Consider the following 56,353-nt stretch of genomic DNA (forward strand, 5'->3'; position numbering starts at 1 on the left):
GTTCCAGCACCATTCGGTGCGGCGCCGGAAGGAACGGGCCGTGCCAAACGAGGTCGCGGCTGACTGGTTCGACGTGCCCAGCAGCCAGCCAAGGAACGCGTCCAATTCAGCTCTCCGGCTCACATCGGGACGTTCACCCGAGCGGCTCGCCCCGCACTTCAAACACCGGTACCGCTGCTTACCGGCAGCTGTTTTCCCGTTCCGAACCAGCCCGCGGCCACAAATCAAACACTCCAGAGATATGCAAGCACCCCAGCCACCCTAAGCTTCAAAAGCTTAGCTACCCCGGATTTCCCGCGCGATCACTGGGAAGCAAGCCCCTCCCATACACACGTTTTGTCCTATAACCCTGGTCTTTGCTGAAAAATGGCACAAAAAAAGCAGCTCCGGGGAGCTGCTTTTTTATTCTGGAGCGGACGACGAGATTCGAACTCGCGACATCCACCTTGGCAAGGTGGTGCTCTACCAGCTGAGCTACGTCCGCACATGTTGTCTGCCTGGCTGGTGCCTGGCCTTCAACAACAAACAAGTTGCCTTGTTTTGGTGGGCGATACTGGGATCGAACCAGTGACCTCTTCCGTGTCAGGGAAGCGCGCTACCGCTGCGCCAATCGCCCGTTTCCGGGTCCTTCTAAAAGGAGAGCGGACGACGAGATTCGAACTCGCGACATCCACCTTGGCAAGGTGGTGCTCTACCAGCTGAGCTACGTCCGCACATGTTGTCTGCCTGGTTGGTGCCTGGCCTTCAACAACAAACAAGTTGCCTTGTTCTGGTGGGCGATACTGGGATCGAACCAGTGACCTCTTCCGTGTCAGGGAAGCGCGCTACCGCTGCGCCAATCGCCCATGCATCCAGCCAGAAGCTGGAAGACATGGTTTTCACCGAGGTGGGTACGGGATTCGAACCCGTGTATACGGCTTTGCAGGCCGCTGCCTCGCCTCTCGGCCAACCCACCGTGTAAGCAGGATTCCGGGGAATTCTTGCCTTGACAGTGCCTTGCGAGCGGACGACGAGATTCGAACTCGCGACATCCACCTTGGCAAGGTGGTGCTCTACCAGCTGAGCTACGTCCGCAGTGTCGTTTTGACGGCCAGCCTTGCAGGCTTTCCGTCGCTTTCCGACGAGTAAAAACTCTATAGGAGGTTGTTGCAAACTCCAAATCGGGCGCTGATTTTTGCTTTCGGAGACGGCTGGATCCTTGTCTTTCCGCGGCTTGCGGAGAGTTTCACCGGTGTAATTCCGCCCGTGTAGTTCGCTGCCGGCGCGAAGGAGCTGATCGGTTTTGTATTCAGGCCGTGGTCGGTTAGTGTTTTCTATGCACCCGGGCGATTGGCGCAGTGGTAGCGCGCTTCGTTCACACCGAAGAGGTCACTGGTTCGAACCCAGTATCGCCCACCAAACAAAAACCCCCCGGTTCTCCGGGGGGTTTTTGGTTTCCGGGGATGTCAGCGTCGTCCTCAAAGTCTGAGCAGAAGCTTTCAGCAGTGCGGCAGGATGGTCGTGACGTTCGGCCCGGTGTAGACGTAGCGGTCAGAAACGTACTGGGCACCCAACGAGCCGGGGTAGAGCTTGAGCCAGATGTTGTCACCGTCTACCCATGTGCCGGTGGTCCAGCAATCGAATTCCTGGACCAGGCCACTGCTGAGCATGCGGCCCGTGAGCGCGTATCCGGTGCCGGGTCCTCTTCGGACGTTGAGGTTGTAGTTGGTGTAGACCTGAGCGCACTTAGCGCGGTAGTCGCTGAAAGAGACAGCGCCACCGTAGCCATTATGTGGGAACTGAGTGCAGTACTTGATGGTGCTTGACAGCTTTGCAACAGCCGCATTTGCCGGGGGAGCGACCATGGTCAACGAGAGTGTGATGCCAATGGCCGCTGCTGTGCCAAATTTCTTGAGTGTGGGTTTCAACTGTCCACTTCTCCTTCTCATCTTTGTTGCCTGAGGAGGCCATGGTCTCAACTGAGATCAGGCCTGACGGTGCCACGGTGAACTACCGCTGCCTATATGTGATGTGGGTTACGGAATCGTGACGACAAGTGATGAAATGGGAGTTGTCCCTGCGCGTCGAACGGCCTTGCGTTGTTGGCCTGGAGAAATATTTGCTGGGTCAGGAAACCTGCGCATCACCGAAGACGAGATAGCCCTGCTCGGAATATTCGCACTCGCCGGTGCCTGTTGAAGCACGGAAAGTCAGCGTTTGTCCCCCCGTCAGAACAACCTGCAGTGGCGCCCCTCCGTCGTCGTCTATTTGCAGACGGGTGATGAGCGCATCATCGAGATACACATCAACAATTGCTTTGATTCCAGCGGGGGTACCGGCGCGAAGACCCACTTGGGCCTTGAAAATCGTGAATGCGCCATCCAATTGATAGCTTGTCTGGTCGGTCGTTCCGTCGCAGCCCATGAACTGGGATGTTGATTTCGTGTACACGGTGCCCGATGCATCGCCTTCAAGTACGGCGCTGGTTTCGCCCACCGGCCTGGTGGATTCGTTTTTGAGCGCGTACAGCCACTGGCCGCCCGCCTGCAGGGAACCCGCTGCCGCCAGCTTCCCGGGTGCGGTGGTGGTCGGCGTCGGTGCCGGCGTGGATGTCCCGGCCGGGCTGTGACGCTCAGAAGCCGTAGGCCCGGAAAAGGGCGCCGAGTCCGTCGTAGAAGTGGAGGGGTCGGGTTTTGGGCCTTCCGGGCTGCCACCGGTACCGCAGGCTGACAGACCTAAGGTCATGGACATTGCCAGGGCAAAAATGGCGGAACGTTGGATCCTCTTCAAGACTGTTTCTCCTACTTTATAGCTGCGGAATTTCAGAAAATGAGGTGCCCGGACTAAGAGGGACAAGCTGCCTGGAAACACTGACTCGATGCCGAAGCCTGCTTCAGTCTCCAGTCCGAGGTGTCGGTGGCTAGTGGGGGGTTACGCTGTTCCCAATGCCGGTAACCGAACTCGCGGGGGCATCCCCGGCATAGCGTGCCGAGTTCGAGTTGCCGCTGACAGTGGCCATCTTCAGCGTGCCGGTTTTGACCGAATTGCCTTGTCCTTCCATGGTCAGTACACCGGTGGTGCGATTGTGCAGGGAATTGGGCCCCGAGACGATGGTGACGTTTTCAAAGGTGTCACCTGTGAGGAAATTCCCAACACCGTCAATCTGAATGGTTGTGGCATTGGCGGCCTGTACCGTATTCGAAGTTCCCATGACGCTGATTGAGTTGCAGGCACCGGAAATTCTCACCGTGTTCCCTGTTCCATCGATGACAACGTCACCACCCGAACAGTTCAGTTCGGCGGTAACAATGTCGCCTGTGACAGTGTGGGTGGTTCCGCTGGAAATCTGGAGCGCAGTTGGGGCGGTGGTGGGGATAATGACCTCTGGTCCGGAACTGGAGTTGGCTGCGGCAGGAGAATTTGATGTGGGGCCTGCAGATACCGGCGAACCAAGTTGCGGTGACGGGCTGGCCGCAGTGGAGACGGCACTGCTGACGGGCGCATCCGTTACGACTGCTCCTGCAGGAGCGCCGCCGGCACCGCATGCAGAAAGAGCAAAGGCTGCTCCTGCATTGGCCAAGACCAACGGCAATACCAGCAAGATCCTCCGGTGTTCGAATCGTTCCATGATTGCTTGTCCTTGATCTATAGCGTTGGTCCGCACTTTTCGTGCTGTGACGTAACCATCGCAGTTTCAACCAGTGCTGTCACGCCGGGAAAAATGCTGTCAGCAGAACTGCCGACAGCATGCCGGTGGCGGCGATGGGTAGCATTGCGTTCCATGGACAGAACCGGGGAAGAGACCCTTGCGACGGTGAGGGATGCGTTGATGCACAACCGGACATTCCTGGTGCGGGGCATTGCCCTTCTTCGGCTGGCCCAGCTGCTGCTGTGGCCGGCAGGCATTGTGTTCGGCCTGACTGCGGGCATTGAGAACCCGGCCCTGGCGACCGTCACCATTGTCCTGCAAACCCTTTGGTCCTTGATTTGGGTGACCATCGTGCTCAGCCGAAACGACATCCCTGTATGGTCGCTGTGGGCAGATGTCTCCATCAATGCCAGTGCTGCCGGCACGGCAGGTCTGGCGTGCTATCCCTGGGACGCATTGAGTTGGTCAAATTCCGCGGTTCCGTTGGCCATGGGAAGCATGTTTTCCCTCGCACTACTTTTTCCGGCACGGCGCGTTGTCCTGGCTTGGCTTATGCTGTCAACCGGTATTGGTGCCGGCGCCTCTGTCGCCATGTTCGGCCAGCATGCGATGGTGACTGAGTATCTTTCCACCTTGGTTATGCTCCTCGTCGTGGCTGCCTTGGCCTCACTGGTGGGGCACCGGCTGCGCGCGCTGGCGGAAAATGCCGGCCGCGCCGCGGAGGCATTGGAGAACTCCCTGCAGTGGCGCCGAGCCGCGGAAATTCAAGGCAGCGAACGGACAAGGCAATACCGCACGCTGCATGACACAGTACTCTCTACCCTCAGTGCGCTGGCCCGTGGAAGTTTGGATGCCTCAGACCCGCTCGTCCAACGCCGCTGCGCAGCTGATGCGGAATACCTGCGCTCGATTATCTCCTCGGCGGACCGGTCAGCGGCAAACAGGCTTCAGGGCGAGCTTGCAGCTCTAGGCCGGGAACAGGCGGTATTGGGCTTGAGGGTGCACCACCAGGTTGCCGACATGCCCGCAACCGTTCCCGAGGAGGTCGTCATGACGATTCGGGACGCCAGCAGGGAGGCTCTGAACAACGTCTTGAAGCATTCGGGGCAGAGCCAGGCATGGGTGACGGGGCGCGGCGACCCCTCCGGGAACGGCGGAGTCACGGTCACGGTAACAGACCGCGGGCGGGGATTCGACACGGGCGGAAACTATCCGGGCCTCGGACTGAGCGGTTCGATCATTGCCAGAATGGCTGAAATTGGGGGCAGTGCAGTGGTTGAGAGTCAGACCGGGCAAGGGACCAGCGTGGAATTGCGGTGGCCCGCATGAGCAGTCCTGTGCGGATTGGCGCGATTGACGATGACAGGATGCTCCTGCAAGGCCTTGCTGCGTGGCTGGAACCCTTGGAGGATGTGCTGCTGGTCAGGATGGCGTCCACGGTGGCCGAATACCTGCAGGATCAGGCGGACGTCGATGTAATCCTGCTGGATTTGAATCTCAGGGACGGCAGCAATCCCGGCCGCAATGTCCAGGAGCTCCTCGAAACAGGTGCAGCTATTCTGGTGGTTTCAACCATTCCAGATCAAGAACATGTGTTGGCAACTATTGAAGCGGGCGCTTCGGGCTACATCACCAAGGACAATGATCTGCCCAACCTCGTCGACTTTATCCGGTCCGCAGCTAAGGGCGAGCTGGCGGTCAGCCCGGAGTTGGCGTTTTTGCTAAGCACTGACGCGCGGCCGCAGCGACCCCGGCTTTCAGCCCAGGAATCCACGGTTCTGCGTATCTACGCCTCGGGGGCCACGCTGGCCGCAACGGCCCGCCAGGCAGGCGTCGCTTATGGAACGGCCAGAGAGTACCTTGAGCGTGTCAAACGCAAGTACACTGACGCCGGATGGCCAACCAGGACCAAACTTGAACTTCGCGAACGGCTTTGGGAAGAGGACCTCTGAAGCTCGGCTCCCGGCGTGGGAGCGGTGGCGGTGACAGACCGGAGACCCTGCCTACGGAAGTTTCACGAAACTTCCCAGGCTCTCCCACTCATGGGTTTCGTTATTCAGCAAAGTGGTTTCGGCGCCGGTGCCCTTTACCTCCCGGAGACCGTACTGGTAACCCTGCACTGAATACTCTGACAATCGGCCGTCCTGGCCTGACCGCGGCGTGAGTAAGGCGACATACTCTTTGCCGGCCTCGAGGTCGACGTCGTTTGTGATCTTTGCCTTGATGTACTTTGCGTCGGCCGGCTTTGCCCCGCCGTTGAGCCTCAGGATCTTCTCCTGCTGGGCGTTGTTGAGGCTGTTCCAATATTCGTCGAAAGTTACGGTTCCACCAACCCGCGAATAGTTCACCCCGGCGCCAGCGGCAATGTCGCCCTTGTAGACCTCGCGTACAGTCATCTTTCCCACGGTTTGGGGAAACACATGCTGGTTGTCGATGGGGCTGAATGTGCGCCCAGCGCCGATTGACTCAATATGGACCCGCGCGACGATTGGGTACTTATTGAACCCATAAAAGGGATCTTTCGGTTCCCACATGAAGTCGACATCGGTCCCGGCCGTTTGGATTTCATTGGCCGGGATGTTGGCGTAGGCGTCATTGGTGCTGTGAGGATCAGATGGCTTGCTGGTCCGGCCGGACCCCGGGCCCGCGGAATCTGCGCACGCCGACAAGCTGCCCAACAGCAGCACTGCCGCGATCATGATTGGTGCTGTCAGTCTATTCATGATGTGGGCACTCCTTCTTTGGAGCGATGGGCCGGTCCCCACCTCTCCTTTACGGCTTGACGCACGGTGTCGGACGCACTGCGCCCGAGGCCGGTTCGTGGGGACTCAGTTGCAGTGCAAGTTCACGCAGCTGGCGGGGCCGGAAAGGCTTGATGAGGTATGCCGTGGCCCCGGAGGCGATGGCGTGCAGTTCGTCATCCAGTTCTGCAAAGGCCGTGATCATCAGAATGGGGGCGGGTGAAACGGCGGCAAGCAGGCGTGCAGCCTCGCGGCCATCCATATCAGGCAGGCCCACATCAAGAGTGATGAGGTCAGGGTTGAGTCGTTCGGCTGCAACCACGCCGTCATGTCCTGTTTCGCAGGCGTGAACTTCGAAGCCGGCGTCTGTAAGGATCAACGCTATGAGGTCGCGGATATCAGTATCGTCCTCAATGACAACGCAGGTTCTTGGTGAATTCACGTGGCCCCCTTCGGGACAAGCTTACGTGCGGGACCGCCCGACGCCGTAGAGGCCCGCCGGTTCTGGTCCCGACGGACCTTCACCATTAGGCGCAACGCCCCGCCCGGCACCCTGCTGACGGGGGCGTGTGACGAGGACGGCAAGGGCTGCCGTTGCACAGAGTCCGAGTGTCCACCAAGGAAAGCCGGGGTCCAGCGTCTGGCCGGCAAAGGCTTGTGCTTGGTCCTCGCTTGGAGCATCAACGCGCTTCCCGCGTACCAGGAGTCGGTGGCTGTTGACGCCCTTTGGGGTGCAGGTAACGAGGGTGACCAGGTCTTGCCCTGCGATTTTGCGGAGGGCTTCGGTGTCTTCGGGCTTCACGGTCAGGATTTGGTCGACTTCATAGTAAATCGCCTTGCCCAGGACGGTGATGGAGAAGACGTCCCCCGTTTTGACCTTGTCCAGGTTGTCGAAGAGCCTCGAATTGACGAAGCCCGAGTGGCCCGTCAACACGCTGTGGGTGTCCGTTCCACCAACCGGCAGCCCAGAGCCGAAAAGGTGCCCGATGCCTTTGGACAGGGTTTCCTCGTCCGTGCCATGAAAGACGGGGAGGTCGCTGTGGATTGAAGGGATGCTGATGCGTCCCATCATGCCGTTGGGGCCGACGTCGAGGATGTTTTTGTACGTTTCCGAGCCGGCCCCCACAACGATCTGGCCGCCGTCGTCATTCAAAGAGTACGGATCCCTCAAAGGACCGCTGGGCAGGGCTGCATTGAATGCCCGGGCCTTCTCCAGCAACGAGTCCTGCGCTGAGGGTGCAAGGTTCTCCACCGTGTCGGCGTAGCCGCTGATTTCCGTGGCATGCACACGGTCCGAGAACCAGGCGGCCGCAGTTGGGTACAGCAGGATGCCTACGCCTATGACGGCGGCAAAAATGATGAAGAGCCGCTGCCCTGTCCAGGCGCGGCGACGTGTGCTCCGGGGGCGCAGCCGGTTTGTTTGCTTCGGTTTCATGTCGGTCCTGGGAAGGGTGGTGAAGTGAGTCGTTGGAACGGATGGAACCACCGTGGGGAAGAGCGCACATGATTGGCGTTCTTCCCCACGGTGCGGTCAAACTGTCAGGCCCTGATCTTCCGGGATTCAGCCTTTGTCGGCGCTGCGGCGTGAACGGATCAGCAGCAGTACTGCACCAACCACCAGGAGTCCGCCGGCTGCGTACAACAGGTTCGTTCCAACGCCACCGGTCAGGGGGAGTTCAAAACCGCTGTTGGAAGGGACGTTTTTGACTTGGAGGTCAATCCCGACTGCCGTGGAACCGGCGTTGATGACGAAGGACACCGGCGCGGCCAGCAGTTCGTATCCGGCTGGGGCGGTTGTTTCAACCAGGTAGTAGGTGCGGTAGTTGGCATCCCCGGGTGCCACAGCAGCGCCGTTCGCCCAGTCCGAGTAGCGCAAACCGGACAGAGTCAGCGTGCCATCGGCAGCTACGGTGAATACGGTCTGGCCGCTGATGGCGATCGGGTTGGTGCCGGCTTTGGCGTCTGCCTCGGAAGCGTAAACGGAGAAGGATGCGCCAGAAAGGGCTGTGCCGTTCGGATCGGTCTTCTGAAGGGTCATTTCGCCCCACTTGGTGACAACCGGCGGCGTAACGATCGGTCCACCCGGCTGACCCGGGGTGCCGGTGAAGCTTCCGGCGTTCGGGTAAACGGCAGCAACGTTCTCGATTTCTCCGACTGCGTTGGCGGTGGTGTTGACAACGAGCTGAACGCGGGTGGTGTTGTGCGCGGCAAGCACGGCCCGGCCGGCTGCGGTGAACTCAACCGAAACAGTGTTGCTGGCTGCATCGAAGGTCACCACGTAGTGGGTTCCTTCGGTGAGGACGGTGCCATCGAGCAGCGTTGCCGTTGCATCGACGTAGCTCAGCTTGGGATCGAGGACATCAACAATCTTGTAACCATCAATGATGGCTTCGTTCGGGATGTCACCGGTGATGGTGAAGTCGACCGCGTCACCGAGTTTCACAGCCGGGGCGTCCGTAACCGTCTTCTCAGCACCGGTCACAGAGTTCTTGGGGTAGACGTTGACGTCGTAGATCCAGTTGTTGGTGTTGTTGGGGTCAGTGAGCGGCACCGAAATCAGGAAAGGAGCCGACGGCGTCACACCGGCCGGGTAATTGGTTTCTGTCACCAGGTAGAGGCCCAAGGGAAGAGTGTTGAAGGCTGCTGTGCCGGTGGCGTCTGTTGTCCGGGATTGTGCGGCGCCCAGGGTGTAGCCTTCGGCCGCGATGGAACCAGCCGGATTGGCCGCAGAGAAAGAAGTGCTCAGGTTGTGGGCAGCATCCCAGCCGGCGTTCGTGCTCAGATCGATGGAATTGACCTGCGCGATGCTGAAGGTAATGCCCGACAACGGGGTCAGTGCGCTGGTATCCACGGCGGTGCCGTTGTTCGGCAACCCGGTGGGCGTGGCTGGACGCTCAAACTTGTGGACAGTGATGGAACCAGTCCGGGTGCCATCGACAAGGGGAGCGGCGGATGCAGGAGCTACGGAAAAGGACATAGCCAGCACCGCCCCGGCGATGGTGGCGGCGGCGGTCTTCCAAAGACCCCGGGAGCGTAAATTGCTCACGTGAACCTCTTTCTTTTTTTGGGGGTGATGCTCGGAGTGAACACCTTGGGGGGGAAATACGGTCCTACCTTGGGATGGCGGACCGGGTCTGGTATCAGGCCAATGCCCGCTTGCGTGAGCGCCTGAAGCTTGTGAAGGCCACGAACAGCGACGCCGTCAGGAGTCCTGTTCCGGCTGCCGTGAGCGGCCACCAACCAATGCCTCCTGTTTCGGGCATCTTCAAAGCAGGGACATCACGGACGGTAACGAGGAACACGCCGTCGCCGTCAGGGTCACCGCTGGTCACGACACCTGAACCGCTGCCGGCGCCCAGCGTTACGGCACCATTGGGCGCAACGGTGAACTGCACCGGCTCTGCGAGGAGACTGAATCCCGCAGGTGCCTGGGTCTCCTGGAGCCAGTAAACGCCCGGCTCGATTCCGGTGATCTGAAACTGTCCAATGCTGGAGGGGACAGGCGTCACAGCGTAGGCATTATTGACGGCACCGGCCGCACCCGAGGCGTCGTCGTGGATGGCCCAGGACGAGCCCGCCATGGGGACCCATAATGAACCCGAGGATTCCCCGACCTTCTCAAGAAGAATTTTCGACGGCGTGTGGTGGGTGGTGATGCATGCCGGATTCACTGGTGTGGCGCCAGTCGCGCAACGAAGAGGAGTCACGCTGCCACTGCCGGTGGCCATGTTGACGAGTTGGGAACTCCAGGCCGTCTGGGCGACGGTGACTTTGTAGCTCAGGACGGCCGTTGCACCGGCCGGAAGCGTGAATGGGGCGGTGGTGAGTACCGTCGAACCTGCCGGCGGGTCGGCTACAGCGACAGGCGCTGAAGTGCCAATCTTCAGTGTGGCGGATCCGGGCACGAAGGCTGCCTGATCCAGGACGTCCGCCAGGTTATCGGTGAGGACAACGTTGTTGATCTGCCCTCTGTCACTGGTGGCCGTCACAGAGTAGGTGATGGTTTCTCCGGGTCGAACAGAAGTGTTTCCGGCAGAAGGTATGCCGTTGACTGAGGCACTCTTTGCCATGGTCCACTGGGGTGTTACGGGGGTTGTGACGGTGGCGGAGCAGCCGGTTCCCGGAGACGGAGCACAGGCGGGATCAACGGTAGTGACCAGCGAGGTGGAGCCAGCCACAGGATTCGGTCCTCCACCTGGCATGGTGGGAACGGCGGTCTGGGCGGCGGGCACGATGGTGGCCGTATTGGTGATACTCGTTGAGCTGCCCAGGGCAACTGTGCCTGTAATCCTGTAGGTCAGTGTCCCGCCGACGTTGATACGTACAGTTCCGGAGATGCTTCCTGTGCCGCTGGGAGCGTTGCAGGCGGTCGGTGCGGTGGGTGGGAGGTTCGGGGTACCTGCAGCTGTCACACTGCAAGTCCATGCTGCGCCCTGGATGGATGAGGGCAAGGGATCAGTGAACAGAGCGTTCACGGCATCGCTGGGTCCGTTGTTATGCACCACCACCGTGTACGTGATGCTCTGGCCGGGCACGTAGGTGGTGAGGTCAGCGCCTTTGGTGATGGACAGGTCCACCACCGGCTTCACGGTCAGAGGGGCAGTCCCTGGAGAGTAAAGCCCGGTAATGGTGGGGAAGTTGTTGGTGCAATTGGGAACCGCAGTACCGTCGTTGGCTACGCATCCCGAGTTGTTGTAAACGCCGGGAGTGTTGGACGTAACGGTAACGGTAATGGTGCACGAGACACTGCCCTGTGCGAGGTTCCCCGTCACATCCACGGTCCTGCCCGACACTGTTCCGGCTGTGCGGACACACGTCCCGCCCAGTGGCCCGACGGCAGTCAATCCGGCAGGCATTGTGTCAATGAAATGCCATCCGTTCTTGGCCATGAGGTCAGAGGTGTTGGTGACGGTGTAGGTCAGTGTTGTGTTCTGCCCCTGCGTGATAGTGGTGGGGGCAAAGGACTTGTCCAGCTGAGGGGTCACGTCCACCAGTTGCGGAAGGTCAAAACCGACGTCGTTTCCGTTGCCTGTAGCCGTAAGGTTCCGCACCCGGATGCCCAGCGTGGGAGTCGTCCCGGAAACGGGAACTTGGATTGCGCCGGACTGCAGCTTCGCGACGCGGAAGCTGCTGCCGCCATAATTGACGGACTGGGAACTGGCATCGGAGCATGGATCCAAATTGGAGCCCACCACGGTGGGGACTCCGTTGATGAGGATGGCGAACTCCTGGCTCGCATGGTTGGAGAAGCAACTGGTTGCCCCGAAGATGCCTGAGATCGCGTAGTAATGCCCGGCAATGGTGGGAATCGTGTTCTTGGTGGTCTGCAACTGACGCCCCGCCAACTGGGCGCCGGTAACGCTGTTGGTGTACTCGCTCAGGATCTGGTTCTGGGCGGCCTGCGCGTCTGTCATGCCCTGGAAAAGGCCCATGGCATGTGCCATCTTGCCAAGCTCCGTGAAAGCGGTGTTCCGGCCACATTGATCGTTGGTCAGGATGTTCAGGAGTCCGCCGTTGCTGGGCAATGGCGTACCTTCGCGCAGGATCCAGCCGTTGCAAGCCTGGGCGCCGGGCAGCCATGCGGCATCGGCCGTGTACTGTTCACTGCCCGCTGCTGCTCCGCCGGTGTACGAGCCCAAGGGTATTGGCGCCGTAGCCGCGCTCGCATTTGAGAAATCTTCGCTGTAGACCAACTTTCCCGCCTGGGTGACGCCCGGCGTTCCAGGCAGGGCGGCAACAGGTGTGGGGGCATTGACGGCGCTGTAGCCGATGGTGCCGGCAAGGACCGCAAGAGCCGTTGCGAGGAGGACGAGCCGTGAGGCGGCACGCTCGCGGTTGGTCTTGGTGACGCCCCGCTTCATGTACTTCTGCATGGTCCATTTCTCCTGACATGCCACCGGAAAACCGGTAGCTCTTCGCCCAATTGGATGACTAGTGGATTTCAGAAGGGGATCGTGACGGAGAAGTGAGTGTGAGCTTTATCACACAGAGGCCGGTTTCCGGTCCTGCCGCGTCATCGCGCGGTTTCGGTTCCTCAACGGAAAACAAGGTACCGATTCGTTATTTTCCTGGGAGGTCGTCGGCTTTAGTCTGGTGGGGGAGCGCGGCCCCTGGACATGGCGACTGCGTGAGGGCTGCAGCAGCGTGGCTCTCCTGTTCCGGACGTTGTTGTCCGGGTTTTCCGTTCACCTTGTCGTGTCCGTCAGTAGGCAGCGCCATGGGGGCGGATCCAAGACGGAACAGATTGCGGGACAGTAGCTCTGGAGTGGGGCTGGCCGAGCCGGCACTAAGCGATGAGCAACTGGTTGAGCAGGTGCGCTCCGGTGACACCGCCGCCTTCGATGCTCTTTATGGGAGGCATCGCGTGATGGCGAGGCACGTCGCTGCAGCCCAAGTCGACAACAGTGCTGACGTTGACGATGTAGTGGCTGATGCCTTTGCATCCGTGCTGGAATCACTGGCCCAGGGGAAGGGCCCCGACTTATTTTTCCGCGCCTATTTGCTGACCGCAGTCCGCAAAACCGCTTACAGGGCCAATCGCTCCGGTTCACGAACGCGGCCCACTGACGAGTCCTATCTTCTGGATAGTGCGCATTACCATCAGGATTCGGTTCTGGCCGAGTTCGAAACAGCCGCTGTGGCCCAGGCCTTCAAATCCCTTCCCGAGCGATGGCAGGCCGTTCTGTGGTACGTCGACATTGAGGGCATGAAGCCCAGGGCAGCGTCGCCGATGCTGGGGCTCAGCCCCAATGGCGTTTCCGCCCTTGCCCTGAGGGCAAGGGAAGGGTTGCGTCAGGCCTATCTGCAGAACCATGTCAAAGCCTCTGTTGGCGAGGACTGTGAGGAGTACTCTGCGCAGCTTGGGGTCTATTCCCGCAAAGGACTCAGCCCACGGTCCGAACGGAAAGTTCAGTCCCACCTGGAGGAGTGCTCAAAGTGCACGGCTCTTTTGCTGGACCTTCATGATGTCCAATCCTCAATGAGGTCTGTGCTCTTCCCGTTGATAGCGGGAATTGCCTTCAGCCCGGCGATTGCCGCTTTGGCCTCAGCCTCTGGTTCAGCCGGTGCGACTGCCGCAGCAGGTGCAGCCCATGGCGGCATGGCACTGCCCATGAAAGTGGTTGTCGGGGTGCTTGTGGCTGCCGTGGCGGGCTCCGCAGCAGTGGCAGCCATGGGCGCTGCGGGCATGTTTGTTCCGGGCGCACAAACGGCCGAGATTGCGCCTTCGCCGAAGCCCCCGGGAGTAACTCCAAGACCTACGGCCAGCCCGACGCGGCCACTGGTTCCTGTTCCGGGGGAAACAGGCCAGGCCAATCCACCCATAGCAGGCGAGGTGCCGGCACTTCCCGCAATCCAGGTGGTGCTGCGGCGAAACACCAACCCCTCGTTGCCGGCACTGCCCCCCGCGCCCGGAGGGTCGACGCCAAAGGAGCCGCCTTCCTTGCCCCCGGTTCTGCCCACCATTGCCCCCTCGGCGCCCGGAACCAACCCGCCAGTTGTCCCTTCAGCATCCCCATCAGCCACAGCATCCGTCCCTCCCGCTGCCACGCCGACGGGCAACACCACGCCCTCGCCCCAACCGTCGTCGTCGAGTCCGACCCCGACTCCAACCCCGACTCCGACGCCGACCCAAACGAATCCGGCGCCGGCTGTTACTGCAGAGTTCGTGGCAGAACCCGGCACCACTGCTTCCGACGTGAATGTAGAAATTGTTTTCGTCCTCGGCGACGAGAGGATTCCAGCATCTGCTGAAGTGACATTCAGCTTGTCGGAGGGATCAGGCCTCATCCCCGGTAAATTGATCGAGCCATCAGGCTGGAGCTGCCGGAAGGAACGCGACGATATTCCGGAGCTGAAGTGCACCAGTACCGCAGTGGACCCGGGAGCCCTCGGTTTCCATATGGGAGTCACCCGCAACGACCCCAACCAGACAACCACGATGACCTACACGTTCAGCGGCAGTGGGATTGCGCCGACGACGTTCGTGGACACCTTTTGACCAGCGGTTGCTATGCCCGGTGGGTTTGGCCCGGGTAGGTTGGGTGCATCGTGTCGACAGCCCTCGAAGTCCCCGGCGTTGCGGGATGGGCGCCAAGGAACAACGAAAGTGGGTCCCGTGGGTTTCTTCAAAAAGAAACGGCCTGAGCAAGAACCGTCCGACGAGGATTTGTCCTTCTTCACGGTTTCCGAAGCCCAAAGGTTTCGGACAACAATCCGCGAAGTCTTCGGCGAGCTGGGCTACGAGGTACACATTTTCAGCGACCATGCCGTTGATGCTGCCGGACGGGGGTATGGATTCTGGAATGTTGCTGCGTCGTGCCATAACCGTCCGGAATCCCAATGGCGGGACACCATAAGAGAACATCTGCAGAAGGTTCTTGCCAGCTTTGAAGCGCCCGATCCGTTCGATGGCCTCACGCCTGCAGATGTGGCACGCCGGGTCCATGCACGCCTATACGAAGCATCCAGCATTCCAAATCCGGACGCTTATCCCCACACCGAATTTGCTCCAGGTGTGATCGAAATGCTGGCACTGGATCTTCCCGATACCGTGGCAGTGTTCAATCGGGAACACGCGGGGAGATGCGGAGGCTGGGAAGCTCTGCGTTCCCAGGGAATTGCGAACTTGAAGTCGGTGGAAGACCAGCACCTGGAAACCGTGCCTGTGCAAGGCGGTGGCTCATTTACTGCCCTCTTGGGTGATTCGGTCTATACGGCGAGTAAGGCTTTGTTGCTGCCAGGACTTGCTGAAGAGGCGTCCGGCCAAACCCTGCGCCCTGATCTTGGCTGGCTGATGAGCATGCCCAACCGGCATCAGTTGGTGTGGCACCTCATCAGCGATGAAACCCTGGTGATGGTCCTGGACGGCATGGTGCGATTCACTGCCATGGGATACGGCGACGCACCTGGACCAGTGAGTCCCCATGTCTACTGGAGCAACGGCGCTGGCTATGAGCAACTGACTGCGTTGTCTGAGGATGGAAAGTTGTCGATCCGCGTCGGCCCGGAGTTTCAGGCCGTTCTGGAAGCAGTTTTGTCCAAAGACTGAGCATTCCATCCTCCCGGCCGAGCAGATCGGTCAAGTTCTTGCCTGTTTTTGCGCCTCGTTCTACGGAAGTACAGCGGACGTACTGCGAATTCGCGTCACGAACCGCTGCATCGGCGCACTTCGTCAGCATGCAAGACGATCAAGAACCCGAACTGCCCCGGAACAGTCCCGGTCTTGGGCTGCCCTGCAAGGAGCTGGCGGTGACGGCTCCCGTCCTCGCCGCGAAGCTGGCCAGGCTGGCACCGGAGCAACTGGCAATGATCTTCCCGCCGGAGAATTCTGTCGGTCCGGTATGACACAGTCTTTATATGACTGCTCCACTGCTTGCCCACGCTACTGACTACGGCCGGATGTACGCCCGCTCCACCACGGAGCAATTCTCTGTGCCCTCCATCACTACGGTGATTGGACAACAGGCACACTCCCTGGACGGTTGGTTCAGTTACATGGGCGCGAGCAGCCTCGCTGCGGATCCGGAGCTTCCCGCGATTCTGGGTAGCCCGGCCAAGACCCGGCAGGCCATCAACAAAGCCGCAAAAGCTGCGGAAGCCTACCGGGATGCCGCAGCGGCGCGCGGCGACAGGGTCCACACTTACTGTGAACAGGTGGCCCTTCGTGCCCTGGGACGCCCCCACCGGATGCAGGAATGCAGGGACGACCTCGCAGCCCACGGAGAGCAGGCCTTTGCCGCCCGCTTTGATGAGTGGTGGGAACTTTACAGGGTGGAGCCGTTGGCCCCGGAGATCACCGTGTGGAACAAAACGGTGGGCTACGCCGGAACACTGGATCTTGTGGCCCGGATCAACGGACGTATCTGCCTGATCGACTACAAGACCAAAGGCACAACGCGGGACGGCACAGTCAAGGCCTTGGATGACAAAGTGGTCATGCAGCTGGCCGCAGGAATGAAGGCAGAGGAGAGCCTGGTTGATCCTGTTGCCGGTGAATGGGAGCCGTGGAAATACGGAGATAATCCCATGTTGCTGGCGGTGGCCATCGGAGAGACTGAAGTGCGGCCCATGCGGGCCAACCCGGAGATACTCAAGCACCATTGGTGGAAGTTTTGCGCGCTTCGCCGTGTCTGGGAGATGTCTGCGGACGTCTCTGCGGCGGGGCACGCACTATTGCCTATTGCTCCGCCCGTGTTTGCAGGGGTCGGTGCCGGAGCCGCGGTCACCGGCGATGCTCTCAACTAAACTGGCTTAGGCTCCGTAACACCCGGAGCCGGGTTTGACGATAGTGAGGACTGACAGCACATGGCAATTTTGAGTATCCGAATCATCGGGGATCCGGTGTTGCGCACCGTAGCGGACCCCGTCACCGACTTCGGTCCGGAGCTCGCCAAGCTGGTAGCTGACATGACCGAAACCATGGAGGATGTGGAAGGTGCAGGCCTCGCTGCACCGCAAATCGGCGTGAGCCAGCGCGTTTTTACCTACAGGATCGGGGGAGTGGAAGGCCACATCATCAACCCCGTCCTGGAGAACAGCGAAGATTTCCAGCCGGATGAAGTCGAAGGTTGCCTCTCGATCCCTGGCCTGGGTTTCCCGGTGCGCCGGTTCCGGGCAACCCGGGCTACGGGAGTCGACATGCATGGCAACCCGGTTTCCGTGGAGGCCGAGGGCATGCTCGCCCGGTGTTTCCAGCATGAGACGGACCACCTTGACGGCATTTTGTACACGGACAGGTTGGAAGGGGAGGACCGGAAGGCAGCCCTCCGCGCCATCCGGAACGCCAACTACCACGCCATCACGGAGAAGACTACGTCCCAGCGCGCCACCAGCGTGGGATCAAGCTTTGGTGGCGGCAGTTTCGGGGCTCCCGAGTGAGGGTCCTTTTTGCTGGCACCCCAGCCGTGGCGGTCCCGTCTCTGGACGCACTGGTTAAGGCAGGATTCGACGTCGTTGCCGTCCTGACACGCCCGGACGCGCCGGTAGGCAGGAAGAGGGTCCTGACACCTTCACCTGTGGCAGCTCGGGCCATGGAACTGGGTATCGAGGTGATCCGTGCCGCCAAGGTCGATGTGGATACCACTGCCCGGATCGCGGAGTTCGCCCCTGATGTCGCGGCCATTGTGGCCTACGGGGGAATTGTTCCGAAGTCTGCATTGGGAGTTCCCAGGCATGGGTGGGTCAACCTGCATTTCTCGCTCCTTCCCGCATGGAGGGGTGCTGCCCCGGTCCAGCGCTCCGTCATCGCCGGAGACGAGATCACTGGCGCAGTGACCTTCCAGCTTGAAGAGGGCCTGGACACCGGGCCGGTCTTCGGTACCTTAACGGAAGCTGTCAGGCCGGACGATACCGCCGGGGACCTCCTTGAGCGCCTCTCCGTCAGCGGTGCAGTGCTGCTCAGCCAGACGCTCTCCGCCATTGACGCCGGGCAAGCCGCCCCCCAACCCCAAACCGGGGAGATATCCCTGGCACCCAAGTTGACGTTGGAGGATGGCCGCCTTGACTGGCAGATGCCTGCTTTGGCTATTAATCGTCGGGCTCGTGGTGTAACCCCCGAGCCGGGGGCATGGACCACCCTGGAGGGCCAGCGGATCAAGCTCGAACCCGTAGGCCTCCGTCCTGATGTGAAGGACTTGGCGCCAGGTGCCATCAGGGTGGATGGAAAAGCTGTTCTTGTCGGCACCGGATCCCACGCCGTTGAGCTTGGCAGGATCCAGCCGGCAGGCAAGAAAATGATGTCGTCGGCCGATTGGGCCCGCGGCTTGGCAACACCCGAGAGAGTGGTATTCGAATGAGTGAGTCCGGCCGGCGAGGCCCCAACAACAGCGGGAACCGGGACGGCGGAGGACAAGGGAACCGTGGTGCGCGGGGTGAAAGCCGCCGCAACGCCCAGGGCCGCGAGCGGAACCGGGGACCCCAGCGCGGATTCACCAACAATGCTCCGTCACAACGGACGCGCCGCGCTGACCCGGCCCGGCTCGTGGCCTTCGAAGTGCTCCGCGCTGTTGCCTCCGAGGACGCTTACGCCAACCTGGTGCTTCCGGCCCGCATCAGGGAACACCGCTTGGACCGCCGTGACGCAGGCTTTGCCACCGAGCTCAGTTATGGCGCCCTGCGCGGCCAAGGCACCTATGACGCGATCTTGGCCCGTTGCGTGGACCGCCCCCTTGAGCAACTCGACCCCGCCATCCTGGATGCCCTGCGGATTGGCGCGCATCAGTTGCTGTCTATGCGCGTTCCTGCGCATGCAGCCTTGGACCAAACCGTTGGCTTGGCGCGAGCGGTCATCGGCGCAGGTCCGTCAGCCCTGATCAACGCGGTCCTTCGCAAAGTCACCGCGCACAGCATGGGTGAGTGGCTGGACATCCTCCTGGCCAACGAGACTGATGAAACAAAGATCGCAGCGCTCCGGCACGCCCACCCTGAATGGATTGTCCGCGCGCTGCGCCAGTCGTTGGTCAACCACGGCCGCCCGAAGTCGGAAATCGATGACCTCCTGGAGGCGGATAATGCCGCTCCGGTGGTCAATCTTGTGGCGTTGCCCGGGTTGGGCAGCTTGGACGAGGCCTTCGACAATGGGGCTACGGCGGGGGAGCTGGTGGAAGATTCTGCTTTGTCCGCCGGTGGGGACCTCGGCCGCCTGGAGTCGGTCCGTCGGGGCACCACCCGTGTCCAGGACGTCGGATCCCAGTTGGTCGCCCGGGCTTTGGCCGGCGTGGACCTTGGTGGAGCCATCGCCGAAAGTGAACGCTGGCTGGACTTGTGCGCCGGCCCGGGAGGCAAGGCCGCCCTTCTGGCCGCCCTGGCACACCGGGACGGCGCTACCCTGTTGGCCAACGAGCCGGCGCCGCACAGGGCCAAGCTGGTCCAGCAGGCGCTCTCGGCAGTTCCTGCGGACACCTGGTCGGTGCGGACCGGTGATGGACGCGACGTTGGTTCCGAACAGGCGGAAGCTTTTGACCGCGTGCTGGTTGATGTTCCCTGCAGCGGATTGGGTGCCTTGCGCAGGCGACCCGAATCGCGGTGGCGCCGCTCGCCCAAGGACATCGGCGATCTCGGTCCGTTGCAGCGGGATCTCCTGAAGTCTGCCATTGACGCCGTCAAGCCCGGCGGCGTGGTTGCCTATGTGACCTGCTCGCCGCACCCGGCCGAAACCACCGCGGTTGTCAGCGACGTCATGGCCAAGCGGGAAGACCTGGAACTGCTCAACGCCGGACAGGCACTTGACCATGTCAGCCTGACCGGACGCTTGGGTGCCGGTCATGAGCAAACGGCCCAGTTGTGGCCGCACGTCCACCAGACGGATGCCATGTTCATGGCAATCATCCGTAAAAAGCCGTAACCGCCGTAACCCGGCTTTCCACCTACCCAGAGGGGCTGCCTTGTCTCAGTGCTGTATCAACCCGAGCATCCTGTCTGCTGATTTCGTCAATCTTGAGGCGGAACTGCAGCGGATCAGCAATGCCGATGCCGTTCATGTGGACGTCATGGACAACCATTTTGTCCCCAACCTGACGTTGGGCCTGCCGGTGGTGCAGCGCATCCAGGCGGTCAGCCCGGTACCGCTGGACGCTCACTTGATGATTTCCGACGCCGACCGTTGGGCACCTGCCTACGCGGACGCCGGCGTTGCTTCCGTGACGTTCCATGCTGAGGCGGCCATGGCCCCGGTAAAGCTCGCCCGGGAATTGCGGGCGAGGGGGTCCAAGGCTGGAATGGCCCTGCGTCCGGCCACCCCGGTAGAGCCCTATTTGGACATGCTCAGCGAGCTGGACATGTTGTTGATCATGACGGTGGAGCCCGGTTTCGGGGGACAGTCCTTCCTTGATATCACCTTGCCCAAAATCCGTCGTGCCCGGGCAGCAGTAGAGGGCTCGGGCATCGGTGTAGCCATCCAGGTTGATGGGGGCATCACCGAGGAAACCATCATCAGGGCCGCAGAAGCCGGCGCAAACGTGTTCGTCGCCGGTTCGGCGGTTTATGGGCACCAGGACCCCGCAGCGGCGATTGATCGCCTGCGCGCAGCGGGCCAGGGCGTCACAGCGACGTTCGCCTGACGACCGTCACCACATGTTACGAAGATTGCCCGGGAATAGCCCGGGCATCTTGGTAGTTGTGGCAGAATAACAACACACATACGTGCTCCGGGGTCGGTGTAAGTCCGAACCGGCGGTTATAGTCCGCGACCCGCGAGCCATCGTGATTCCAAGTGATTGGAGCCTCGACGGCAGACGGTTGAACCGGTGGAATTCCGGTACCGACAGTTAAAGTCTGGATGGGAGAAGCACGTACAGTCATGCCTTGGGCGTTCCTTCAGCGACGCCCGGCATTGCGCTGTCGTACACCCCCGGAGTCATCGCGGCTTACTGGGAAGGAACGGCATGGACTTACTGCGATGGCTCTTCGAAGCTCAGATCCCCATTGGAGGATCTGCTCTTGTCTTACGCGAAGTGCTTGGAAACATCTTTGGGCTGCTCAGCGCCCTCGGCGGTATGCGCCGCAAAGTCTGGGCCTGGCCAATCGGCATACTCGGCAACATCCTCCTGCTCACGGTCTTCCTGGGTAACGTTTTCGGTGCAGCAGCACCGGCCACGTTGTGGGGACAGGCCGCACGTCAGGTCATGTTCATCACCGTGGCCATCTACGGCTGGTACCGCTGGAAGCAGGGCCAGGAATCGAGTGCCCAAGGCCGCGCCATTGTCCCCGGTTGGGCGGGCAACAAGGTTCGCATCGCACTGATCGCCGCCATGGTGGCAGGCACTGCGGCCCTCACGCCGGTGTTCGATGCCCTTGGTTCCTACCCGCCCGTTTGGGCTGATGCCTGGACCTTCATGGGATCTTTGCTGGCAACCTATGGCATGGCCCGTGGATGGACTGAATTCTGGCTGATCTGGGTGGCCGTTGACATTGTGGGCGTTCCGCTGCTGTTCAGTGCTGGATACTACGCCAGCGCGGTCATGTATCTGTTCTACGGCTTTTTCACCCTCACGGGGTTCTTCGTGTGGTGGCGGGCCGAAAAGCGTGAACGTGCCAGCCATGACGCCGGCCCGGAAGCCGTCGCCGTATCTGCGGGTGCTGCCCAGTGAGCGTGACCTGCACCCCGGCAGAACAGACAGCCATGGACGCCGCACTCGCCGCTGCCCTGGCCGGTCCCCGTGGCGCCAACCCTCTGGTGGGAGCGGTCATCCTCAGCCCGGAGGGCGAGCAACTGGCAACGGGTTATCACCGGGGAGCCGGAACGGCCCATGCCGAAGCGGACGCGATTTCCGAGGCCCACAAGAAGGGCGTCGACACCGTGGGAACCACCATGGTTGTCACCTTGGAGCCCTGCAACCATGTAGGCCGCACCGGACCTTGTGCCCAGGCGATCATTGCCGCCGGAATCGCGAAGGTGATCTACGCCGTCGATGATCCGCATGACCCCGCCGCGGGTGGCGCCCGAACCCTCCGATCCGCAGGGGTGGAGGTCCTTTCCGGGCTGGCCCTGGACCAGGCCTTTGACTTGAACCGGGACTGGTTCGACGCCGTTGCCGCCAAGCGTCCGTTTGTCACCTTGCACATCGCCCAGACGCTGGACAGCCGCATAGCGGCCGCCGACGGCACCAGCCAATGGATCTCCAGTCCGGAGTCGCTGGCCGACAACCATGGGCTGCGGGGACTCATCGACGCCATCTTGGTGGGTACAGGCACGGTCCTGATTGACAACCCACGGCTCACTGCCAGGGACGCGGACGGAGAACTTTCCCACCGGCAACCGCTGCGCGCCGTGATGGGTTTACGGGATGTGCCCGAAGACGCCTCGGTACGCGGCACTGACGGCAGGTTCGTGCACCTGCCCACGAGGGATCCTTCAGAGGCTTTACGCATGTTGTTCGACCAAGGTGTCCGGCACGTCATGGTTGAGGGCGGCTCGTCGATTCTGAGTACCTTCCTTCAAGCGCACCTGGTGGACGAGTTGATCGTCTACCTGGCTCCCACCTTGTTGGGATCAGGGACCCCCGCATTGAATGACCTGGGCATCACCACCTTGGCTGACGCCCAGCGGTGGTCCTGGGATGACGCCGGCGGCGGAGCTGTCCGGATGCTCGGCGAGGACCTTCGCCTGCACCTCAGATCACCAAGGGGCAGTGCGGGCAATGCCGGGAATGTGGTTCAAAACAAGAATTTGGTTTCGCGCAGTGAAGCTGCGGAACATCTCACAGGAGGACACTGATGTTTACGGGAATTGTTGCCGAACAAGGCACTGTGCTGGGTATTGAGCGTGACGGAGATGTCAGCGCCACCTTGCGCTTGAAAGCGCCTACAACCACTGCAGGTTTGGCCTTGGGTGGGTCCATCGCAGTGAATGGCGTATGCCTGACTGCCACGCAGATCGACGGCCAGGACTTCAGTGTCGACGTCATGGGCGAAACCCTCATCCGTACCACCATCGGCGGACTGGAAGCCGGGGACGCAGTCAACCTCGAACGCTGTGTGCCGGCGGGCGGACGCCTCGACGGCCATGTAGTACAGGGCCACGTCGACGGCGTAGGAGAGTTGCTGGAGCGCGAAGCCCTGGGTAATTGGGACCGCCTGCGCTTCGGGGTGCCGGCCCCGCTGGCGCGCTACATCGCCGAGAAGGGCTCGATCGCCGTCGACGGTGTCTCGCTGACCGTCACGGCAGTCAGTCCTGCCGCTGAGCAGGCCCCCTGGTTTGAAGTCGGGCTTATCCCCACCACGCTGGATGAGACCGGGCTGGGCGCCAAGCCCGTTGGCGGCCGGGTCAACCTCGAAGTGGACGTGCTGGCAAAATACACCGAACGTCTTCTGTCTTTCGCACCGCAGGCAGGGAACGCACCATGAGCGCCCCCACCCGGAATTCGCCGGCAGGATCGCCCCGGACCGGACTGGATCCGGTGGAAGCAGCCATTGAAGCCATGGCTGCCGGCAGGGCCGTGATCGTGGTAGACAACGAGGACCGCGAGAACGAAGGCGACATTATTTTTGCCGCCCAGCACGCCACGCCCGCCCTCATGGGGTGGACCATCCGCTATTCATCCGGCGTTATCTGTGTCCCCTTGGACGGCGAACGGGCGGACGCCCTCCTGCTGCCGCCCATGGTGGAAATCAATGAGGACGCCAAGGGGACGGCGTACACCGTTTCCTGCGACGCGGCGATCGGCGTCAGCACCGGTATTTCGGCGACGGACCGGGCTTTGACCGCCCGGATCCTGGCAGATCCGAGCAGCAGCCCGGCGTCCCTGACCCGTCCCGGGCATATTTTCCCGCTGCGCGCGGTTAACGGGGGAGTGCGTGAACGTCCAGGTCACACGGAAGCTGCCGTGGACCTGTGTCGTCTTGCCGGGCTCGCCCCGGTGGGTGTGATCGCAGAGTTGGTACATGACGATGGTGAAATGATGCGCTTGGACAGCCTGCGCGACTTCGCCGCCAACCATGGATGCCCCCTCATCTCCATTGAGGACCTGGTGTCTTATGTTGAGACGGTAGAGTCCCAGGCGGCACGTATTTCACAGGAGGACGAGGAGAAGCGATGACCGCATCGACCACGCACAGCAGCGACCATTCCGGACAGGCGCCGCACCCCGTCAGTGGTGGGCCGATCGTGCAATTGCCCACGGCATTTGGTGAGTTCGTGGCACAGGCATGGACAGACCTTGAGACGGGCCACGAGCACCTTGCCGTGAGTTCCCCGAACCCGCCTAAGGGCGGCCGTGCACCGTTGGTACGGCTCCATTCCGAATGCCTGACCGGTGACGTATTTGGTTCTTACCGTTGCGACTGCGGAGAACAACTGGCCTTTGCCCTGGAGCTCATCCACGCAGAGGGCGGAACCTTGCTCTACCTGCGCGGCCAAGAGGGGCGGGGAATCGGGCTGGCCAACAAGATCAAGGCTTATGCCCTGCAGGAAGCCGGTTTTGACACCGTGGAGGCCAACGAACAGCTGGGCCTGCCCGTGGATGCACGCTCCTACACTGCGGCGGGCCAGATCCTGGCGGAGATGGGACTGCACGAGGTCAGGTTGCTGAGCAACAACCCGGACAAGCAAAACCGTCTTGCCCAGGCCGGAGTCACCGTTGTGGAGATGGTGCCCACCGAGGTTCCCTCCCGCGAACAGAACCTCCGGTACCTGCAGACCAAGAAAGACCGGATGGACCACCTGCTGGCGCTCAACGTTGAGCCGGTCAGCAACGGCAAGACACCTTCGAACCAAACCTTTGACAGCACCCAAGACTGAACGGACTTCACGAAAATATGAGCGGACACGGCGCGCCCACTATTGACCTCACCACCCTCAACCCTGAGGAAACCTCGCAGCTCAAGCTCGCCATCGTGGCGGCAAGCTGGCACACCCAAATCATGGACGGACTGGTTGATGGCGCACTGCGCGCCGCAAAGGAAGCCGGGATCGCCGATCCCGTACTCCTGCGGGTGCCGGGCAGCTTCGAGCTTCCCGTGGCAGCTGCCAAACTTGCGCCGCACTTTGATGCAGTGGTGGCTCTTGGTGTGGTCATCCGCGGCGGGACGCCGCACTTTGACTACGTCTGCCAGGCCGCGACGTCGGGACTGACCGACGTCAGTGTCCGCACCGGCGTGCCGGTTGGCTTCGGGGTCCTCACCTGCGATACCGAGCAGCAGGGGCTGGACCGCGCTGGCCTGCCCGGTTCAAAGGAAGACAAGGGCCACGAGGCAGTGACCGCAGCCCTCGCCACTGCCGTGACCTTGAAGCAGTACAGCTAGGGGCATCGCGTATGGAGGGGATGTGGGTGTGTCTTCACTCACATCCCCTTCGTCATGCAACGCCCCAACAAGCAGTGTCAGCCCCGGAGCAAGTAGTCTGGAGGGCGTGAAGAATTTCGAGACGCTGTTCGCAGAACTGAGTGAGAAAGCAGCGACCCGCCCGGCAGGTTCGCGCACGGTTGCCGAACTGGACTCCGGAATCCACGGCATCGGCAAGAAAGTGGTCGAAGAGGCCGCCGAAGTCTGGATGGCCGCGGAGTACGAATCCGACGAAGCCGCCGCTGAGGAAATCTCCCAGCTGCTTTACCACCTGCAGGTCCTCATGCTCGCCAAGGGCCTCACGCTGGAGGACGTTTACAAGCATCTCTAGCCACGCCACTCCGGCGTACTTCCGCGGAGTCCCCACGCGTGGCCAAGGTGCCTGAAACCTCCCTTCAAACAAGAAAGTCTCCCCATGCTCCGTGTAGCAGTTCCCAATAAGGGATCCCTGTCCGAAGCCGCCTCGGCCATGCTGTCCGAGGCCGGTTACCGCCAGCGCCGCGACACCCGCGAACTGGTGATGGTGGACCCCGATAACGACATCGAGTTCTTCTTCCTCCGCCCGCGCGACATTGCTGTCTATGTAGGTCAGGGAACGCTGGATGTTGGCATTACCGGCCGGGACCTCCTGCTCGACGCCAAGGTCGAAGCCGAAGAAATCCTTCCCCTGGGCTTTGCCCCGTCAACCTTCCGTTTTGCAGGTCCGGTGGGTGACTTTGCCGGCGTCGAACAGCTTGAAGGCAAGCGTCTTGCCACCAGCTATGACGGACTCCTGCGCGACTACCTCGCCGGGCGCGGGGTCAATGCCACCGTGGTTCGCCTTGATGGTGCCGTGGAGTCTTCCGTCCGGCTGGGCGTGGCAGACGCCATTGCCGACGTCGTTGAAACCGGAAACACGCTCAAGGCCGCCGGAATGGAGATCTTTGGTGATCCCATCCTGAAGTCGGAGGCCGTGCTCATCCGCCGCTCCGGTTCAGGTGGAGCAGCCAACGGAACCGTCAAGGAAATCGACATCCTCATCCGCCGGCTCCAAGGCGTCCTGGTTGCCCGCCAGTACGTGCTGATGGACTACGACATCCGCAAGGACCTCGTGGAAGACGCCGCTGCGCTGACTCCCGGCCTGGAATCGCCCACCGTGTCACCTTTGCGTGACTCGGAGTGGGTTGCTGTGCGGTCCATGGTTCCCAAGAAGGAAACCAACCGCATCATGGACGAGCTTTACGACCTCGGCGCGCGTGCCATCCTGGTCAGCAGCATCCACGCCTGCCGCATCTGACCCGCGGTAACAGCAAGCCCAGAAAGATTGAGGAGCAGCACATGGCTGTAGCCGTCAGAGTCATACCGTGCCTTGATGTCGACGCAGGCCGCGTCGTCAAGGGCATCAACTTCGAAGGCCTCCGCGATGCCGGTGATCCGGTGGAACTTGCCCACCGCTACGACAACGGCGGGGCCGATGAGCTGACATTCCTGGACGTCACAGCCTCATCCGGCAACCGGGAAACCACCTTTGACGTCGTCAGGCGAACGGCAGAGGAAGTCTTCATCCCCTTGACCGTGGGCGGCGGCGTCCGTGGTGTTGCCGAGGTGGACAAGCTCCTGCGCTTCGGTGCGGACAAGGCATCCATCAATACCGCGGCAGTCGCGCGGCCCGGGGTCATCGACGAAATCACCCGCCACTTCGGCTCTCAGGTCCTGGTGCTCTCCGTGGATGCGCGCCGCACCCGCGAAGGTGACGTCCCGACGTCGTCCGGTTTTGAAGTCACTACCCACGGTGGCCGCACTGGAACCGGAATCGACGCCATCGCCTGGGCCAAGGAAGCAGCGGACCGGGGTGTGGGCGAAATCCTGCTCAACTCCATTGATGCCGACGGCACCAAGGACGGCTTCGACCTTGAACTGATCCGTCTGGTCCGTGCCGCGGTGAACATCCCGATTATTGCTTCAGGTGGCGCGGGGGAGCCGGCACATTTCCCGCCGGCCGTCGAAGCCGGGGCTGATGCCGTGCTGGCGGCCTCGGTGTTCCACTTCGGGCCGGACGACATGATCGCCCAGGTCAAAACGGCGATCCGGGACGCTGGTTTCGAGGTCCGCTAGCGCCAGGATTAAACAGAAATGGAGAGTCACTGTGAAAGTGACTCTCCATTTCTTTGTTAAAACAAGTGGATCGTTAGAGTCCGATGTCGGCAGACTGCAACAGTGCGACGGCGTCCGGCTGGCCTTCGAAGGTCACCAGGGCCTGGCTGGTGCGGCCATGGGCGTGCATGAGCAGCTCGCCCGGTTCGCCGACGATGGCAACCGAGACGGGGGCCCGCTTTGCCACATGCCGAGGGCCAGTAGGCCGAACCAGTACGATGCCGAGGTCCACTCCGCGGTACAAGAAGGCGGCCCGTTTGATGAGGTCGTCCCAGAGGGCGTCGGAATAGGCTTCGTCCAGGGCCCGTGGCGCCCAACGATCGCCGGCGCGGCGGATGTCCTCGGTGTGGACAAAGTACTCAATGAGGTTGGACGTCTCGTCCAAAGCCTTGATCTTCAAGGGAGAGAGGGCCGGGGGCCCGCCTCGGAACGTCTTGATGAGTTCCGCATAGGCCTCAGGGCTCTTGAGCTTTGCTGCAAGTTTGGAGGTGGCTTTCTCGGAGGCCTTGCCCAGGCTTGGAATCAGCAGGCCCAGGCCCACCGCAATTTTCCGTTCGCGCAGATATAAATGCGCAGCAAGATCCCGGGTCTGCCACCCCGCGCAGAGCGTGGGGGAGTCAGGTCCGGCCGCCAGCAGGGTTTCGGCCAGTACTTCTCGGGAAGGATCGACGAAATGCATCACTTGTGAAACTAGCACGATCAGAGCGCTCTTGCGCAGAGGAACCGCCGCAGAATCCGGCTCCCGCCAAAGGCACTAGACTTGATCTGATGTCAGAGCAGTCCGCCCCCAGCCCAACTCCTGCCGTGGAGCCCTCAAGCGACTCCGCCAGCCCCCTGCCGCAGGAGATCGCCACCGCCCTGAAACGGGATTCTTCCGGGCTCGTAGCCGCGATCGTGCAGCAGCATGACACCAACGAGGTCCTCATGCTTGGCTGGATGGACGACGAAGCCCTGCACCGCACCATGACCACTGGTCGCGTGACGTTCTACTCACGTTCACGCCAGGAGTACTGGCGCAAGGGCGACACCTCCGGACACGTACAGTTCGTGAAGTCTGTTGCCCTTGACTGCGACGGCGATGCCCTCCTGATCCGCGTGGACCAGATCGGCGCAGCCTGCCACACCGGAACCCGGACCTGCTTCGATGGTCGCGACTTCACAGTTGTTACGGGTCACCGCGACTAAGGCACCCACTACATTCCACTGAAGCACCACCTCAGATAAAGGCGGAGAAAATAGCCATGCAGGACCTTGGAATCATCAGCCCGGGCCTGGAAGAGTTCCGCGAACTCGCCGTCCACAGCCGCGTCATTCCTGTTCGCCTTAAGGTCTTGGCAGACGCCGAGACCCCCATTGGCCTGTACCGGAAGCTGGCCAAGGGGCAACCTGGAACCTTCCTCCTGGAATCCGCGGCAGTCGGCGGGGCCTGGTCGCGCTACTCCTTCATTGGATCGAAGTCCCGCGCCACCCTGACAACCAAAGACGGCCAGGCGCATTGGATTGGCGAGCCCCCTGTTGGTGTTCCAGTGTCGGGCAACCCCGTAGAAGCGGTGCGGGATACTATTGCTGCGCTGCAGACGGACCGCTTTGAGGGACTGCCCCCGTTCACCTCCGGTCTGGTGGGCTTCCTCGGTTGGGAAGCTGTCCGCCACTGGGAGCGCCTGACTTCCCCGCCCGAGGACGACCTGCAGCTTCCCGAGATGGCCCTGAACCTGGTCACCGACATGGCTGTCCACGACAACATGGACGGCACTGTCCTCCTGATCGCCAACGCCATCAACTTTGATGACAGCTCCGAGCGCGTGGACGATGCGTGGCACGATGCCGTTGCCCGTGTGCAGGCACTGCTGGAGCAGATCAGCACACCTGTCTCCCAGCCGGTTTCAGTGCTGGAGACTGCGGCCCTGGACTTTGCTTCCAGCGTGCAGGAACGCTGGGACGAGGCCAGGTACCTGGAAGCGATCGACCGCGGCAAGGAAGCCATTGTTGACGGCGAAGTGTTCCAGGTGGTGATTTCCCGCCGTTTCGAGATGGAGTGCGCGGCGGACCCGTTGGACGTTTACCGCGTCCTGCGCAACACCAACCCGAGCCCATACATGTACCTCTTCAGCTTGGAAGATGCTGACGGCCGCGAGTACTCGATTGTGGGGTCCTCACCGGAAGCTTTGGTCACCGTGACCGGCCAGGAAGTCATTACGCACCCCATCGCCGGGTCGCGCCCGCGTGGCAAGACCATGGAAGCGGACAAGGCGTTGGCGGCAGAGCTGTTGGCTGACCAGAAGGAGCGCGCCGAGCACCTGATGCTGGTGGATCTTTCGCGCAATGACCTCTCCAAGGTTTGTGTGGCCGGCACCGTGGACGTCACGCAATTCATGGAGGTGGAGCGGTTCAGCCACATCATGCACCTGGTCTCCACAGTGGTGGGCGAATTGGCCCCGCAGGCCAAGGCTTACGACGTCTTGAAGGCAACATTCCCGGCCGGCACCCTGTCCGGAGCCCCCAAGCCGCGTGCACTGCGGCTGCTTGACGAACTCGAACCACACAGGCGCGGGATCTACGGCGGCGTAGTGGGCTACCTCGACTTCGCCGGCGACATGGACATGGCCATCGCCATCCGGTCCGCGCTGCTCCGCGAGGGCCGTGCGTACGTCCAGGCAGGCGGCGGAATCGTGGCCGATTCCCACAAGCCTTCCGAGGCTTTGGAAACGGTCAACAAAGCCGCAGCGCCCCTGCGTGCCGTACACACCGCCGGATCCCTGCACAACGTTTCAACTAAAGCGGCAGGAAATACAGACGTCCCGGACGACGGGACTTCGGCCTCATGAGCACTGAATCCCCGTCTGCCCTCAAGCGGCCTCCGCGCTGGGCGCGTAAGTCCACCTTGGTCCTGGCCACCACGATCCTTGCCCTTGCAGTCTTCGGGGCCACAACGCAGACCTGGATCGAAGTGCGGCTGGATCCCACGGGAGCCTCCAACAGCGATCTCCACGTCCAGGGAAGCAAAGCCGCAACAGCAGTCACGGCACTGGCCGTGGTTGCCCTGGCCGGCGGCCTGGCCGCCTCCATTGCGGGAAGAATCGCGCGCTGGATCATCGCCGTCCTCATTGTCCTGTCAGCGGCCGGGATCATTCTTGCCGCGATCACCGTCCTGATGGATCCGTTGGGTGCCGCCCAAGGTGCCATTGCGGCTGCAACAGGTGTTTCCGGCGGCCAGGCCGATGCAGCCGCCACCGCCTTCCCTGTGGTGGCGATTGTTGCCGGTGCCCTGCTGGCTCTTTGCGCTGTTGCCTTGCCGCTGGCCGGCCGCCATTGGACCTCGCGAACCAAGTACGACGCCGGCGCACGGAGCCGGAAGAGCAGCAATGAACCGGTGGACGAGATTGACAGTTGGGACAGCCTGTCGCGCGGTGAGGACCCTACGTAGGCAGCCATAGGGGGCTTGCGGGCAGGTGGGGCGCAACAAATCCCCACGCGCCCGTCCTGACGTCGGGCGATGTCCCGGACGCCGCCAATAAATGGCAGAATGTAAGCAGTATTTATCCTGAGGAGATTTCACATGAGCAAAACCACAGTGTCCACGAACCAAGCTGAATCCACCATGGCCAGCCACGCTGACGCCATCGGCCACGGAAACAGCCCGGCTGCCTGGACCTGCGTACTCGTGATGCTGGTCGGTGCCTTGATTTCCTCCATCGCGTTCGTCATTGCCAGCACCCCGATCTTCGTTGGCGGGCTGGTAGTCATGGTCATCGGCCTGATCGTTGGCTTTGTCATGCGCAAGGCGGGCTACGGAGTTGGTGGCAGCAAGCTGCAGAACAACGGCCACTAATCGTGACCGTTCTTGATGACATCATTGTTGGCGTCAAGGAGGAGATGGAGGCGCGCAAGCGCCTCGTATCCCTGGCGGAGTTGAAGGACCGGGCAGCGGTGGCTGCTCCGGCCCTCGATGCCTGGGCTGCCTTGGGTGGGCCTGCATCGGTCCGCAACGACCTCAAAGTCATCGCGGAAATCAAGCGCCGCAGCCCCTCCAAGGGCGATCTCGCGCCTATTGCCGATCCCGCTTCCCTCGCCGTTCAGTACGCCGACGGCGGAGCTTCCGTCATCAGTGTCCTGACCGAACAGCGCCGCTTCGGTGGCTCGCTTGCTGACTTGGATGCGGTCCGCGCCGCCGTCGAGATTCCCTTGCTCCGCAAGGACTTCACGGTGGACGAGTACCAGATTTGGGAAGCCCGCGCCCACGGAGCGGACCTCATCCTGCTGATTGTCGCGGCGTTGTCCGACACCGAGTTGGCGGAGTTCAGCGCACTGAGCCACGAGCTTGGCATGAACGTACTGGTGGAGACCCACACGGAGGAAGAGATCGAACGTGCCGTGGCGGCAAACGCCCGGATCATCGGCATCAACGTGCGCAACCTCAAGACGCTCGACGTCGACCGTTCGGTTTTCGGGTCCCTGGCCGGTTTGATTCCGGCTGAGTCGGTCATCGTCGCCGAGTCCGGGGTCCGGGGCGCCGATGACGTCTCGCATTATGTGGCCGGTGGTGCCAACGCCATCCTGGTGGGGGAGGCGCTGGTCAGCGATTCCACCCCGCATGAACGCATTACTGAATTCAAGGCAGCTGGAGCTGCCGCCATCGCCGTCAGGAACTGAGGCAGTCACTGAAACACGGCGAACAGCCGCAAGGCAGCCCGGGCTGAAGCCCGCGGCTGCCTTGTGGCACGTGGAACTACCCAATGAACTAACTGGAACAGGACGGTGAGACTGATGGTCGACGCGCCAACAGCCGGCTCAGAAGAGAATGCGGCCGACGCATTCCTGCAAGGTGGCCCTTCGCTGCGCAACGCCTCCGGGCCCTACTTCGGCAACTACGGCGGACGCTGGATGCCGGAGTCCCTCATCGCCGCCCTTGACGAAGTCCAGGACACGTTTGAGAAGGCAAAGGCTGACCCCGATTTCATCGCGCAGCTCAAGGACCTCAACAAGAATTACTCCGGCAGGCCTTCCTTGCTTACCGAGGCCAAGCGCTTCTCGGAGCACGCCGGAGGGGCCCGCATCTTCCTCAAGCGCGAAGACCTGAACCACACCGGGTCCCACAAGATCAACAACGTCCTGGGCCAGGCCCTCCTTGCCAAGCGCATGGGTAAGACCCGTGTGATCGCCGAGACCGGAGCGGGACAGCACGGCGTTGCCAGTGCCACTGCTGCGGCCCTGCTGGGCCTTGAGTGCGTGGTGTACATGGGTGCCGAGGATTGCCGGCGCCAGGCGTTGAACGTGGCCCGCATGCAGTTGCTCGGTGCCACTGTGGTGCCGGTGACCAACGGCTCCCAGACCCTCAAGGACGCCATTAACGATGCCCTGCGCGACTGGGTTTCGAATGTGGAGCACACGCACTACCTTCTTGGCACCGCAGCTGGAGCCCACCCGTTCCCGGCAATGGTCCGCTACTTCCACGAGGTCATCGGCGAAGAAGCCCGCAGCCAGATCCTGGAGCAGACGGGCAAGCTCCCGGACGCCATTGCTGCATGTATTGGCGGTGGCTCGAACGCCATTGGCCTGTTCCACGCCTTCCTTGATGACGCCTCCGTGAAGATCTTCGGATTCGAAGCCGGCGGCGAAGGGGTCGAAACCGGCCGCCACGCTGCTGCCATCTCCTTGGGTCGGCCCGGTGTGCTGCACGGTGCACGTTCGTACCTCATGCAGGACGAAGACGGCCAAACGATCGAATCCCACTCCATCTCCGCAGGCCTGGACTACCCCAGCGTGGGTCCGGAGCACTCTTACCTGGCCGATATTGGCCGCGTTACCTACGAGGCTGTCACGGATACCGAGGCCATGGACGCCTTCAGCCTCCTGTGCCGGACCGAGGGCATCATTCCCGCCATCGAGTCCTCGCACGCCCTGGCTGGTGCCATCAAGATCGGCCACCGCCTGACTGAAGGCAAGGACAACCCTTCCGACGTCACGGTGATCGTCAACCTCTCCGGCCGTGGAGACAAGGACGTGGAGACTGCCGCTGCCTGGTTCGACATGTTGGATGAGGAAGGGCACGTCAAGGGCACCACCTTGTCCACGCGCAAGCCCAAGGGCCCCACCGAGCGCACGTCCGAAGCAGCCGTGGATGTCAACGAGGACCAGAACTGATGACTGAAGAATTCGCCAGCAAATCCGCTGCCGCCATCGATCGTGCCAAGGCTGAAGGCCGCGCCGCCCTGGTGGGCTACCTCCCCGCGGGGTACCCCACGGTCCAGGAGAGCATCGAGGCCGGAATCGCCTTGGCCCGGAACGGTGCCGACCTGATCGAAATCGGCATCCCGTACTCCGATCCGGTAATGGACGGCCCGGTCATCCAGGCTGCCACCACCGAGGCGATCGCCAATGGCTTCCGTGTCAGCAACGTTTTCGACGTCGTTGCCGGCATCACCGCCGCCACCGATGCAGCCGTTCTGGTCATGACCTACTGGAACCCTGTCATGCGCATGGGCGTCGATGAATTCTCCCGTCGCCTGGCCGAAGCCGGGGGAGCGGGGCTTATTACCCCGGACCTGGTCCCTGACGAGGCCCACGAGTGGTTCGAGGCCTCGGACAAGTACGGCTTGGACCGGGTGTTCCTCGTGGCACCGTCATCCACCCCGGAGCGGCTGGACATGACCGTCAAGGCGAGCCGTGGATTCGTCTACGCCGTCTCGATCATGGGCGTCACCGGAACGCGCACCTCTGTCAGCAGCAGTGCCGAGGACGTGGTGTCCCGCGCTCATGCTGCCGGAGCCGAGCGTGTGTGCGTCGGTTTGGGTGTGTCCAACCCGGACCATGTCCGCGAAATCGCCGCCTACGCTGACGGCGTGATCGTAGGAACCGCCCTGGTGGCGGCCCTTCGCGATGGCGGCCTTGACGCCGTCGGGCAACTCACCAAGAATCTCAGCGCCGGCCTGGGCCGCGCAGCTGCAGAAGCCTAGAAAAAGGAAACAGCGAAGCGAATGCAGACCGTCCTCCACGCTGCGGCAATGGTCCCCATGAGTATCCCGAGCCCGTCGTGGTCCGGTTTCGACATTCCGCTGCCGTGGGGGACGCTGCGTATCCACGCATACGCCCTCTGCATCCTGGCGGGCATCATCGTTGGCTTGTGGCTGACGTCCGCCCGGTGGAAGCGCCGCGGCGCCCCCGAAGGCAGCCTGTGGGACATTGCCATCTGGGCAATTCCCTTCGGCATCATCGGCGGTCGCCTCTACCACGTGTTCTCCTCACCTGATGCCTACTTCGGTCCGGGCTTTGACGGCACCGGCGACCTCTCGCTGATTCCGCAGATACAGCGCGGTGGACTGGGCATTTGGGGTGCCGTGGTCCTGGGCGCAGTGGGTGCCTGGATTGGTTGCCGGAGGGCCGGCGTGAAGCTGACGGCCTTCCTGGATGCAGCGGCTCCTGGCCTGCTGCTGGCACAGGCAATCGGCCGTTTGGGAAACTGGTTCAACCAGGAACTTTTCGGCGCCCCCACCACCCTTCCCTGGGGGCTGGAGATTGATCCCGCCAACGCCAACTTCCCGCCGGACATGGCTGCCGGCACGCTGTTCCACCCCACGTTCCTCTACGAAATGCTGTGGAACCTGGCCGGCGTCGCCATCTTGTTGCTCCTGGACAGGAAGTTCAACTTCCGGTGGGGACGCCTCTTCTGGCTCTACGCCATGTATTACACCCTCGGCCGTGTCTGGATTGAGGCATTGCGGATCGATGATGCCGAGCAGATTAACCTTTTCGGGATTACCACCCGGCTCAATGTGTGGACCAGCATCTTTGTGTTCATTGCCGCCCTTGCCATCTTCCTGGTTCTTGGCCGGAAGGGACGCCCTGTACCGGATACCCCGTATTTGCCGGGGCGCGAGCCGGATGAGACCAAGGAAAAGGAGCCGGCGTCGGTGACGAGCGTCACCAGTCATGATGTGGACGCATCTGTCTCAGATACTGGTTCGCGTGGTAATCTCCCAGATAACCAAAGCGATTCGGGCCACGTTGACGAGCCGCAGGAAACAGCAGGGGACGCGAGCAAGGACACCAAGTCCGGCACGGGTTCCGTATCTGCTGCCACTGCCGCAAGGAAGGCCCCCGGATCCACACCGAACGCAGACGACACCAAGTAGTCGCGTTCGGTAAAGGGGCAACAGAGTCACCGCTCGTAGGGCCCAGTCCACAGCGTCGTGGCACCCCGGAAACCGGATCGCAGCATACCGATGTTCACTGGTCAAGCCGGGGCCAGAGGTCTGCGTAACTGTTCGTTGCGCTGGATCGGCTGGCCTACAATTCCAATTACTAGCGCTTTGTTGTGCCCGTCACAGGGCAGGCAAGGTGGGGCCAACGTTGTCCCTTCCATACGCACGATCTCGAGGAAGGACGTCTCCCATGACCCATCTTCATAACCCCGGTTGGTCCGAAAAAATCGAACCGCAGGGTGCCATGTCTCCGTTCAAGCGCTTTGCCGCGCTCCCGGAGGCCCAGGGTCTTTACAACCCTGATAAGGAGAAGGACGCCTGCGGCCTGGCCATTATTGCCACGCTCCGCGGGGAACCGGGATACGACATCGTGGAAGCGGCACTGACCGCCCTCCGCAATCTCGAACACCGCGGCGCCGTGGGCGCCGACGAAGGTACCGGCGACGGTGCGGGCCTGCTGATGCAGGTTCCGGACGAGTTCTTCCGGGCCGTCACAGAATTCGAACTGCCCGCTCCCGGCCAGTATGTAGTGGGCACTGCCTTCCTTCCTGCTGAGTCCCGCGAAGCGGATACCGCCAAGGCAGGCATTGAAGCCCTTGCCGCCGACGAGGGCCTCACTGTCCTTGGCTGGCGTGAGGTACCCGTGGTGGCTGACCTTGTAGGCGCTATGGCGCGAGCCTGTATGCCGTACTTCTCGCAGCCGTTCTTTGCCTCCGCCACCGGCGAGCAGCTGGAACACAACGAGCTTGATTCGCGCGCCTGGCGTATCCGCAAGCGTGCGCAGAACAAGTTCGGCGTGTACTTCCCGTCGCTGTCCTCGCGCACCATTGTGTACAAGGGCATGCTGACCACCGCCCAGTTGGAGCCGTTCTACCCGGACCTCTCGGACAAGCGCTTCAAGACCAAGCTGGCCATCGTCCACTCACGCTTCTCCACCAACACCTTCCCGTCCTGGCCGTTGGCGCAGCCGTTCCGCACCATCGCCCACAACGGTGAGATCAACACGGTCAAGGGCAACCGCAACTGGATGCGTGCCCGCCAGTCGCAGCTGGCCAGCCCGCTGCTGGGCTCAGTGCCCGAAGAGCTGTACCCGATCTGCACCCCGGGTGCCTCGGACTCCGCTTCCTTCGATGAGGTTGCAGAGCTCCTCTGGCTGTCCGGCCGCCCCATCACGCACTCCATCATGATGATGATCCCGGAAGCGTGGGAGAACCACGCCACCATGGATCCGGCCCGCCGTGCTTTCTACGAGTACCACTCACTGCTCATGGAGCCGTGGGATGGGCCGGCAGCTGTTTCCTTCACCGATGGCAACCTGGTTGGCGCCACCCTGGACCGTAACGGCCTGCGACCGGGACGTTACTGGATCACCGAAGACGGCCTCATCATCTTCGCCTCCGAAGTTGGCGTGATCGAGGTTGAGCCCTCCAACGTGGTCAAGAAGGGCCGCGTTGCCCCGGGCAAAATGTTCCTGGTGGACACCGAGGCCGGCCGCATCATCGACGACGCCGAGGTCAAGGCCGAGGTCGCTGCCGCCAACCCCTGGGCCGAGTGGCTCAAGGACAACCTGATCGACATCAACGAGCTCCCCGAGCGTGAGCACGTGGTTCACACCGCTGCGTCGGTCAATATCCGCCAGCGCACGTTCGGCTACACCACCGAGGAGCTGAAGATCCTGCTGGGACCGATGTCCCGGACCGGTGCCGAGCCCCTCGGTGCCATGGGTTCGGACACGCCTGTGGCTGTCCTCTCCAAGCGCCCACGCTTGTTGTTCGACTACTTTGTGCAGTCCTTTGCCCAGGTGACCAACCCGCCGCTGGATGCCATCCGCGAAGAGTTGGTTACTTCGCTGAAGTGCGCCATCGGGCCCAACGGCAACCTCTTGGACGGCAAGCAGGTCCGCCAGCCGCAGATCTCCCTGCCGTTCCCGGTGATCAACAACGATCAACTCGCCAAGATCGCGAACATCGAAACCCCCGACGGCGATCGCATCGCCATGAAGGTTCGTGGCCTTTACCGCCCCGAGGGTGGGGAAGCGGCGCTTCGTGCGCGCCTGACCGAAATCTGCGAGCAGGTCTCCGGCGCGATCAACCGTGGCGTGCAGTACGTGGTGCTGTCCGACCGTGACTCGAACGCGCAGTGGGCTCCCATTCCTTCGCTGCTTCTGGTCAGCGCAGTGCACCACCACCTGCTCCGCAGTGCCAACCGCACCAAGACCGCCCTGGTGGTTGAGGCCGGCGACGTCCGCGAGACGCACCATGTTGCAGTGCTCATCGGTTACGGCGCATCTGCCGTCAACCCGTACCTGGCCATGGAGTCGGTGGAACAGCTGATCTCCAACGGCGATGTCACAGGCGTCACTGCAGAAGACGGCGTTTACAACCTCATCAAGGGCCTTGGCAAGGGTGTCCTGAAGATCATGTCCAAGATGGGCATCTCCACCGTGGCTTCCTACACGGGAGCCCAGACCTTCGAGGCACTGGGCCTGTCCCAGGAACTCGTGGATGAATTCTTCTCCGGCACGCACTCCCAGCTCGGTGGCGTGGGCCTGGACGTGATTGCCGCCGAGGTTTCGGCACGCCACCAGATGGCGTACCCGGAGGGCGGCATCGAGCACCCGCACCAGCCGTTGCTGGGCGGTGGCGAGTACCAGTGGCGCCGTGACGGTGAACCGCACCTCTTCAACCCGGAGACGGTTTTCCGCCTGCAGCACGCTACCCGCGAACGGCGGTACGACATCTTCAAGTCCTACACCAAGGGCATTGACGATCAGTCCGAGAACCTGATGACCCTGCGCGGGCTCCTGAAGTTCAAGGACGGTGTCCGTCCGGCGGTCCCGCTCGAGGAAGTGGAGCCCGTTTCCAGCATCGTCAAGCGTTTCTCCACCGGTGCAATGAGTTACGGCTCCATCTCCAAGGAAGCGCACGAAACGCTCGCCATCGCCATGAACCGGTTGGGCGCCAAGTCCAACACCGGTGAAGGCGGCGAGGACGTTGACCGCCTGCTGGATCCCGAGCGCCGCTCTGCCATCAAGCAGATCGCTTCGGGCCGGTTCGGTGTCACCAGCTTGTACCTGACCAATGCCGACGACATCCAAATCAAGATGGCCCAAGGCGCCAAGCCCGGCGAAGGCGGCCAGTTGATGGCACAGAAGGTCTACCCCTGGGTAGCCCGGACACGTCACTCCACGCCCGGCGTCGGACTCATTTCCCCGCCCCCGCACCACGATATCTACTCGATCGAAGACCTCGCCCAGCTCATTTACGATGCCAAGCGCGCCAACCCTTCGGCCCGTGTGCACGTGAAGCTGGTTTCGGAAGTCGGGATCGGCACGGTGGCCTCCGGTGTCACCAAGGCGAAGGCCGACGTCGTGCTTGTTTCGGGTCACGACGGCGGTACCGGCGCCTCGCCGCTGAACTCGCTCAAGCACGCGGGTGTGCCGTGGGAACTCGGCCTCGCCGAAACCCAGCAGACCCTCATGCTCAACGGTCTGCGTGACCGTGTGGTGGTTCAGGTTGACGGTCAGCTCAAGACCGGCCGCGACGTCGTCATTGCCGCCCTGCTGGGTGGCGAGGAGTACGGCTTCGCAACTGCGCCCCTGGTGGTTTCCGGCTGCATCATGATGCGCGTCTGCCACTTGGACACCTGCCCTGTTGGTGTTGCCACGCAGAACCCTGAGCTCCGTTCACGGTTCAATGGCAAGCCCGAGTTCGTAGTCAACTTCTTCGAGTTCCTCGCAGAAGAAGTCCGTGAGATCCTTGCCGAGCTCGGGTTCCGCAGCCTGGAAGAGGCAATCGGACACGCCGAGGTCCTGGATACCCGCGAAGCGATCAACCACTGGAAGGCCGAAGGGCTGGACCTGGACCCCATCCTGCACGGGCTGGAGTTCGACGACGACGTGCCGCTGCGCAACATGACCGGCCAGAACCACGAGCTGGACAAGCACTTCGACCAGCGGCTGATCACCATGGCGCAAGAAGCGCTCAGCGACCGCATGCCCGTCAAGATCACCCTGGACGTCATCAACACGGACCGTTCCGTGGGTACGATGCTCGGCCATGTGGTGACCAAGACCTTCGGGATCGATGTCCTGGCGACCGACACCATCGACGTCACGCTCAATGGCACCGCCGGCCAGTCCCTCGGCGCGTTCCTGCCCGCGGGCATCACCCTGCGGATGTTCGGTGATTCCAACGACTACGTGGGCAAGGGCCTCTCCGGTGGACGCATCATCGTCCGCCCGGACCGCACCAACGTGTTCCAGGCCGAGCGCAACGTCATTGCCGGCAACGTCATCGGTTACGGTGCAACCAGCGGTGAGATGTTCCTGCGTGGCCAGGTGGGCGAACGCTTCCTGGTCCGCAACTCCGGCGCGACCGCCGTCGTCGAAGGCATTGGCGATCATGGTTGCGAGTACATGACCGGTGGCCAGACCCTGATCATCGGCCGCACCGGACGCAACTTCGGTGCCGGCATGTCCGGTGGTACTGCCTATGTGCTGGACCTTCAGCCTGAGCGCGTCAACAAGATGGCCCTCGATACCGGCGAACTCCAGCTCCTGGAGCTCGACGCCGAGGACCGCGACATCGTTCATGGTTTGCTGACCAAGCACCTTGAGGAAACCGAATCCGTCCTGGCCGGCCGTCTGCTCGAAAACTTCGACGACACTGCCGCCCGCATCACCAAAGTGCTGCCGCGCGACTACGCCGCAGTCCTGCAAACCCGTCTCGACGCCATCGAAGAGGGTCTTGACCCCGATGGCGAAGAAGTATGGTCTCGAATCCTGGAGGTAACCGGTGGCTGATCCACGCGGATTTCTGAAAGTCCGGCAGCGCGAGACGCAGCCACGCCGTCCCGTTCCGGTCCGCATCATGGACTGGAAAGAAGTGTACGAAGCCCAGGAAAAGGGTGTCCTGAAGAGCCAGGCAGGCCGCTGCATGGACTGCGGCGTTCCGTTCTGCCACCAGGGCTGCCCGCTGGGCAACCTGATTCCCGAATGGAACGACCTCGTGTGGCGGGACAAGGGTGAAGAAGCGATTGAGCGCCTTCACGCGACGAACAACTTCCCGGAGTTCACGGGCCGCCTGTGCCCCGCACCCTGCGAAGCGTCCTGCGTGCTCGGGATCAACCAGCCTGCTGTGACCATCAAGCAGGTTGAGGTCTCCATCATCGACCAGGCTTTCGACAACGACTGGGTCCAGCCCCTGCCTCCGACGCGCCTGACCGGCAAGACGGTCGCGGTTGTGGGTTCCGGCCCGGCCGGCCTGGCCGTGGCACAGCAGCTGACCCGCGTGGGCCACACCGTTGCCGTGTACGAGCGCGATGACAAGATCGGCGGCCTGCTCCGCTACGGCATCCCCGACTTCAAGATGGAGAAGGAACAGGTTGACCGCCGCCTTGAGCAGATGAAGGCCGAAGGCACCCGCTTCCGGACCGGCGTCGCAGTTGGTACGGACGTGACCTGGGAGCAGTTGCGACGCCGTTACGACGCCGTCGTGGTTGCCACCGGAGCGACCGTTCCGCGCGACCTTCCCATTCCCGGACGTGACCTTGAGGGCGTCCACTTCGCCATGGACTACCTGGTCCCGTCCAACCGCAAGGTGGCGGGGGAGGACCCCGCGAACCACATCGACGCCCGTGGCAAGCACGTTGTCATCCTCGGTGGCGGCGATACCGGTGCTGACTGCATCGGCACCGCGCATCGCCACCAGGCGGCCTCGGTGACCACCCTCGCGATCGGCAAGCAGCCGCCCGCCGAGCGTGCCACCCACCAGCCGTGGCCCACGTTCCCCACCCTGTTCGAGGTCGCCAGCGCCCACGAAGAAGGTGGCGAGCGTACCTACCTTGCATCCACCGTTGAGTTCGTTGGAGAAAACGGCAAACTCACCGGAGTTAAAGTTGCTGAAACCGAGTTCGTGGACGGCAAACGCCTTCCCAAAGCCGGTACAGAACGGATCATCCCAGCTGACCTTGTCTTCCTGAGCCTAGGCTTTACCGGTGCTGAGCCGGCAGGAATCACGGAGCAGGTCAGCGCAGAGTTCGACAGTCGGGGCAACGTTGCCCGCGACGGCTACTACATGACGAACACCGAGGGCGTGTTTGTTGCCGGCGATGCCGGACGTGGCCAGTCACTGATTGTGTGGGCCATTGCGGAAGGCCGTGCATGTGCGGCCGCAGTGGACAAGTTCCTGATGGGAAGCACCATTCTCCCGGCACCGGTCGCCCCCACCGACCGGGCGATAGCGGTCTTATAGCGCCGGCAGGAACAACCTTTTACTCAATCAGCATGAACTACTTAGGGTAGGTATATGAGACGCGCAAAAATTGTGGCAACTTTCGGCCCGGCTATCTCCAGCTTCGACAACACCCTCGCGGTGCTGGAGGCCGGCGTTGACGTTGCCCGCATGAACATGAGCCACGGCGACTACTCCGTGCACGACATCACCTACGAAAACGTCCGCAAGGCTGCGGCGCAGCTGGGCAAGCCTGTTGCGATCATGGCTGACCTGCAGGGACCCAAGATCCGTCTTGGCCGTTTTGTTGACGGACCCCACGAGCTGGCCGTCGGCGACACCTTCACCATCACCACCGAAGACGTCCCCGGCACCAAGGACATCTGCTCCACTACGCTCAAAAGCCTCACCGAAGACGTCAACGTGGGCGATGCCCTGTTGATCGACGACGGCAAGGTGGCCATGCGCGCCATCGAGGTTGACGACGTCAAGGTTGTTGCCACCGTGACCGTTGGCGGCAAGGTCTCCAACAACAAGGGCATCAACCTGCCAGGCGTAGCCGTCAACGTTCCCGCCTTGAGCGAAAAGGACGAGGACGACCTCCGTTGGGCACTCAAGCGCGGCGCCGACCTCATCGCCCTCTCGTTCGTGCGTGATGCCTCAGACATCAAGCGCGTCCACGAGATCATGGACGAAGAAGGTCGCCGCGTACCGGTGATCGCCAAGATCGAAAAGCCGCAGGCCGTTGAGCAGCTCCACGAGATCATCGACGCCTTCGACGCCATCATGGTTGCCCGTGGCGACCTCGGTGTTGAACTGCCGCTCGAAGAGGTGCCGATCGTCCAGAAGCGCGCCATTGAATTGGCACGCCGCTGGGCCAAGCCGGTCATCGTGGCCACCCAGGTCCTCGAGTCCATGATCGACAACCCGCGTCCGACGCGCGCCGAGGCTTCGGACTGCGCCAACGCAGTGCTCGACGGCGCCGACGCAGTCATGCTCTCCGGTGAAACTTCCGTGGGCCAGTACCCCATCGAAACCGTCAAGGTCATGGCCCGGATCATCGAGTCCACCGAAGTCCACGGCCTCGAGCGCGTCCCCCCGCTGGGCACCAAGCCCAAGACCCGCGGCGGCGCCATCACCCGTGCCGCCGTCGAAATCGCCGACCAGCTGGATGCCAAGTACATCTGTACTTTCACCCAGTCCGGTGACTCCGCACGACGCCTCTCGCGCCTGCGCCCGGTCAAGCCCGTCTTCGCCTTCACCCCGGTGGAGCACGTCTGGAACCAGCTGGCCCTCACCTGGGGCATCCAGCCGGTGCTGGTTCCCTCCGTGGGCCACACTGACGAGATGACCGCACAGGTTGACAAGAGCCTGCTCGAAATGGATCTCGTGGAGGAAGGCGACCTGGTTGTCATCGCTGCCGGTTCCCCTCCCGGACAGGCCGGTTCCACGAACTCGCTGAAGGTCCACAAGGTAGGCGACCTCGCCGACACCTCCAAGACCGACGACGGTTCACGCAAGGAACCCGTTGGCCCGTGGCCGGAAAAGAAGTCCAAGGCCAAGAGCTAGCTCTTCGGTTGTTGAATGCGGGCCCCACCTTTTGGTGGGGCCCGCATTTTTGTTTTGTTGGTGCGTATTGCTTTGGTGCGTACGGCTTTGGTGCGTGCGGATTTGGTGCGTACGACGGCGGCCGCCCACCTCGTGCGAGGTGAGCGGCCGCCGTCGTGCGTTTGTTTCTTGTGGCGCTAGTTGACCTGGTTGATGATGGTTTCGGCAACCTCGCGCATGCTGAGGCGGCGGTCCATGGAGGTCTTCTGGATCCAGCGGAAAGCTTCCGGCTCCGTCAGGCCCATCTTGGTGGTCAGGAGGCTCTTGGCGCGCTCTACGAGCTTGCGCGTGGCGAACTGCTCCTGGAGGTCGGAGACCTCGTTCTCGAGCGCCTTGATTTCCTCGTGGCGGGACAGGGCGATCTCGATGGCCGGGATCAGGTCCGCGGGGGAGAACGGCTTGACGACGTACGCCATGGCGCCGGCATCGCGTGCCCGCTCCACCAGTTCCTTCTGGCTGAATGCAGTCAGCAGGACAACAGGAGCAATACGTGCCTTGACGATCTTCTCAGCCGCCGAAATGCCGTCCATGACAGGCATCTTCACGTCCATGAGGACAAGGTCAGGCTTCAATTCCTCGGCCAGCTGCACGGCCTTCTCGCCGTTGTCTGCCTCGCCGACGACGTCGTACCCCTCGCCCTTCAGGATCTCAATAATGTCCAGGCGGATGAGGGTCTCATCCTCGGCTACGACAACGCGTCGGGCCGGCTGGGCTGTGGGTGTGGACTCCGTCTGTTCGGTCACGGGATCTCCTTGAAAAGGTTCGGCGGGTTCATGTCCATCTTAGTGTGGACTCTTTGATGGCAGGTTTTTGTTGCATCAGCGTGCCCGGTTCTTTGAATCAGCCTATCTGCATGTAGAGTAGTTTCGCGTGCTGGGAAAGGATCGCGTTGCTCACAGAAATGAGAGCAGTCAGCGAGATTTAACTTCCCGGTAATCCGCGCCCGAGTGGCGGAATTGGCAGACGCGCTGCACTCAAAATGCAGTATCGAAAGGTGTGTGGGTTCGAGTCCCACCTCGGGCACTGTGTTGTCGCAGGTCAGGGGCCTATATGGCCCCTGACTGTGTACAAAACCCCTAAAAGTGTGTACACCGGCGTAGCGTTTTAAGCATGGCCAGCATCTCCACACGCACTAAAAAGGACGGTTCAAAGTCCTTCATGGTGCGCTGGCGGGAACCCAAGACGGGCAAGGCCCAAGGCCTCACGGTGGCCAGTGAATCCGAAGCAGAAACGCTCAAACGACTGCTCGACGCCAATGGGCAGAACTTTGAAATCGCCCAGCACGCGATCCTCACAAACCAGAAGCGTGTGCCGACCGTCGGTGAGGTTATTCAGGAACACATCGACCTGCTGATCCGGCCGTCGAGCGGAACGGTGAAGACGTATCAGACCATGCTCGATCTGCATGTGAAGAAGGTCATCGGCCACGTTCCTGTCGACAAGCTTGATTACCGTTTGATTGCCTACTGGGTGAAGTCGATGATGGCCAAAGGGCGCTCACCGAAGACGATCAAGAACGTCCACGGGCTGATCTCCGCTGCGATGAACACTGCGGAGATGCTGGGGTACATCACGCGCAATCCATGCCGCGGCGTGCAGTTGCCGAGCGTCGAGAAGGCTGAGGATGAAATGATGTTCCTCACCCATGCGGAGTTCGGACTGATTATGGACGGCATAGGGGAGCGGTATCGGGACTTTACGAACTTCCTGGTGATGACTGGCACCCGCTTCGGTGAGGCGACGGCTCTCACGGTTGCTGACATTGACTTGTTGGGGAAGCCGGCCACGGCCCGGATAAACAAGGCTTGGAAGCGGGACGGGAAGAACCAGTTCTACATTGGACCGACAAAGACGGGCGCCGGAAAGCGGACCATCGGTTTGAATCCTGCCCTTGTGGAGCTGTTGATTCCCTTGGTGGCTGGTCGCCCGAGCAGCGACCTGCTTTTCACTACTCCCAAAGGGGAGCGGATCGTGCACAAGCTGTTCTGGCACCACTACTGGATGCCAGCGGTCAAAGCAGCCCAGGACCGCGGCCTGCGGAAGAATCCACGAATTCACGATCTACGGCATACGCATGCTTCATGGCTAATTCAGGACGGCGTCCCCATCTTCACGATCTCGCGTCGGTTGGGGCATGCGTCAACTAGGACCACGGAGGGCGTTTATGGGCACCTGATGCCGGAAGCGCTGCAGGCTGGGGCGGATGCAACGGAGCGGTCAGTGTCGGCGTTTATGCGCTGAGGGGTTTGGCCTCTCCCGGCCCACTAAGAAGCCATGCGGTTGCGGGCTCGAGTCCCAATGAGCCGAGCGTTGGTTTCGTTTCCTTCGCGGACGTGGGGCGCTCGGTGCGCGCCGGGCAGTATCTCACTAAGTCTGGCGATCTCCGCGATGTGCTCAGAAGTGAACACGATCTTTCCCTTGCCCCAGCACGCGTGAGGAAAGCGTCCCGCAGCAGCGCCGTCACGCAGCCAGCCTTCACTGCAGCGCATGAGGGCTGCAGCTTCGGCAGGCTCGAAAAATTCCAGGTTCATCTCTATCCGTTCGTGGCAGTCTCGCTTGGACTTTCATGTTCGGATTTCCGAGGAAGGACATGATCGGTTGATTTTGCTAAAGGGTGCAGGCGGTCAAATCATGTGATGCTGTTGGCCTAAGGACGACTGCACCCGAAGTTGTGGCGCCACGAGCGGCCCTGCACGGGATGCCTTTGGCGCAACGACGTCGGTGTGGAAGCCTCTCGGCCGTGCGTTGGGGGCAGGGGCTAAGACATTGTTGTTTGGTGAGCGACGTGGCAAGTCTTGGGTGTTGATGTGAACTTTGTCCAGATTCTTGAACTTCCGGGCCTTTAGGCACTCCCAGATGTATCGAGGTTTCACTGGGCAACGCCTGCCTGCCCGTACTTGCGGGAGCCGCTGTTATGGAATTTTGGTGCCGACATCCAAGCGCGCGGCCTGTACGAAGGCTTTGGTCAGGGTAGGGACCTCGTTATTGGCCTTCTCTATCCTCGGACCGATTGCAAGTATCTCATCTTCATTCGCTGAGTAGTCTAATTCGATCATTCCTCGTCTGTTGCTGTTGAGCCGGTGCATGTCGTTGACAGGTGCACTGAGGGAAACAGCAGCAGCTGTGACGCTCTGGGCACCAATGAGTCTTATCTGACTGAGGGCAACAGTGGCTCGTCGTTGCGCCTCCCTGGCCTCAATGGCGGGATTCAACGTGGAGGTTGCTTCTACAATGGCTGACAGGAACTCAGCATATGCTGCTTGTTTGCTGTCTCGTAGCCATTGCTTGTGTTCGTGACTCCTGCCAAGAAATGCCCCCAGCCAGCTACCACCAAGGGCAAAGAGGCCAGTGCCAAGCGGAATAAGTAGCCACCACCACTGGCCTTGTTTGATGAGTTCATCCATCGCTTAAATCTACACAGGAGAAGAAGAGCCTTCTTGGGGACGTCCACGCCCGGTCTTTCGGAAATGTTTGAGTATCTTTGCTGCGGAGCGCCTCATGAATCGTGACTGCGTGGGGTCTCCCAGAATCATCCTTGTCGCAGATAGCAGCGCTGCACTTCCCTCAAGACATTTGTTGTCGAGTTCTTCTCCCTCGGCGGGCGGCATTGATTGGTCTTTGGATGCATTGGCATAAGCGGACAGTCGTTCAAGTTCGGCTTGGATCATGTGGGTACCTGTCATGGCTACCACTCCAGAGTCCAGGAGAAGTACATGCTCGGCAGCTCGCCGAAGTCGGGATGCTTGCTCCTCTATTCTCGCGCGATCCATCGGTCGCCTAAGCATTAATTGATTCTCACGGCTTATGTCGAGGAGATCCGTTACCAATTCGACCAACTTTTCACGTTTCCAAATGAAGCGATCTTCCATGCGCTCGGCTTTGCTGTTGCGGGCCGCTACGGTCGCGGTGATTCCGGACCCTAATGCACCGGCCAATAGTGTGAAGGATCCGACAACTATTAGCCTGAATGTCTCCGTGTCCATTGCCCAAACCTACAGGCTCGGCGACGCCATCGTTTTGCTGAATCGTTCCGGTGTACGCGCTTGGGAGGTCGGTAAGCTTGCAGTCATGTTTCAGACGGACTCCCATATGTACTTTGCTGACCAGCCTGACCCTGGCAGCCGGCTATGGCGCTATATGGACCTGCCCAAGTTTCTGTCCCTCCTTGAAGACAGTGCTCTCTACTTTGCTAGGGCAGATCAGATCGTTGACGGGTGGGAGGGAGCAACGGGTCCTTACAACGCTCAGATGCGCCCTCTTTAATACGGGGCTTCTGCTGAGGCTGTGACTGCTGCCTCAGACCTTCATCGCGATTTCTTCGTGAAACAAACTCACATGAGTTGCTGGCACGAGAATGATGGTGAGTCAGCCGCCATGTGGGAGATTTATCAGCGCGAAGGGCGTGGCCTAGCCATCACCACGACCTGGGCAGACCTCACGACGAGTCTGGCAACGGAACGAAAGATTCTTGGCGGTCGCGTCAATTATGTCGACTACACGTCGACGTTCATACCGGAGGGCGACAGCCTGAGTCCATTCATGCACAAACGGAAGAGTTTCCTGCACGAGCAAGAGGTCAGGCTAATCGCCAAGACCGGCATTGGAGGGGACGTGTACAGAGGAGCGTCAGGTGGTGAGGATGCGCGCGAAGGGTCTGGGCAATGGGTTCTGACGCGCTCCGTGAAAGAAGAGCCGGCTGTCATAGCCGTACCTGTTGATCTTCAGCGTTTGATCAGAAGCGTCTACGTTGCTCCCAAAGCACTGGATTGGTTCGGAGATCTGATCGAAAAGATAGTCCGCAGGTATGGACTTGACGTTAATGTTGTCCGCTCAGACCTATACACTGATCCTTCCAAACTTGTGTGAGAACCAGCCTCGAAAGGCAAAGTATGTAAGGGCGTAAGGTTCTACAGCCCTCAGCCGTGCCGCCCCGCGCGGGCCACTTGTGGAAGCTGAATCTAACCGCTCGCGGGCCTGGCCCCGGCTTTCCGGGCTCTCCACCAGATCGAAGTCGGGACTAGCGTGGCGAGGGGAATCAAAGCCAGCGTGGTCCAAAGATTCATCCACAGGGTCGGCCATGTCCCGAGCACGATCCCAGCGACTACAAACGGGATTCCGACGGCATTGATCTCGATGCTTTCCTGGGATGCGCGACCGATCCTCCGATCAATGTCTTCACTCAGTTCGGTGTGATCCTTGCGAAGCTCGTTCAGAGTTGACCGCGTGCCTTGCTGGGCTGACTGCAGCTTCTTGACCTGCTTATTCGAGTCAAGCATCTGGTGCTCCAGGATCTCCACTCGGCGCTCGAGTTCAGAGCTTGTCAGCTCAACCGAAGCACTGTCCCTCATGATGGATGCGTCGCCAAGCTTTGACTCGGACGGAATCCCGGCGGGGGACACCACAGTCCGCTTACGAATGAGGTTCCACAAAATCCTAGCCGCGCCGCGGGCCGTCAAGTGTATCCCGAGCACGCTCAGCACCACCGCTGAAGCATTCATGAGGAGCTCGAGGTTTTGAGGGTCCTGCAGCCAAGCGACCATGACCGGATCCTATCAACGACCCTAGAACGTAAGGAAGCAGATCGTTGCTGAAGACGGTCCCGCGCAGATCGACGGTGAACCTCCGTCCCTATTTCGCTGTCCTATGGGCTTGGGTACGGAAGTCCAGGATGGCAGGCTACGCATCACTCCCGTGCTCTGGACATGTCCAGAGTACGGGAGTTCAATGGTTGTAAGGGTTCGTTTCCGGCTCAGGAAGTGGAATTCGCATTGGGCGTTAATCGAACCGAGGGAACGCATCACTGGGGATGCCCATGAACAATAATCAATATCCCTCAGGACAATCGCCGGCGGAACGAGCCGCGAGAGCTTTCGGCAGTCTGACGCTCCCGACCCACCTGAACCTGGAACGACTCGTCGAAGTGGTCGAAGGCGTCCGGCATCGGCCGATACAAATCGAAGCTGCCCGGGCGCTGAATGGAGGATCGATCTGTGGTTTGTGGCTATCCACGGACGAAGTCGAAATCATCTTGCATGCCATTAGTCCTTCTGGGCTGCACCGGCAGCAGTTCGTCCTGCATGAACTCGGACACATGGTGTTGAGGCACGACGAATTAGTCGTCCCGGCCGATTACATAGAGGTCCTGTTCCCGAACCTACCCGTGGGCTTGGTCTCGCGCGTCCTTGCCCGGAGCAGCTTCACTGATGACTTGGAAGCCGCCGCGGAATCGCTCGCGGATCTTTTCGCGGAAGCAATCAGGAACAGTGCCAGGGAACCAAGGTCCTTCGAGAGAGTTTTCGAATGATCCAGATTGTGGCTGCAGCCTTGATTTGGTTACTCGTCATTTGCCTCCTCCCTGGAATGAGGCTAAGGCGCGATCACAACGTGCTGAAAGCCGCCATCACGATTTCAGTCGCCCTGACGCTCAACATCGATCAGGTCTATCTGGGCATCGATTCGGTACTGGGTGGTCGCAACTTCGTTGACGTGTTGGCCAATGTCTCTATGGTTGTTGGGATCTACTTTCTCTCGCGGGCAATCATTCGTGCGGCGACACCAGACGAGACGGTCGAGAAACGAGACACTCTTGGCTTGATTCTTTTGACCGTTGTGATCGTGGGCCTTGCAGCCAGCTTTAGTGCAATCGTCACCCAGGGTAGTTCCACTCGCTTCATGGTGGATTACGGTGACCAGTGGTCTGCTGCCGTCTACTCATCCGTGCAGTTCGTTTATATTGGCTACGTGGTTGGCGTTACCGGAGTTACCTGTTTCCGTTTTCGTGGCGACATGTCGAGGCCCTACTTCCGCGCGGCTTTTACGTGCATCGGGGTTGGCTGTAGCTTTGCCGTTCTCCTTGTATTGCTGGTGCTCGTCATGGACATTCTGCATTTGCAAGGGCGCCTTGATGCTATGCATGCGGTCTCACCTATTTATGATGCGGCGGTCGTTGCCGCCATGTTCTTCCTCTGCCTAGGTCTGGGCATACCGCCTGTTGCGCGTCGAGTTCTCCGCCATAGGGAGTCTGTGACCGAGGACGAGTTGGTCAGCAGCCTCACGAAAATCTGGGAAAAGACAACGAAGAAACGGCAAGATGTTCGGCTCGTGCGAGGCACCGAAATGTTCAGCCAACAGGACCGGGCACAGAGACTCCATAGAATGCTTGTTGAAGTACAGGACGCACTGCTAGTCGAACCCGGTTTAGGCAGCTCCTTGGACATCCATGACCTCAATGTTCTGAACGCTGCAGAGAATCACCTGGCGGGACCGATCGTGCGGAAAGTTCCAATTCGTCGACGGAAGGGGGATCGAGCGAAATGACGGATGATGCCACGTCCTCCGAAACCCCTCAGACCAGATTGGCGCGGAAGCTCAACCTTCTTCTTGACCTCTATGAGGCCAAGGGATTGGAGGTGTTGACCTACCCCGAGATCAATCGGCATATGAGTCAGCGTGGAACGCCACTTTCCCGCTCCCGCTGGGCGTACATGCGCAGCGGGGACAGCTCACTGGCGACCGATCCCATGCTGCTTCGCAATCTTGCAGAGTTCTTTGGAGTGGATCGTGACTACCTCGTGGACGATGCCGGTGAGATACCAAAGCTTGTAGACGCCCAGCTGGAACTTCTTCGTACGCTGCGAGAATCACGTGTGCGGAACTTCGCTGCTCGTCAGTTGCAGGGAATCTCCCCGGAGACCCTGGTGCGGCTCCGCCAAGTAATCGACGATCGAAAGAGGGCCCCGGGGGTGGACGATGCCGACAGCAACCAGTCGTAAGGCTATGAGGGTTGGAGTTCTTGCTGCATCCGGGGCTTTGCTTGCAGGCGTCGCCGGTGCAGCGTACTTCGCTCGCCAGGTTGTGGTGCCAAAACACATTCGTCGCGAGGATTTGGGCGTTAGGGCTGTGCGCGCCAATGGAGACGGATCTCTAGAAATTGAACTTCCCGCTACGGAACAAACGAGGGCGCCGGGACGATACAGCATTTGGTTTGGGCAGGGGACAGGCCACGCATGCCTTGGACGGGTCGTTGACTCCCACCTCGACCGAAACACGGTAGTCCGGGTGGTTGAGCGAGTGGACTCGGGCGACCTCGAACATGCCCAGGCGGGTATCTGGAGTGGGTACGTTTATTCGAATCCGGGGCAACTTGGTCTGCCGTACCAAGACGTTGAGATTCCAGTCGAGAACGGGGTCGCCCCCGCGTGGAGGTTCGATCCGCCGTCCAGTGACGCGTCCGGTATCTGGGCCATCCATATCCACGGCATGGGCGGCAAGCGGGCCGGAACTCTTCGCGGCATACCTATCGCGAGGCGTCTGGGACTGACGTCGCTGGTAGTCTCGTTCCGCAACGACGGCGACGCACCGCCGTCGTACGATGGCCGTTACAATCTCGGTCAGGGCGAGTGGCACGACGTCGAGGCCGGCATCAACTACGCCATTTCCAATGGCGCGGAGCGCATTGTCCTTTTTGGGTGGTCACTCGGCGCTGCCATCGCCCTTCAAACGGCGGCCCTGTCGCAGAGTTCGTCACGAATAGCCGGGATGGTTCTCGACGCTCCAGTCTTCGATTGGCGAACGACCCTGGCAGCGAACGCCAAGGCGGCTGGATTACCTCGTCCTCTTGTGCACCTGGGCTTCACCATTCTTCGATCTAAGGCCCTCCGGCGGGTGACCGGCCTTGCTGAACCGATAAGCTTCGATTCCCTGGACTGGTTGGCGCGAGCATCTGAACTGGACAAACCGATCCTCGTACTCCATGGAAGGAAGGACGACACAACACCCTTCGAAGCATCCAGGAAAGCCGCCTGTCTGAGGCCGGACCTAGTCAGATTGGTGGAGTTTGAATCTGAGGGCCACTCTCTGGAGTGGAATGTCGACCCAGAAAAGTGGGAGCGATCGGTCGAGGAGTGGTTCTACGGTCTTCCGCTGACTGGCTCTAGTCCTGAACAAGCGGGAGCGCAGTCGTAGGAGGCATTTGCACTGAGTACTGGGCAGCTAGGTCGATTAGCTGACACTCGACGAATGAGGCGTGAGCGGAGTAACGCTCGTCGGCCAAAGCCTGAATGTAACCAGCAGACTCAAGGACGAGGAGATGACGCCGAATCGTTGCTCGAGAGGCGTGTACCTCTGACGCCAAGAGCCCTGGGGTCGATGGCCCACTTCTGATGAGGAAGCGAAGGATCTGGCTCCGTGTTCGGTTCATCAAGATGGATGTCGACATTCAAACCACGGCTCAGGTTTGTGGGGGATGCTTGCTGTAGACGGGTCTACAGCAACAGGATACGCCTCATATAAGGAGGGGAACAGATCCAATGCGCAGTGATTGTTTAGTCACGGCGCGCGCGGAATACTGATGGCAACGCAGCAGAATTTCTCATCGAACGAGGTAGTTGAAAGGTGGAGCATGCCGGCGAAAGACGTAAGCCGCAACGGCGACTTGTCACCACAGGCGACCCTCGCCCGTCGGCTAAACCTGCTGCTCGACGTCGTTGTGGCCGAGAGGGGTTCGCCCGTCACTTTCAGGGAGATTGAGGCCGGACTCCGAGCTCGAGGAATCAAAATCTCCAGGGCCAGATGGTTCTACATGAAGGACGGGACAGGACGCCTGGTCAGCGATCCGCAGCTGCTTGCCGCTATCTGCGAGATGTTCGACGTCGATCCCTCCTATTTGCTGAACGGCGTCGAAGGCGACGTTCCCGAACGAATCGACTCGCAGTTGGAGTTTGTCAAGTCTCTGAGGGCAGCCCGGGTGAAGTCATTCGCTGCTAGGACGCTCGGGGACGTCTCGCCGGAGACGCTTCGCGCAATCTCCGAGTATCTGAACAAAGACATCGACTTGCACCCGAATGGGGAGCGTGCCGCGGCTACTCCTCCAAGACATACCGGAGATGGGCGTCCAGCAACTCCTTGATGCGGGCAGAATTCGCTGAGTAGCGAGGAGACCGGCCGTGGCGCCGTCCGGCCTCCACATCGACCTCAATGGCGCCGACCTGTTCAAGGGCTATGAGGTGTTTGGCGACGCTGGGCTCGCCGGCGCTGACCGCTGCGACGATATCCCCTCTGGACGCAGGACCATTTGCCGTCAGGAACCTCAGAATCTCATTCCGTGAGCGGTTTCCGAACGTCGCCACGGCGTCTTCAACGTTAGGCGACCAGGCGTCGTCGTGAGGCTGCGTGATCCGTGGCATGGCTCCATTCTTGCGGAACAACATGCAAAAAGTAAGAACCAGAGTCTTGACGATACTTTAATTATCTTCGACAATAATTTTTAGAAGCTTGTGTTGTGATCAGGATCGTTCCTGCCCACGTCGAGTCGCCCCATCTGGTGACGCTGAAGTTATTCGAATCCGTTAGTCGAAGCGGTGAGAGCCATGAGCCTGGAACACCTGGCGGGCAACGCTGAAATAAAGAACTCAAACTCATCCCCGGTGGACATTTCGCTGCTTAGCCCGGTAACACCGACCTTGCGAGTTCCCGTCGACCAAATGATGGGAGCCGTCGAAGGCGTGCGTCGCTACGTCATCTCGCACTTGGCTCGGATCGGCCGCTCGTGCGATGTGGACGATGTCATGCAAGACATCAGGATGGCTGTCTGGGACGGGGTGGCCCGCGGACATTATCGACAAATCCCTGGAGTTCCGTTCGAAGCCTGGGTGCAAGGCGTCACCGGAAATGTCTGTGCCGCGCACGTCCGTAGAGAGCTCGGCCACAAGACGCTTCCGTTGCTTATAGATCCGGGCGAAGGTGAGAGCTCGGAGATGGTCCGGCAGCTAACGGTGTTGGTCGTGTCCCGTGATTACCGCGAAGCCGAGGAGATCATCGATCAAGAATGGGCGCACATGGTTTTGGGGCTGACTCGGGCCGCTGTGTCAGCTCCGGTATGGCGCCTGGCGGTGGGCAGCCTGACCGAGCCGCGACGATACGCCCCTCCGTCGCCGCAAGACCGTCGCCGCTGGAACGCAGTCACGGCGGTTCGGCAGACTGCAAAGACAATAAGCAAAGCGTTGGATGTAGATCCTGAAGCTGTGCACGACATTCCCGGTCTGTGCCGGCACGCCGTTGGTTGCCTGCCGAGTCCCCTGCTTCGGGATGTGGCAGAAGCAATCGTTCTGCCCGAACATCACGGCATTGAACGGCAGGTTGCCATAGCAGCGGTTGCCGAGGAGTTCAAAGTCAGTGATCGGTATGTGGCAGTTCAAATTGGCACTGCCCGTCGCCTTTATCAAACGGCATGGAGAGTCATTCGCAGTTCCATGGCTTCGGCCGTTTGACTCATGTGGCTCATTGGGGAGCTGGGCAATGAACAGGTTAGGAGGCAGACATAGTGGAATCCCTTTGGCGTGGGCGAACAACTCGTCGGTGGGTGTTTGGTTTAGCACTGGCGGCAATCCTGGGCGCCCTCATTCTCGTTCTGGTCGCACCGCGGGAGTCTCCTTCAACAAAAGGCGCGGACGTCCCATCGGCGGAGTCTCAAGCCAGCAATGCTCCACCAAGCACCTCCCCGACTACTACAGCGAAACCAACGAGGTCAGGTCCACTTTCCAAGGTGCCGACGTCGGTTCCGCCTGTCACTGCCGATTATCGGGCGCTTGCTTCCGCGGCTGCCGTGGCTATCTTTAGCTGGGATACCCGAAGTTCGTCCTATTCGGATGTGTACGCTCGAATTCGGGGTTGGTGGTTCGTTCTCCCTGACGGATCAAATCCGTTGGCCGTCCTGGTCCAGGAGTTTGAGGCAACGGGAGTAAACGCGGGGTCCTTCGCTTCGCTTGCGGGCCAAGGTGCCTACAGGGTTGCAACGTTCGAATCCATGGCGTGCGACAACGAACTAGTGAAAGTTCGCGAACGGCCGGCTCCGTGGGTGGGGCTTCATGTCTGCACGGTTCGACTCAAGGTCGTTGACCAGACAGTCAGTAGCAGCAATTCATACACAGCGCCGGTCAGTGTCATGGCTAATTGCCCGCCTGCAGCGACCGCCCTGCCTGATCGATGCCAAATGGTCGGCTTCTATGCCTCGACTAGCCGGATCGTCTACTGATGCCGCATCCGGCTTGGGCGATGGTCCTATTCAGGCGCCGAACGCTCGTACGGGCTGCAACCGCAGTCGTTCTCGTGATCGTGCTTTCGCTGGGTGTTGCGGTCAGTACGGTCGCTTTAGCCTTGGCGGGCGATAAGCGGGAATCACCTGTCGGGTGTGTGTCGAGTAGCGGCGCTGTAACACAAAGCGTCCTCGCCGACAGTGGATCTCGGCCGGATGGTCAAGCCGTTGGACTCTCTGCAGGGCAGATTGCTGTGGCGCAGGGGTACACTTCCGTCGGGAAGCAACTTGGCGTTCCTCGGGAGGCGATGGTGATCGCCATTATGATGTCTCTCCAGGAGTCGACCCTCCGGATGCTCGCCAATGCGAATGTCCCTTCGTCGTTTCAGTTTCCACACGACGGGGTTGGGAATGACCATGACTCAGTAGGTTCGGCCCAGCAGCGACCAGCGGCTGGATGGGGAACCGTTGCGGAGCTGATGGATCTTTCCTACAACGCACGGGCATTCTATGGAGGGCCGGCTGGACCGAATCAAGGTAGTCCTCGAGGTTTGCTGGATGTGCCAGGCTGGTCTGCCATGAGCAAAGGGCAAGCAGCCCAAGCAGTCCAGGTCTCAGCGTTTCCAGAGCTTTATGCTCGATGGGAACCACAAGCAACAGCCATCGTTGACCTGCTCCAGGGTGTCACCACGGTCCCGACGTGCCGCGCGGGGGAGGGCGGCCGGCCTCAGCTGGTCTCCGCAGAAGGCTTGCCCCAAATCCGGCAAGAGATTTTGCGCTACACGCAGATGGGTGTGGGCGGTGCCTACGTCTGGGGTGGGACGGTTTTCAAGGCCTGGGACTGCTCGGGATTCGTGCAGTGGATCTATCGGCAGGTTGGGATCGAATTGCCTCGTGTGGAGCAGTGGCGGGTCGGGCGAATGACGGATAGCCCACAGATCGGGGACCTTGTCGTGCAGAACCCACAAGGTCCAAACAACTGGGGGCACGTGGGGATCTATGCG

At 61.1% G+C, this 56,353-nt stretch carries 54 protein-coding genes, 8 tRNA genes, 1 pseudogene and 1 riboswitch (1 of these 64 cut by a window edge); of the genes and pseudogenes, 40 read left to right on the forward strand and 23 right to left on the reverse strand.

Translation table 11 applies throughout. The features are described 5' to 3' along the window. Window positions 1-78: 78 nt before the first annotated feature. The 7 genes and pseudogenes from BLQ01_RS22625 to BLQ01_RS08655 all read right to left on the reverse strand — a co-directional run. Window positions 79-243: pseudogene (locus BLQ01_RS22625) on the reverse strand (IS256 family transposase); the annotation flags it as partial. 165 nt (window positions 244-408) lie between these two features. Continuing rightward, window positions 409-484: transfer RNA gene (locus tag BLQ01_RS08630), tRNA-Gly, on the reverse strand. A gap of 57 nt (window positions 485-541) precedes the next feature. Then, window positions 542-616 (reverse strand) — tRNA-Val (locus tag BLQ01_RS08635). Between the two features lie 24 nt (window positions 617-640). Beyond that, window positions 641-713 (reverse strand) — tRNA-Gly (locus tag BLQ01_RS08640). A gap of 57 nt (window positions 714-770) precedes the next feature. Then, a tRNA-Val gene (locus BLQ01_RS08645) sits at window positions 771-845 on the reverse strand. A gap of 39 nt (window positions 846-884) precedes the next feature. Further along, a tRNA-Cys gene (locus BLQ01_RS08650) sits at window positions 885-955 on the reverse strand. Window positions 956-1,001: 46 nt separating this feature from the next. Further along, window positions 1,002-1,074 (reverse strand) — tRNA-Gly (locus BLQ01_RS08655). A gap of 249 nt (window positions 1,075-1,323) precedes the next feature. On the opposite strand from BLQ01_RS08655, the gene BLQ01_RS08660 reads away from it, so the two are divergent. Beyond that, window positions 1,324-1,398: transfer RNA gene (locus BLQ01_RS08660), tRNA-Val, on the forward strand. 80 nt (window positions 1,399-1,478) lie between these two features. On the opposite strand, the gene BLQ01_RS22325 is transcribed toward BLQ01_RS08660, so the two are convergent. The 3 genes from BLQ01_RS22325 to BLQ01_RS08675 all read right to left on the reverse strand — a co-directional run bounded on the left by BLQ01_RS22325 (window position 1,479) and on the right by BLQ01_RS08675 (window position 3,607). Then, window positions 1,479-1,907, reverse strand: a complete 429-nt coding sequence (locus BLQ01_RS22325) for an SH3 domain-containing protein (RefSeq protein ID WP_175493386.1) — start codon at window positions 1,905-1,907, stop codon at window positions 1,479-1,481. 199 nt (window positions 1,908-2,106) lie between these two features. Next, a complete protein-coding gene (locus BLQ01_RS08670; RefSeq protein WP_139183454.1) occupies window positions 2,107-2,835 on the reverse strand; it encodes a hypothetical protein in 729 nt (242 codons plus the stop codon). A gap of 64 nt (window positions 2,836-2,899) precedes the next feature. Continuing rightward, window positions 2,900-3,607, reverse strand: coding sequence for a DUF3060 domain-containing protein (locus BLQ01_RS08675; RefSeq protein ID WP_026540341.1), 708 nt, complete (start codon window positions 3,605-3,607; stop codon window positions 2,900-2,902). 153 nt (window positions 3,608-3,760) lie between these two features. On the opposite strand from BLQ01_RS08675, the gene BLQ01_RS08680 reads away from it, so the two are divergent. Together BLQ01_RS08680 and BLQ01_RS08685 are read left to right on the forward strand one after the other, a co-directional pair. Next, on the forward strand, window positions 3,761-4,957 hold the full coding sequence (locus tag BLQ01_RS08680; RefSeq protein ID WP_139183455.1) for a sensor histidine kinase: 1,197 nt from the start codon (window positions 3,761-3,763) through the stop codon (window positions 4,955-4,957). Continuing rightward, window positions 4,954-5,580 (forward strand): response regulator, encoded by a 627-nt coding sequence (locus BLQ01_RS08685; protein ID WP_091551940.1) that lies wholly within the window; start codon window positions 4,954-4,956, stop codon window positions 5,578-5,580. The genes BLQ01_RS08680 and BLQ01_RS08685 overlap by 4 nt, the downstream gene beginning before the upstream one ends. Window positions 5,581-5,631: 51 nt before the next feature. Here BLQ01_RS08685 and BLQ01_RS08690 read toward each other — a convergent pair whose 3' ends face one another. From BLQ01_RS08690 to BLQ01_RS08710, 5 genes are all read right to left on the reverse strand, one after another. Then, complete coding sequence (locus tag BLQ01_RS08690) at window positions 5,632-6,351, reverse strand: hypothetical protein (RefSeq protein ID WP_139183456.1); 720 nt, start codon at window positions 6,349-6,351, stop codon at window positions 5,632-5,634. Window positions 6,352-6,400: 49 nt separating this feature from the next. Next, entirely contained in the window at window positions 6,401-6,811 is a 411-nt protein-coding gene (locus BLQ01_RS08695) for a response regulator transcription factor (protein ID WP_091551193.1), read from the reverse strand. Between the two features lie 21 nt (window positions 6,812-6,832). Further along, window positions 6,833-7,804: a class C sortase gene (locus tag BLQ01_RS08700; RefSeq protein ID WP_091551195.1), complete on the reverse strand. Its 972-nt coding sequence runs from the start codon at window positions 7,802-7,804 to the stop codon at window positions 6,833-6,835. A gap of 126 nt (window positions 7,805-7,930) precedes the next feature. After that, complete coding sequence (locus BLQ01_RS08705) at window positions 7,931-9,415, reverse strand: SpaH/EbpB family LPXTG-anchored major pilin (protein WP_175493387.1); 1,485 nt, start codon at window positions 9,413-9,415, stop codon at window positions 7,931-7,933. A 94-nt stretch (window positions 9,416-9,509) separates the two neighbouring features. Next, window positions 9,510-12,242, reverse strand: a complete 2,733-nt coding sequence (locus tag BLQ01_RS08710) for a DUF7933 domain-containing protein (protein WP_091551196.1) — start codon at window positions 12,240-12,242, stop codon at window positions 9,510-9,512. A gap of 392 nt (window positions 12,243-12,634) precedes the next feature. Between BLQ01_RS08710 and BLQ01_RS08715 the strand changes: the two genes are divergently transcribed. From BLQ01_RS08715 to hisF, 16 genes are all read left to right on the forward strand, one after another. Further along, complete coding sequence (locus BLQ01_RS08715; protein WP_254779308.1) at window positions 12,635-14,368, forward strand: sigma-70 family RNA polymerase sigma factor; 1,734 nt, start codon at window positions 12,635-12,637, stop codon at window positions 14,366-14,368. A gap of 117 nt (window positions 14,369-14,485) precedes the next feature. Then, a complete protein-coding gene (locus BLQ01_RS08720) occupies window positions 14,486-15,418 on the forward strand; it encodes a hypothetical protein (protein WP_139183457.1) in 933 nt (310 codons plus the stop codon). Between the two features lie 308 nt (window positions 15,419-15,726). Beyond that, window positions 15,727-16,614, forward strand: a complete 888-nt coding sequence (locus BLQ01_RS08725; protein ID WP_026546610.1) for a hypothetical protein — start codon at window positions 15,727-15,729, stop codon at window positions 16,612-16,614. A 60-nt stretch (window positions 16,615-16,674) separates the two neighbouring features. Beyond that, the gene (gene def, locus BLQ01_RS08730; RefSeq protein ID WP_026540347.1) at window positions 16,675-17,247 is read left to right on the forward strand and encodes a peptide deformylase; all 573 of its coding nucleotides are present in this window, start codon (window positions 16,675-16,677) and stop codon (window positions 17,245-17,247) included. Next, on the forward strand, window positions 17,244-18,164 hold the full coding sequence (gene fmt / locus BLQ01_RS08735; protein WP_091551201.1) for a methionyl-tRNA formyltransferase: 921 nt from the start codon (window positions 17,244-17,246) through the stop codon (window positions 18,162-18,164). The genes def and fmt overlap by 4 nt, the downstream gene beginning before the upstream one ends. Beyond that, window positions 18,161-19,711 (forward strand): RsmB/NOP family class I SAM-dependent RNA methyltransferase, encoded by a 1,551-nt coding sequence (locus BLQ01_RS08740; RefSeq protein WP_091551202.1) that lies wholly within the window; start codon window positions 18,161-18,163, stop codon window positions 19,709-19,711. Before fmt ends, BLQ01_RS08740 begins: the two co-directional genes overlap by 4 nt. A gap of 40 nt (window positions 19,712-19,751) precedes the next feature. Further along, window positions 19,752-20,426: a ribulose-phosphate 3-epimerase gene (rpe, locus tag BLQ01_RS08745; protein ID WP_026540350.1), complete on the forward strand. Its 675-nt coding sequence runs from the start codon at window positions 19,752-19,754 to the stop codon at window positions 20,424-20,426. Between the two features lie 78 nt (window positions 20,427-20,504). After that, a riboswitch (FMN riboswitch) is annotated at window positions 20,505-20,661 on the forward strand. Window positions 20,662-20,750: 89 nt separating this feature from the next. After that, a complete protein-coding gene (pnuC, locus tag BLQ01_RS08750; RefSeq protein WP_091551204.1) occupies window positions 20,751-21,455 on the forward strand; it encodes a nicotinamide riboside transporter PnuC in 705 nt (234 codons plus the stop codon). 32 nt (window positions 21,456-21,487) lie between these two features. Next, the gene (gene ribD / locus BLQ01_RS08755; protein ID WP_091551944.1) at window positions 21,488-22,582 is read left to right on the forward strand and encodes a bifunctional diaminohydroxyphosphoribosylaminopyrimidine deaminase/5-amino-6-(5-phosphoribosylamino)uracil reductase RibD; all 1,095 of its coding nucleotides are present in this window, start codon (window positions 21,488-21,490) and stop codon (window positions 22,580-22,582) included. Beyond that, window positions 22,582-23,211 (forward strand): riboflavin synthase, encoded by a 630-nt coding sequence (locus BLQ01_RS08760; protein ID WP_026546615.1) that lies wholly within the window; start codon window positions 22,582-22,584, stop codon window positions 23,209-23,211. Before ribD ends, BLQ01_RS08760 begins: the two co-directional genes overlap by 1 nt. Continuing rightward, window positions 23,208-23,903, forward strand: a complete 696-nt coding sequence (ribB, locus tag BLQ01_RS08765; protein ID WP_026540354.1) for a 3,4-dihydroxy-2-butanone-4-phosphate synthase — start codon at window positions 23,208-23,210, stop codon at window positions 23,901-23,903. Before BLQ01_RS08760 ends, ribB begins: the two co-directional genes overlap by 4 nt. Next, the gene (gene ribA, locus BLQ01_RS08770) at window positions 23,900-24,604 is read left to right on the forward strand and encodes a GTP cyclohydrolase II (protein ID WP_026540355.1); all 705 of its coding nucleotides are present in this window, start codon (window positions 23,900-23,902) and stop codon (window positions 24,602-24,604) included. The genes ribB and ribA overlap by 4 nt, the downstream gene beginning before the upstream one ends. Window positions 24,605-24,621: 17 nt before the next feature. Beyond that, entirely contained in the window at window positions 24,622-25,107 is a 486-nt protein-coding gene (ribH, locus tag BLQ01_RS08775; protein WP_026540356.1) for a 6,7-dimethyl-8-ribityllumazine synthase, read from the forward strand. A gap of 106 nt (window positions 25,108-25,213) precedes the next feature. Beyond that, complete coding sequence (locus tag BLQ01_RS08780) at window positions 25,214-25,477, forward strand: phosphoribosyl-ATP diphosphatase (RefSeq protein ID WP_024820576.1); 264 nt, start codon at window positions 25,214-25,216, stop codon at window positions 25,475-25,477. 84 nt (window positions 25,478-25,561) lie between these two features. Then, entirely contained in the window at window positions 25,562-26,422 is an 861-nt protein-coding gene (hisG, locus tag BLQ01_RS08785; protein ID WP_026540357.1) for an ATP phosphoribosyltransferase, read from the forward strand. Between the two features lie 41 nt (window positions 26,423-26,463). Then, window positions 26,464-27,240 (forward strand): imidazole glycerol phosphate synthase subunit HisF, encoded by a 777-nt coding sequence (gene hisF / locus BLQ01_RS08790; RefSeq protein WP_091551206.1) that lies wholly within the window; start codon window positions 26,464-26,466, stop codon window positions 27,238-27,240. Between the two features lie 73 nt (window positions 27,241-27,313). Here the strand turns inward: hisF and BLQ01_RS08795 are convergent, their stop codons facing one another. Next, a complete protein-coding gene (locus tag BLQ01_RS08795; protein ID WP_091551207.1) occupies window positions 27,314-27,958 on the reverse strand; it encodes a TIGR03085 family metal-binding protein in 645 nt (214 codons plus the stop codon). A gap of 89 nt (window positions 27,959-28,047) precedes the next feature. Here BLQ01_RS08795 and hisI point away from each other — a divergent pair, with 89 nt between their 5' ends. From hisI to pyk, 11 genes are all read left to right on the forward strand, one after another. Further along, window positions 28,048-28,464 (forward strand): phosphoribosyl-AMP cyclohydrolase, encoded by a 417-nt coding sequence (hisI, locus tag BLQ01_RS08800; RefSeq protein ID WP_026540360.1) that lies wholly within the window; start codon window positions 28,048-28,050, stop codon window positions 28,462-28,464. A 56-nt stretch (window positions 28,465-28,520) separates the two neighbouring features. Next, the gene (locus BLQ01_RS08805) at window positions 28,521-30,104 is read left to right on the forward strand and encodes an anthranilate synthase component I (RefSeq protein WP_091551209.1); all 1,584 of its coding nucleotides are present in this window, start codon (window positions 28,521-28,523) and stop codon (window positions 30,102-30,104) included. Next, window positions 30,101-30,703 (forward strand): Trp biosynthesis-associated membrane protein, encoded by a 603-nt coding sequence (locus BLQ01_RS08810; RefSeq protein ID WP_091551210.1) that lies wholly within the window; start codon window positions 30,101-30,103, stop codon window positions 30,701-30,703. Before BLQ01_RS08805 ends, BLQ01_RS08810 begins: the two co-directional genes overlap by 4 nt. A 132-nt stretch (window positions 30,704-30,835) precedes the next feature. Continuing rightward, window positions 30,836-31,108, forward strand: coding sequence for an HGxxPAAW family protein (locus BLQ01_RS08815; RefSeq protein ID WP_026540363.1), 273 nt, complete (start codon window positions 30,836-30,838; stop codon window positions 31,106-31,108). Window positions 31,109-31,110: 2 nt separating this feature from the next. Beyond that, window positions 31,111-31,929, forward strand: a complete 819-nt coding sequence (gene trpC / locus BLQ01_RS08820) for an indole-3-glycerol phosphate synthase TrpC (RefSeq protein ID WP_175493388.1) — start codon at window positions 31,111-31,113, stop codon at window positions 31,927-31,929. A gap of 114 nt (window positions 31,930-32,043) precedes the next feature. Beyond that, entirely contained in the window at window positions 32,044-33,420 is a 1,377-nt protein-coding gene (gene trpB, locus BLQ01_RS08825; RefSeq protein WP_091551213.1) for a tryptophan synthase subunit beta, read from the forward strand. After that, on the forward strand, window positions 33,420-34,232 hold the full coding sequence (gene trpA, locus BLQ01_RS08830; RefSeq protein ID WP_091551215.1) for a tryptophan synthase subunit alpha: 813 nt from the start codon (window positions 33,420-33,422) through the stop codon (window positions 34,230-34,232). The genes trpB and trpA overlap by 1 nt, the downstream gene beginning before the upstream one ends. Before the next feature lie 21 nt (window positions 34,233-34,253). Next, on the forward strand, window positions 34,254-35,408 hold the full coding sequence (lgt, locus tag BLQ01_RS08835; protein WP_026546622.1) for a prolipoprotein diacylglyceryl transferase: 1,155 nt from the start codon (window positions 34,254-34,256) through the stop codon (window positions 35,406-35,408). 259 nt (window positions 35,409-35,667) lie between these two features. Beyond that, the gene (gene gltB, locus BLQ01_RS08840; RefSeq protein ID WP_026546623.1) at window positions 35,668-40,281 is read left to right on the forward strand and encodes a glutamate synthase large subunit; all 4,614 of its coding nucleotides are present in this window, start codon (window positions 35,668-35,670) and stop codon (window positions 40,279-40,281) included. After that, entirely contained in the window at window positions 40,274-41,731 is a 1,458-nt protein-coding gene (locus tag BLQ01_RS08845; protein WP_026540369.1) for a glutamate synthase subunit beta, read from the forward strand. The genes gltB and BLQ01_RS08845 overlap by 8 nt, the downstream gene beginning before the upstream one ends. A gap of 54 nt (window positions 41,732-41,785) precedes the next feature. Beyond that, window positions 41,786-43,279, forward strand: a complete 1,494-nt coding sequence (gene pyk, locus BLQ01_RS08850; RefSeq protein ID WP_026540370.1) for a pyruvate kinase — start codon at window positions 41,786-41,788, stop codon at window positions 43,277-43,279. Between the two features lie 176 nt (window positions 43,280-43,455). On the opposite strand, the gene BLQ01_RS08855 is transcribed toward pyk, so the two are convergent. After that, window positions 43,456-44,061, reverse strand: a complete 606-nt coding sequence (locus BLQ01_RS08855) for an ANTAR domain-containing response regulator (protein WP_026540371.1) — start codon at window positions 44,059-44,061, stop codon at window positions 43,456-43,458. A gap of 198 nt (window positions 44,062-44,259) precedes the next feature. Here BLQ01_RS08855 and BLQ01_RS08860 point away from each other — a divergent pair. Together BLQ01_RS08860 and BLQ01_RS08865 are read left to right on the forward strand one after the other, a co-directional pair. Then, window positions 44,260-44,341: transfer RNA gene (locus BLQ01_RS08860), tRNA-Leu, on the forward strand. 87 nt (window positions 44,342-44,428) lie between these two features. Continuing rightward, a complete protein-coding gene (locus BLQ01_RS08865; protein ID WP_091551217.1) occupies window positions 44,429-45,559 on the forward strand; it encodes a tyrosine-type recombinase/integrase in 1,131 nt (376 codons plus the stop codon). Between the two features lie 23 nt (window positions 45,560-45,582). On the opposite strand, the gene BLQ01_RS08870 is transcribed toward BLQ01_RS08865, so the two are convergent. The 3 genes from BLQ01_RS08870 to BLQ01_RS22530 form a co-directional block, all read right to left on the reverse strand. Beyond that, window positions 45,583-45,849 (reverse strand): hypothetical protein, encoded by a 267-nt coding sequence (locus tag BLQ01_RS08870; protein ID WP_091551218.1) that lies wholly within the window; start codon window positions 45,847-45,849, stop codon window positions 45,583-45,585. A gap of 381 nt (window positions 45,850-46,230) precedes the next feature. Continuing rightward, entirely contained in the window at window positions 46,231-46,722 is a 492-nt protein-coding gene (locus BLQ01_RS08875; protein ID WP_091551220.1) for a hypothetical protein, read from the reverse strand. 9 nt (window positions 46,723-46,731) lie between these two features. Beyond that, on the reverse strand, window positions 46,732-47,301 hold the full coding sequence (locus BLQ01_RS22530) for a hypothetical protein (protein ID WP_139183458.1): 570 nt from the start codon (window positions 47,299-47,301) through the stop codon (window positions 46,732-46,734). 301 nt (window positions 47,302-47,602) lie between these two features. Between BLQ01_RS22530 and BLQ01_RS08885 the strand changes: the two genes are divergently transcribed. After that, the gene (locus BLQ01_RS08885; protein ID WP_139183459.1) at window positions 47,603-48,184 is read left to right on the forward strand and encodes a hypothetical protein; all 582 of its coding nucleotides are present in this window, start codon (window positions 47,603-47,605) and stop codon (window positions 48,182-48,184) included. Window positions 48,185-48,276: 92 nt separating this feature from the next. Here the strand turns inward: BLQ01_RS08885 and BLQ01_RS08890 are convergent, their stop codons facing one another. Continuing rightward, window positions 48,277-48,858 carry a hypothetical protein gene (locus BLQ01_RS08890; RefSeq protein ID WP_091551225.1) on the reverse strand — a complete coding sequence of 194 codons (582 nt, stop codon included), beginning with the start codon at window positions 48,856-48,858 and terminating at the stop codon, window positions 48,277-48,279. Between the two features lie 272 nt (window positions 48,859-49,130). Here BLQ01_RS08890 and BLQ01_RS08895 point away from each other — a divergent pair, with 272 nt between their 5' ends. The 4 genes from BLQ01_RS08895 to BLQ01_RS08910 all read left to right on the forward strand — a co-directional run bounded on the left by BLQ01_RS08895 (window position 49,131) and on the right by BLQ01_RS08910 (window position 52,282). Next, complete coding sequence (locus BLQ01_RS08895; RefSeq protein ID WP_139183460.1) at window positions 49,131-49,622, forward strand: hypothetical protein; 492 nt, start codon at window positions 49,131-49,133, stop codon at window positions 49,620-49,622. After that, window positions 49,619-50,635, forward strand: coding sequence for a hypothetical protein (locus tag BLQ01_RS08900; protein WP_091551229.1), 1,017 nt, complete (start codon window positions 49,619-49,621; stop codon window positions 50,633-50,635). Before BLQ01_RS08895 ends, BLQ01_RS08900 begins: the two co-directional genes overlap by 4 nt. Then, window positions 50,632-51,090 carry a hypothetical protein gene (locus BLQ01_RS08905; RefSeq protein ID WP_091551230.1) on the forward strand — a complete coding sequence of 153 codons (459 nt, stop codon included), beginning with the start codon at window positions 50,632-50,634 and terminating at the stop codon, window positions 51,088-51,090. Before BLQ01_RS08900 ends, BLQ01_RS08905 begins: the two co-directional genes overlap by 4 nt. A gap of 298 nt (window positions 51,091-51,388) precedes the next feature. Continuing rightward, window positions 51,389-52,282 carry an alpha/beta hydrolase family protein gene (locus tag BLQ01_RS08910; RefSeq protein ID WP_217638357.1) on the forward strand — a complete coding sequence of 298 codons (894 nt, stop codon included), beginning with the start codon at window positions 51,389-51,391 and terminating at the stop codon, window positions 52,280-52,282. Here BLQ01_RS08910 and BLQ01_RS22865 read toward each other — a convergent pair. After that, a complete protein-coding gene (locus BLQ01_RS22865; RefSeq protein WP_091551233.1) occupies window positions 52,251-52,535 on the reverse strand; it encodes an ArsR family transcriptional regulator in 285 nt (94 codons plus the stop codon). The two genes, BLQ01_RS08910 and BLQ01_RS22865, sit on opposite strands and share 32 nt — an antisense overlap. Window positions 52,536-52,718: 183 nt before the next feature. Between BLQ01_RS22865 and BLQ01_RS08920 the strand changes: the two genes are divergently transcribed. Beyond that, entirely contained in the window at window positions 52,719-53,225 is a 507-nt protein-coding gene (locus BLQ01_RS08920; RefSeq protein WP_175493391.1) for a hypothetical protein, read from the forward strand. On the opposite strand, the gene BLQ01_RS22085 is transcribed toward BLQ01_RS08920, so the two are convergent. Then, a complete protein-coding gene (locus BLQ01_RS22085; protein WP_139183461.1) occupies window positions 53,179-53,502 on the reverse strand; it encodes an ArsR/SmtB family transcription factor in 324 nt (107 codons plus the stop codon). The genes BLQ01_RS08920 and BLQ01_RS22085 overlap by 47 nt on opposite strands. A 183-nt stretch (window positions 53,503-53,685) precedes the next feature. Between BLQ01_RS22085 and BLQ01_RS08925 the strand changes: the two genes are divergently transcribed. Both BLQ01_RS08925 and BLQ01_RS22630 read left to right on the forward strand, forming a co-directional pair. Next, window positions 53,686-54,585, forward strand: coding sequence for a sigma factor (locus BLQ01_RS08925; RefSeq protein ID WP_091551235.1), 900 nt, complete (start codon window positions 53,686-53,688; stop codon window positions 54,583-54,585). Window positions 54,586-55,927: 1,342 nt separating this feature from the next. After that, on the forward strand, window positions 55,928-56,353 hold the 5' portion of the coding sequence (locus BLQ01_RS22630; RefSeq protein WP_139183462.1) for a C40 family peptidase. The gene runs 102 nt beyond the window's last position; 426 of the gene's 528 nt are visible here — the first part of the coding sequence; its start codon is at window positions 55,928-55,930; its stop codon lies beyond the right edge, outside the window.

Source organism: Arthrobacter sp. UNCCL28, assembly GCF_900102805.1.
Classification (GTDB): Bacteria; Actinomycetota; Actinomycetes; order Actinomycetales; family Micrococcaceae; genus Arthrobacter; species Arthrobacter nicotinovorans_A.

Coding starts and splice junctions, on each gene's coding strand:
- BLQ01_RS08675 (WP_026540341.1), bottom strand. CDS start 3,607: ATGGAACGATTCGAACACCGGAGGATCTTGCTGGTATTGCCGTTGGTC.
- BLQ01_RS08680 (WP_139183455.1), top strand. CDS start 3,761: ATGGACAGAACCGGGGAAGAGACCCTTGCGACGGTGAGGGATGCGTTG.
- BLQ01_RS08685 (WP_091551940.1), top strand. CDS start 4,954: ATGAGCAGTCCTGTGCGGATTGGCGCGATTGACGATGACAGGATGCTC.
- BLQ01_RS08690 (WP_139183456.1), bottom strand. CDS start 6,351: ATGAATAGACTGACAGCACCAATCATGATCGCGGCAGTGCTGCTGTTG.
- BLQ01_RS08700 (WP_091551195.1), bottom strand. CDS start 7,804: ATGAAACCGAAGCAAACAAACCGGCTGCGCCCCCGGAGCACACGTCGC.
- BLQ01_RS08710 (WP_091551196.1), bottom strand. CDS start 12,242: ATGCAGAAGTACATGAAGCGGGGCGTCACCAAGACCAACCGCGAGCGT.
- BLQ01_RS08725 (WP_026546610.1), top strand. CDS start 15,727: ATGACTGCTCCACTGCTTGCCCACGCTACTGACTACGGCCGGATGTAC.
- def (WP_026540347.1), top strand. CDS start 16,675: ATGGCAATTTTGAGTATCCGAATCATCGGGGATCCGGTGTTGCGCACC.
- BLQ01_RS08740 (WP_091551202.1), top strand. CDS start 18,161: ATGAGTGAGTCCGGCCGGCGAGGCCCCAACAACAGCGGGAACCGGGAC.
- pnuC (WP_091551204.1), top strand. CDS start 20,751: ATGGACTTACTGCGATGGCTCTTCGAAGCTCAGATCCCCATTGGAGGA.
- ribD (WP_091551944.1), top strand. CDS start 21,488: ATGGACGCCGCACTCGCCGCTGCCCTGGCCGGTCCCCGTGGCGCCAAC.
- BLQ01_RS08760 (WP_026546615.1), top strand. CDS start 22,582: ATGTTTACGGGAATTGTTGCCGAACAAGGCACTGTGCTGGGTATTGAG.
- ribB (WP_026540354.1), top strand. CDS start 23,208: ATGAGCGCCCCCACCCGGAATTCGCCGGCAGGATCGCCCCGGACCGGA.
- ribA (WP_026540355.1), top strand. CDS start 23,900: ATGACCGCATCGACCACGCACAGCAGCGACCATTCCGGACAGGCGCCG.
- ribH (WP_026540356.1), top strand. CDS start 24,622: ATGAGCGGACACGGCGCGCCCACTATTGACCTCACCACCCTCAACCCT.
- hisG (WP_026540357.1), top strand. CDS start 25,562: ATGCTCCGTGTAGCAGTTCCCAATAAGGGATCCCTGTCCGAAGCCGCC.
- hisF (WP_091551206.1), top strand. CDS start 26,464: ATGGCTGTAGCCGTCAGAGTCATACCGTGCCTTGATGTCGACGCAGGC.
- BLQ01_RS08795 (WP_091551207.1), bottom strand. CDS start 27,958: ATGCATTTCGTCGATCCTTCCCGAGAAGTACTGGCCGAAACCCTGCTG.
- hisI (WP_026540360.1), top strand. CDS start 28,048: ATGTCAGAGCAGTCCGCCCCCAGCCCAACTCCTGCCGTGGAGCCCTCA.
- BLQ01_RS08805 (WP_091551209.1), top strand. CDS start 28,521: ATGCAGGACCTTGGAATCATCAGCCCGGGCCTGGAAGAGTTCCGCGAA.
- BLQ01_RS08810 (WP_091551210.1), top strand. CDS start 30,101: ATGAGCACTGAATCCCCGTCTGCCCTCAAGCGGCCTCCGCGCTGGGCG.
- BLQ01_RS08815 (WP_026540363.1), top strand. CDS start 30,836: ATGAGCAAAACCACAGTGTCCACGAACCAAGCTGAATCCACCATGGCC.
- trpB (WP_091551213.1), top strand. CDS start 32,044: ATGGTCGACGCGCCAACAGCCGGCTCAGAAGAGAATGCGGCCGACGCA.
- trpA (WP_091551215.1), top strand. CDS start 33,420: ATGACTGAAGAATTCGCCAGCAAATCCGCTGCCGCCATCGATCGTGCC.
- lgt (WP_026546622.1), top strand. CDS start 34,254: ATGCAGACCGTCCTCCACGCTGCGGCAATGGTCCCCATGAGTATCCCG.
- gltB (WP_026546623.1), top strand. CDS start 35,668: ATGACCCATCTTCATAACCCCGGTTGGTCCGAAAAAATCGAACCGCAG.
- pyk (WP_026540370.1), top strand. CDS start 41,786: ATGAGACGCGCAAAAATTGTGGCAACTTTCGGCCCGGCTATCTCCAGC.
- BLQ01_RS08865 (WP_091551217.1), top strand. CDS start 44,429: ATGGCCAGCATCTCCACACGCACTAAAAAGGACGGTTCAAAGTCCTTC.
- BLQ01_RS08870 (WP_091551218.1), bottom strand. CDS start 45,849: ATGAACCTGGAATTTTTCGAGCCTGCCGAAGCTGCAGCCCTCATGCGC.
- BLQ01_RS08875 (WP_091551220.1), bottom strand. CDS start 46,722: ATGGATGAACTCATCAAACAAGGCCAGTGGTGGTGGCTACTTATTCCG.
- BLQ01_RS22530 (WP_139183458.1), bottom strand. CDS start 47,301: ATGGACACGGAGACATTCAGGCTAATAGTTGTCGGATCCTTCACACTA.
- BLQ01_RS08890 (WP_091551225.1), bottom strand. CDS start 48,858: ATGGTCGCTTGGCTGCAGGACCCTCAAAACCTCGAGCTCCTCATGAAT.
- BLQ01_RS08895 (WP_139183460.1), top strand. CDS start 49,131: ATGAACAATAATCAATATCCCTCAGGACAATCGCCGGCGGAACGAGCC.
- BLQ01_RS08900 (WP_091551229.1), top strand. CDS start 49,619: ATGATCCAGATTGTGGCTGCAGCCTTGATTTGGTTACTCGTCATTTGC.
- BLQ01_RS08905 (WP_091551230.1), top strand. CDS start 50,632: ATGACGGATGATGCCACGTCCTCCGAAACCCCTCAGACCAGATTGGCG.
- BLQ01_RS22865 (WP_091551233.1), bottom strand. CDS start 52,535: ATGTCGACATCCATCTTGATGAACCGAACACGGAGCCAGATCCTTCGC.
- BLQ01_RS08920 (WP_175493391.1), top strand. CDS start 52,719: ATGCCGGCGAAAGACGTAAGCCGCAACGGCGACTTGTCACCACAGGCG.
- BLQ01_RS22085 (WP_139183461.1), bottom strand. CDS start 53,502: ATGCCACGGATCACGCAGCCTCACGACGACGCCTGGTCGCCTAACGTT.
- BLQ01_RS08925 (WP_091551235.1), top strand. CDS start 53,686: ATGAGCCTGGAACACCTGGCGGGCAACGCTGAAATAAAGAACTCAAAC.